The organism is Mesorhizobium sp. M0016 (assembly GCF_040324035.1).
Classification (GTDB): domain Bacteria; phylum Pseudomonadota; class Alphaproteobacteria; order Rhizobiales; family Rhizobiaceae; genus Mesorhizobium.
In genome coordinates, this window is sequence record NZ_JAMYVM010000004.1 from 1 (window position 1) to 54,959 (window position 54,959).

Below are 54,959 nucleotides of genomic sequence, written 5' to 3' on the forward strand. Positions count from 1 at the left end.
CCAAGGCCTTTGCTGCAGGATTGGCTCACACGCTAAGCCGCCTCGTAAAGGAGCGGCGGCCGATCAGGTGTTGCCACCAATCGCCCACAGGCACCACGCGGCGGCATCTGCAGCGACCCCAACTGCATTCCTTCGCCAATGTTCCAGCGGGATGAAAAAAACTGTGCGGCCGGCCGACCCGACGGACCCGGCTGGCGCACGCAGGATCCTGAACTGCTGGACGATGATGACGCAGGCCTGGAAAGGCGGCTAGGTTGGACCTTGCTTTTCAGGCTTGACCATGATGTTTCACTACCCGCTCGGTCATCGCGGGAAGGCCAGGAGCAGAGCCGCTGGCAACGGTGAGTTGCGGACGAGGGCGGGCGGTGGAGGACGACGCCCTTGGGCCGCCAGGTCACTGAAGGACCAACCGAAGCGGCGCTTCGGGCGTAAAAGCGATGTCCTTGTAGGTCTGCAATGTCTGCTTATGGAGTAACGGCGGCAAGGCCTCTTTGACCGGCATGGGGCGCATTGCTGACCGGCAGATTTTCGGCCGACAGCAGACCCTCTGCTGCTTGGGTACCCAGCACGCAAGCTGACATGTGAGACCTCGGTGCGAAGGCCGGGACCAGGCCCACTGCGAACGTACGTGTTGGTTCGCATGTTGGCGCTGACGCGCCTTATCGTTCAGCCTCGCGGCACATAGATCATATGAACCGTATCGTCATCGATCAATGTGCTCGACACCAGTTGCAGCGGAGGCCTTGCCTCGTGGAAGAAAGGCTTGCCCTTGCCGAGCACGAACGGCCTCACGTGCAGGTGATATTCCTCGATCAGGCCCAGCCCGGTCATAAGACCGGCCAGTTCCGGACCGGAAACGCTCAGGATACCCTCCGTGCGGGCCGCGATCTCGCGAATCTGCGTTTCAATATCGCCGGAGATGAGGGTGGCGTTGGGGCCGACCCGTGAAAGTGTGCGCGAAACGACCCATTTGGGCAGCTTGCGCCAGAGTGTCGCGAACTGGCGAAGCGGAGCGTCCCATTCCGCGCGATCATCGTCCCAATAGCGCATGACCTCGTACATCCGGCGGCCATACACAGCGCCGGCATGGTTGCGAATCGTCTCGATCCAGTACTCGAAGTGCTTCTGGCTTGGTGCGCCCATGACCAGATTTCCGGCAAGGTCATCGACATAGCCATCGATGGAAACGTTCATTCCCAAGATAAGTTTGCCCAAAAGCAGCGCCTTCACCTAGTGGGTCCACGGACCAACCGCTTGCAATGCAAGCGGTCAGAGGCTATCGCAACTGATTGCAAATCGCAAGCAGCATGGAAGGAAGCGTTCGTGCCGCAAACGAGCCCTGCCTTGTCCCATCAACCCTGCACTTGAACAGCTGGGTGATCCGTCCCGGCTACCGCCATCTACGCCTGCCGTCCCGAATCAAGCTGCACCCCAAGTCGCTCGTTCCGTCTCCACCGCACCACGGCGCGATAGCTGGTATGATCGACAGGCACGTGAAGGACGAAACGGTCGGGGATTGCGATATCGGCCTTCACCCGCAGCTCCGCACCGTGAGCGTGCTGGTTGCAAACCAGACAATTGATACTGGCGTCGCCAACGCGGATTGTCGCTTCCTTCAGAACAAGATCACGGATATGCGACCGTCGCTCTATCGGTGGGTCAGCCGGCATTGCCTTATCCCTCTGATTTGACGACCTGAAACTCTTCTGAACCCGGAATGAAAAGCGCACTACCGGCCCAGCGGTTGCCTCGAAAGACTGACGAGCTCGGCTTCGTCGACCACGCCGGCCATATAGTTCGCGATAATCCGGGATGCGATGGCGTCGCGTGCTTCGGGCGACTGACCGTCGCGCTTAAGCTGCTCGAATACACGGCCCAACAGCTCGAGTTCGGATGGCTGCAAAACGCCGGCCTCCGTGGCTTTGCGTCGAATGGGCATTTGTGATCCTCCACTGCGGTCAACAACATACGACCGCGGCAGGGAAACTCAACTCACCTGTCGAGGGCGCCGCGCAGGCGGCGCCGACCACAAATCCCGTTTACCCGAGCGGGGAGTTTTTCACTCAAAGCCACAGTGATCTGGCGTCCATACAAAGCCCGCCGGCAAAACCGGCGGGCGCCATAGGTCATAAGATACCCCACTAGAACCAGCTTCGGTCGCGTTCCTGGCTTTGCCCGAGCAGCATGCCGATCAACAACCCGGCAATGCCGCCAAGCACGAAAGCGCTGCTGATGGTGCCGGGATTTTGCTGGACGGCTTCGGACACCGTCTGCGCCTGCGATCTCAGCTGCTGCGTTGCCCGTGCCGCGCGCTCGGTCGCGCTGCCGTACCAGCCGCCGGCTTCGCCGACGGCATCTTCTGCGCGGTCGGCAAGCGTCCGGTTGATCTTGCTGATCTCGCGCTTCAGCGATGCGACCTGCTTCTCCAGGGCCTCCTGGGCCTCTCGGGCGGACATCTTCGGGGTGTCCTTGGGGGTGTCCTTCGCGGTGTCCTTCGGGGTGTCGTTGTCGGCCATGGCTGTTCCTTTCGTTGAGGCAGGGGGAACGGCCAACGGACAAGGATGGTTCCGCTGCCTGCGCTCACAGTCATTCACCCGGCCGGCCGCCAACTTTGGGAACACTCTCCCGATCCAACGGTTGTGGCTGATGGAGGGCACGCATTTGTCGAATCGATCGAGCCATGCTGAAACGCTGCGGACGGTCTCCGATCTGCTACACCGCGCCCGCCGTGTCATTCGCGACGGCGGCCATGCGGCGGCGATGTTCGAAATAGACACGCTGCTGCAGGTCGCCCAGACAGAGGTTGCGCGCCGCCTCGAACGCAACGATCGCTGAACCTCGATAGGCCACCGCGGGCACTATTCATTGCGGGCGGCGAAGGCCTCGTTTCGCTTTGCGATGGACTTGCAAGGCGCCCATCGAGCGGGTCGCCGTCCGAGCCACGCGTCGACATCGCAAAGGCGCAAAATCCGAGGATGAGGGGCCATCATCGCGGCATCGACCCTCCCGGTTATAACGCTTGGGCGGCGGAACAAAGCTTGGCCGCACTGGTTAGGCTCACAGCACGATGTGTGCCCCAACGAGGATCTCTGTCCATGAAAACACGTGTTCTTCTAGCTTCGCTGGCCACCGCCACAGCCATGGTCTTCGCCCTGCCCGCCTTCGCCGCCGACAGTGCTCAGGACTTTGTCGACAAGGCTGCCATCGGCGGCCTGTTCGAAGTGGACTCCAGCAAGATCGCAGAAGGCAAGGCCCAGGATCAAGGCGTCAAGGATTTCGCCAAGAAGATGATCGACGATCACGGCGCCGCCAACGCCAAGCTTGCGACCATCGCCGGCGAACAGAAGCTGAAAGTGCCGACGGAGCTGGACGCCAAGCACAAGGCCGATCTGGAGGCTCTGCAGAATGCCAACGATGCCGTCGACAAGCCCTATGTCCAGATGCAGCGCGATGCGCATTCGGAGGCGGTCACGCTGTTCGAGAGCTACGCCAAGGACGGCGACAACGCGCAGCTGAAGACCTTCGCCTCCGAGACCTTGCCGACGCTCAAAATGCATCAGGAAATGGTCGAGAAGATCGCTTCCGCCGACAATGCATCGTCGACCACCAGCTCCACCACCCCGGCCGTGAGCACGACCGACACCACCAATCCGGCCGCCCTGGTCCCGGGTGCCAACAGCTTCACCGAGGATCAGGCGAAGAGCCGCATTCAGGATGCTGGCTTCTCCGGCGTGTCCAAGCTGACCAAAGACGACCAGGGCATCTGGCGCGGTCAGGCCACCAAGGATGGCAAGACCACGACCGTGGCGCTCGATTATCAGGGCAACGTCGTTGCCGGCGCCAACTGAACCTCTGAACCAGATCGAGGAGATCAAGACCATGAAAACCGTAACCGGACTTTTCGACAACTACGATGATGCCTCCGATGCCGTCGGCGAACTGGAGGCAATCGGCGTGCCGCAGGCCGACATCAGCATCGTCGCCAACAATTCGGACGACTGGTACGACGATGGCGACACCTCCAACGCCGCCGAGGATGCAGCCGGCGGCGCCGGTCTCGGAGCCGTCATTGGCGGCGCCGGCGGGCTTCTGACAGGGCTCGGCATCATGGCCATTCCGGGCGTCGGTCCGGTCGTGGCCGCAGGATGGCTGGCCGCCACCGCGGTCGGCGCCGTTGGCGGCGCGGTCGTCGGTGGCGCTGCCGGCGGCATCGTCGGGGCGCTGACCGAGTCCGGCGTCCCCGAAAGGGATGCGCATGTCTATGCGGAGGGCGTTCGCCGCGGTGGCACGATGGTGACCGCCAGGGTCAGTGACGAACTCGCCGATGAGGCCGAGCGTATTCTTGGCGAGTCCAACTCGGTCGATCTGCAAGACCGCCGACGCGCCTATGAAGCCGGTGGCTGGACCGGCTTCGATGCCAATGCCGACCCCTACACCGACATCGAGGCCGAGCGCGACAGAACGCGCAACGCCAGCCCACTCTGATCATCGAGCCCCGTCGCCGTACGGCGGCGGGGCCGAAGGTGCTGTCGGCGCACTGCAAGCGACGTTCAGATTCGGCCATAAGGGGCGGGTTCTCATCGGACCTGCCCCTTTTCGCTGTTGCCTTGGCTTGACCGGCTCTCGCCGTGTTAACGTCGAACCAACGAACCCAGCCCCAGGAAAGCATGAGCCCGTCCCCGCAACTGATTGCCGAATGGCCGTTGTCGCCGTCAGCGACACTCGGGTCCGCCGTGCGCTCCAAGGGGATCGAACGTGAAGTCAGAGGCCGGCTGCCATGGGCAGTCAGGAAGCACGTCAAGGCCGAGACGGGCCGCATCGCGTTGCGAATGTCGAGATCCGAAGCGGAAGCGTTCAAGGCCGCCTCTGCCAGTATCTCCAAAACACTGGAGGGAGTGGAAGCGCTGCCTGTGCTTCCACGCGAGGTCGAGGATATCCTTACGATCTCTTCGCGCGAGCGCCACAAATGGCTCAAGGACGGTCGGCTGCAAAGCACCGGCACACGCACCGTCAAGATGCGTGGGCGATCAAAGTCTGTCACCTTCCACGTTTTCGACCCGCGCCACATCGAGGACGTCCTGGACCGCGATCTGGCAACCGTCTGGAGAGAGCAGGATGTCCAGGAGGTCGCCGAGAACAGGCGGCGCGGCGCGGGCAAGGCCGCGCTGACGCGCGCGGGAAAGGGCACCGGGCAGGCTCGCACTGCGAGGAACGCCCGGGACACGGATGGCCCGCCGCCCGGACTGAAGGGCTGGGATGCGTTCGAGGACGAAGGCCTGCTGCGATAATGATGCTGGTGCTTCCCCTTGTCCTTCGTGCGGGGCGAGCCTCAGCCTCAGCGCATCAATCCCGCTGCCCGCAGCGCGTCCTCGATGACCTTGGTAATCCCGCCCGCCGGACCGCCTGGCGGATTGACAGGCTCCGGGGTCGGATCCACACGGACGGCTCGCGGTTTTTCCTTCGGCGAGAAAGGCTGCAATGCAGTGCCTGAAGCGGCTTTCGCCGTGCGTCGTACGTCTGGCTTCGTCAGCCCCCAGAAACGGGCGATGTGGCGCGTCGAGGAAATCCCGACATCCAGCATGAACGGCCCTGCTTTGCCGAGAGCATTGTCGCCGCCCGCCTGCAATGGCGTGCCATGGCCCATGCCGGCAATGCTGTATGCCTCGACCACGTCGCGGCCTTTGCCATCGGACCAGACTTTGCGGCTCTGACCGTCGACCTTTTCCGTGCGTGTCGGCGCTTGAGCGAGGCCGTGCACGCCCTGCCATTGCGCCAGCACCGCGCCGGCATTGGAAGGCACCACGGTCGTGTCGGCCGAGCCCTGCCAGATCGAAATCCTCGGCCACGGCCCCTTGTGCGGCGAAGCCTCCCGCAACAGACGCTGCAGGTCGCTTCTGGACGGGCCGCCATGGCCACGCATGCGGTCGAAGGCTTCGGGGATGGTCGAGGCGCTGCCATAGGCAAGCCCGGCGATGATCGCGCCACCGGCAAACACGTCCGGGTAGGTCGCCAGCATCACCGCCGCCATGGCGCCGCCGGCGGAAAGGCCGGTGACGAATATCCGCTTGCGGTCGAGACCGTGGGTGACCACCGCCGCCTCGATCATCTGGCGGATGGACAGCGCCTCGCCGCCGTCGCGGCTTATATCGCCTGGGACGAACCAGTTGAAGCAAAGATTGGCGTTGTTGGCGCGCTGCTGCTCGGGGAAAAGCACGACAAAACCCTGCTCGTCGGCGAGCTCGGTCCAGCCGGAACCATGATCGTACGCGGCTGCAGTCTGGGTACAGCCATGCAGCACCACGACCAGCGCCGCCTGCTTCGGCAGGTTTTCAGGGAGATAAAACCGCGCGCGCAAGGCGCCGGGATTGGACCCGAACCCTGTCATCTCGGACAGGTGGTCGTCCTTGCTCAGCCCTGCACCGGCTGGCCGGCCGCGCATCGCGCTCAGCCGGGCGATCGTATCGGATATGTCTCGCAAATCGCTATCCTTGCGCGCCGGAATGGGCAGACTCGTGCACACAACGCACACGCAGCAATATCGTTGCTGCACTGCACAATAACAAGCGGCGCGACCGATTAAATGACCCGGTGGATCACAGGATCCGCTGCACAGCTTGTAACGACGAGCGCAATTTGCGCCCGGCCGACCTCTTGTCAGTCAGCCGGTCGAGGCCGGCAGGCGCTGGTTACCAGCGCTGATGCACGTAGGGCTTGATGTTCTCATCATAGACCGCCTTCACCTTGGCCATCAACTCGGAGGAAAACGGCGCAAGCTCCGCCGCTTCCGCATTGGAAACCGCCTGCGCCGGATTGCGGGCGCCGGGGATGACGACCGTCACAGCGTCGAACATCAGGATCCAGCGCAGAGCGAATTTCGCCATCGTGGTGTCGCCTGACACCAGCGGCCGCACCTTCTCGACGGCCGCCAGGCCGACCTCATAGGGCACGCCCGAAAACGTCTCGCCGACATCGAAGACTTCGCCATTCCTGTTGAACAGGCGATGATCGGTGCTCTCGAACTTGGTGTCCGCCTTGAACTTGCCTGACAGCAGGCCGCTGGCCAGCGGCACCCGGGCGATGATGGCGACATCGTTCTTTTTCGCCTCAGCGAAGAACAGCTCGGCCGGGCGCTGGCGGAAGGCGTTGAAGATGATCTGCACGCTGACGACACCGGGATATTGCATCGCCTTCAGCGCCTCTTCGACGCGCTCGACGCTGACGCCGTAATTGCGGATCTTGCCCTGCTCGGTGAGCTTGTCGAGACGCTCGAACACCTCCGGATGATAGTAGAGATCCGTCGAGGGGCAATGCAGTTGCACCAGGTCCAGCGTGTCGGTCTCGAGGTATTTCAGGCTGCGGTCGATCCAGCCGGTGAGGTTTTCGACGCTGTAGCCCTCGACCGTCTGCTTCGGCAGCCGCCGTCCGGCCTTGGTGGCGATGAACGGGCGCGCGCCACCGCGTTCCTTCATCACCCGTGCGATCAGCTTTTCCGAACGGCCGTCGCCATAGACGTCGGCGGTGTCGAGGAAGCTGACGCCGGCATCGAGCGCGGCATGCAGGGCGGCGACCGCATCGTCGTCATTGACCTCGCCCCAGGCGGCGCCGATCGCCCAGGCGCCGAAGCCGATCTCGCTGACCGATTTGCCGGTACGGCCAAATTTCCGTGACTGCATCTCGCTGTTCCTGACTGCGGCTTCGCCGGCAATGCCGGCTGCATGATTCCGTTTTTGGGGGAGCCTCATATCGGATGGCAACGCGATTGACATCCCTCTTCGTTGGATTTACCAGATTACAGGGTTGTATGACAACCTGGTAAGAAGGCAACGATTTCGAGTCGGGAGGAACATGTCGCTGATGCGCGAACTCTATCTCGGCGGGGTCGCCGGATGAGCAGTCCGTCAACCGTGGTTGGCTCCCTAATCGTGAACAGCCTTGTCGCGCAGATCCTCGAAGCGGGCATAGCTTTTGGTCAGATGGCTGCGCATGGCGCGGCGCGCGGCGTTGACGTCCCTGGCTTCGATGGCCCCGAGAATGGCGCGATGCTCGCGCTGCATGCGGTCGAGATATTTTTCCCGCTCGGCCTCCGTCATCCGGTCGAGCCGCGTCCACTGGCGCTGGATCATGGCGCTGCCGAACGTGTCGAACAACCGGGTGAAATTCGGGTTCTGCGTCGCGGCGAGAATGGCGCGGTGGAAACCAAAGTCCTCTTCCGAGCCGGAGCCGCCGGCGCGCACCGCCGCTTCCAGCGCGTCGAGCCGCGCGCTCATCTGCTGGAGCGCCGCCTCGCTGCGCCGCTCGGCGGCAAGGCCGGTCGCTTCGACCTCGATGCCCATGCGCAGTTCGAGCACGCGCAGCACCTCGTCGATCGATTCGAGATCGTCGGGCAGCACGGAAAAAATCTTCGGCGGCGGATCCTTGGCGACGAAGGCGCCGAGCCCCTGGCGCGTGGTGATCAGCCCGCGCGCACGCAGCGCCGCCAGCGCCTCGCGCACCACGGTGCGGCTGACGCCTGTGGCAGCAACAATCTCCTGCTCGGTCGGCAGCCGCTGCCCCGGCGCAAGGTCGCCGGATTCGATCTGCGCAATCAGCGTGTTGACCAGACCCGTCCGCAGGTTGGGCGCCTGCGGTATGGCGTCGAAAGTCATGGGCTCCGCCATCGGTGGCACTCCGGTTCGATTCTTGTTCGAAGGCCGAATCTTATTCAAAGAATTGCATCGACGGGTGCCCGCCGCAAGGTGACGAAAGTTCGGCCCGCTGGCACGAGCCATGGGAGGATTGCATGAAAGAACGCATCGGCTTCATCGGCCTGGGCAGCATGGGCGCCGGCATGGCCGACAATCTGCTGCGCAAGGGCTGGCCGCTGACGGTGCATGTCCACCGCAGCCGCACGGCCGCCGACCGGCTGATCGCCGCCGGCGCCACCGAAGCGCCAAGCCCGCGCGCGCTCGCCACCGCGAGCGACATCGTCATCCTGTGCGTCACCGGCTCGCACGAGGTCGAAGCGCTGGTCAAAGGCCAGGATGGCCTTGCTGCGGCAGCTAAGCCGTTGCTGATCATCGACTGCTCGACCTCCAACCCCTCATCGACGACAGCGCTTGCCGCCGACCTCGCGGAGCAGGGCATGACGCTGATCGACGCGCCGCTGGCGCGCACGCCCAAGGAAGCCACCGAGGGCAAGCTCGACGTCATGGTCGGCGGTGCGGCCGAGATCGTCGCCCGAGCGCGGCCGGTGCTCGAAGCCTTCGCCGCGCGTGTCGTCCACACCGGCCCGACCGGCAGCGGCCACACCATGAAGCTGCTCAACAATTTCGTTTCGATGGGCTATTCCGCGATCTATTCGGAAGCGCTGAGCCTCGGCGCCAAGGCCGGCCTGACGCCGCAGGTCTTCAACAGCGTCATCTCCGGCAGCCGCATGGATTGCGGCTTCTACCAGGCCTTCTTCGATTTCGTCTTGAACCGCAACGAAAACGCCCAGCGCTTCGCCATCGCCAATGCGCTGAAGGACATGACCTATCTCGCCTCCTTCGCCCACGCCGCCGGCATCGCCAACCCGATCGGCGCCGCTGTGCGCAATGGGTTCGCCACGGCCGTCACAACAGGCCATGGCGAGAAGTTCGTGCCGGCGCTGTCGGATATTGTGGCGGGGTTGAATGGGGTGTCGCTTTTGGAGGCGGCGGAGTGATAGCGAAGCATGGGCAGGCCTCGCCTTCTGCACATCACAAGTCATTCGCCCTCAGCGTTTGGCCGAAGCGCTCAGCGTCAGTGGACAGTTGCAGCTTCGTTGCCAACAACGACACGGGCTATTCGTTGGATCGTGTCAATAGGGCCGCTCTTATATCGCGGTGCCGCGTCAAGGCGGTTGTCCGCCTGTAGACGTACTTTCTGACTCACGGACGTTTCGGTTTCCAAGACTGCAACTACCGACAATGGTAGGTGTCGCTCGCTATCCGCGATCACTCGCAATAACATTGCTTGCCATAGCTTTGAATCATTCGTCGCTATAAACAAAGCCACAGGATCGCGATCTTCCGGATAAAAAACCATATCTGGTGTGACATCTGTCAAGTCCGGAGAAACTGGTTGGCCCTCGACATAGCGGACATGGCGCTTATCCATCTCGTCTCTAATCGCGGCCCTCACATCGTCCTCGAATGCATTCTTTACACGTTCGACAGTCAAAAGAATCAAATCGTTCAGACGTAGGAGCAAAGCTGAAAATTCGAGAACAGCCTTGGGTAGATCGGCTTCTGTTATGCCGTCTATGAATATTTCTCCCATTTCCTCGTCATAGGCCGCACCGTGTTGCACCAAGATTTGGGACAATGCCTCTCTGCGACTGGCAGCATCCATAGTGGCACCCTCCGCTTCCAGGAACGCAATCGTGAGGGCGTTGTCGACAAGACGGTACAGGCCACTCTTAGGACCAAGCGCGTATATGCCTATTAGGTCTCCAGAAATGAAGTTTTTATAGGGCGTGCAAATAGCCACACCACCGCTGAAGGCAGTTATTTGGACGTTCTCGCAGAACGCCCTACATATTTGTTCCTTCAAGCCCATGGCATCGCGTCTATCACAAACATATCGTGTTGGTGGTCTATGCCGACAAGGCTGCACGCGATCGCCGTAGCGACCCCATCACTCATAGCATGTCCATCGTTAAGCATTTTCATGTGGCGATGGTAGGACTTCGGATCAGGAATGCGCTTGGTTCCTGACGGTTTTATGATGCCTACTGACAAGTTATCAGTGTCCCCGCAAGCTGTGTGCACATGCCAGCCACCATGGGTCGCGTGAAACTCCCACCTCGCCAAAATTCGGAAATCCCCGCCGATTTCTTCGCCCAAGGTGGCGATAAACTCTGGAACAAGTGTGTGATAGGCAACCAGCACTCTGTAGTTACGCCCCTTTGTGGCAAAGCTTATGGTTTGCCATCGATAGCGGCGCGTAAGAGGATAGGCTTTCCCTCTCTTCTTGCTGAGAGGGAAGTCCTTTGTTTTCAGCTTCTCGTCGCTCCATAGAGAGAATACGACGTTTGCTTTTTTCGGTCCAATTACCCCTGCTACCCTCATAACTTTGTATTCTATGCGGATTCTCAGCCGGTCACGCAATGGTGCGCCTGTGGCGTCGGCCATACAAATTGATAAATTCGCATAACCAGATGGCGACCGGCCAGTACTTCGATCTGTCAGCGCCTAGTAGAGGCAGCCGGCACGTTAAAATCGACTTAGGTAACCACTATCCCGCGTCCTAGCTGCGCATACCTCCTCTTTGGCCATGTCAAACCGCAAGATCGGTCGAGCGCGACATGCCCCGGAGCGCCTATCTGGTGTCGCCACGCAGGACGAGACGTTTGATGACGCCACTTGAAAACTACCATGCCCGGATGCAGAGGGTGCTGGACCACATAGACCAGCATCTGGACGACGATCTGGGCCTGGAGGCGCTAAGCGGCGTCGCGGCGTTCTCGAAATTCCATTTCCACCGGCAGTTCACATCAACCTTCGGGCTGTCCGTGCATCGCTATGTCCAGCTCGCCCGCCTGAAGCGCGCTTCTTACAGGCTTGCCGAGAGCGACGCCCAAAGCGTCACCGACATAGCGATGGATGCCGGTTACGACGCACCGGATGCCTTCGCCCGCGCCTTTCGGCAACGGTTCGGACAATCGCCTTCGTCGTTCCGGAAGTCCCCCGACTGGGGGGCGTGGCTCATGGCCTTCGGGCCGCTCGACAAAGCAAGGACCACGCTCATGCAGATAATCTTCGAACCCGCCGACGTGATGATCCGCGATGTGCCCCCGACGCCGGTGGCGATCATGGAGCATCGCGGCGACCGGGCGACGCTCCAGGACACCATCCAGCGCTTCATCGCCTGGCGCAAGGCGGCCGGCCTCTCGCCCCACACAAGCCCGACCTTCAACATCTTCCGTTCCGAAAGGGAGCCGGCGAACCCGGCCGATTACAGCATGGATATTTGTGCCGGAACCGACCTGCCGGTAGAAGGCGGGCCGATCGAGGACGCGCAGATGAAGGCCGGCGTGATCCCCGGCGGACGCTGCGCGGTGCTGCGCTATCCCGGCAACACCAACAATCTCGAGCCGGCAGCGCTTTACCTGTACCGCGAATGGCTTCCGGCCAGCGGCGAGGAGGCGCGCGACTTTCCGATCTATTGCCAACGGCACTTTTCGTCGAACGGACCGGTGCGCGAGGTGGTGCTTGAGCTGTTTCTGCCGCTGAAATAGCGCGGTGGGGTGGCGGCCTATCTCCGGCCCTGAGCTGGTTGAGCCGACGACCGTGTGAAATCTGATATGGCGCTCCCCCACTCCGTCTCGGCTTCGCCGAGCCACCTCTACCCCCATATTCGTGGGAGCGAGGAAACCCAAGCTTTTGAAGGGCTGCGATCTCGGAGATTGGCATTTCCTCATCCCCCATGAAATGGGGGGTCCGAAGGACGGGCGAGACCCGAGGCTCGCCCCGGCAAGGTGGCTCGGCGAAGCCGAGACGGAGTGGGGGTCAGCGCCGCCATGGGCGATTGGCCCAGCGCGCGGACAAGGCAAGGCAATCCCTAAGCCTGCCCGCGCACGGCCTTCCGCAACCGCGAATGCCGTACCGGAGACGCTGCCTCGGGCCCCGGCGCTATCTCCGCAGCTTCCCCCTCATGCAAGCCCACCCGCAGCGCCGCGCCCGCCAGATGGTCGCGCATCGCGGCTTGCGCCCCTTCGGCGTCGCCGGCACGGATCGCTCTCAGGATGCGCTCATGTTCGCCGAGCGTGATGCGGGCCATGTCGTCCGACTTTTGCTGGTTGCCGGCGGCGAGAATGCTTTCGCGCACCCGCTCGGACACGAAGACCAGGAATTGGCCCATGTAGGAATTGCGCGTCGCCTCGGCGACGGTGCGGTGGAATTCGAGGTCGCTGCGCAGCCAGGCGACGCTGCCATAGGGGGCGGCGCGCATGCCGGACAGCGCATCGCCCATGGCTTTGAGATCGGCGTCGCTGCGCCGTTTTGCGGCAAGGGCCGCTGCCTGCACTTCGAGGATACCACGCAGTTCGAACAGATTGCGAAACGAGTCGGCGCGCTGCAGCGTCTCATGGTCGATGGTCAGCACCGTCGGGTTGGTGGTCTCGACGACGAAAGCGCCGCGTCCCTGCTGCGACCAGATGCGGCCTTCCGAGCGCAGCCGCGCGATCGCCTCGCGCACCACGTTGCGGCTGACCCCGAAAGTGGTTGCCAGCGCCGCCTCGGTCGGCAGCTGGTCACCCGGCTTCAGCCGGCCTTGCGCGATCTCGCGCGAGATGGAACTGGCCACCAGAGTGGAGAGGTGTGGGCCGCGATTGACCTTGTCGAGTTTCAGCGTCATCGCTCACCTATAGTCGACGGCGGGTGCGGACGCCAGAATGCGGCCGTTGCTGAGAATGTGGCGCGGGTCGAATGCGTCCTTGATGCCGGCGGCGAGGTCGAGCGTCACCGGATCGATGCGTTCGAGGAACGCCTTCTGCTTGACCCGGCCGATGCCGTGCTCGGCGCTGATCGAGCCGCCATAGCGATCGACGACGGTGAAGATCTCGGCTTCCGCCTGCTCGAACAGATGTTCCATCGCCTCGGTGCCCATGCCTTCCGGCGGCACGACGTTGAGGTGGATGTTGCCGTCGCCGACATGGCCGTAGGTGACAGCCAGGGCGTCGGGCCGGGCTTTCTCCAAGGCGGCCAGCGCATCGGTGACGAAATCGGCAAGCCTGGAGATCGGCACCGACACATCGGTGCGCAGGTAGCGCCCGCCCCTGCCTTGCCGCTCGACCATGATCTCGCGGTAGAGCCACAACCGCTCACCTTGAGCCCTGGTCGAAGCGATGACGCCGTCCTCGACGATGTCCTCGACGCTGCCGAGAAACCCCAGCAGCATATCGGAGAGGTCGATCAGCCCGCCCGACGACACCTCGATCAGCACATAGACGGGATAGGGCTGGCTGAGCGGATCGGGAAAATCCTGGCCTTCGCGCATGGTGATCTCGATGCCGCCGCGCAGGATCAGTTCGAAGGCGGTGAGCAAATCGCTGCAATCGCGCCGCGCCCTTGCATAGAGTGCCATCGCGTCCTCGACGGAGCGCAGGCCAACCAGCGCGGTTTCGATCTGCGTCGGCTTGGGGAATAGTTTCAGCGCCGCCGCGGTGACGATGCCGAGCGTGCCCTCCGAGCCGATGAAGATCTGCTTCAGATCATAGCCGCGATTGTCCTTGCGCAGCACTTTCAGCCCGTTCCAGATGCGGCCGTCGGCCAGCACCACTTCGAGGCCAAGCACCAGGTCGCGCGTCATGCCGTAGCGCAGCACGTTGAAGCCGCCGGCATTGGTGGCGACATTGCCGCCGATGCGGCAGCTGCCCTGCGCGCCGAAAGTGATCGGCAGCAGGCAGTCGCTCGCTTCGGCGGCGCGCTTGGCGTCCTCGAGAATGCAGCCGGCCTCGACCACCATGGCGAAGTCGGTCGGGCTGATCGAGCGAATCTTGTTCATGCGCTCCAGCGAGATGACGATCTCGCCGCCATCCGCCGCCACTGCGGCGCCGACGAGCCCGGTCAACCCGCCTTGCGGCACGACCGGAATGCGCTCGGCATGGCAGAACCGCATCAGCGCCGACATTTCCTCCACCGAAGAGGGCCGCGCCACGGCCAGCGGCCGGCCGAAATGATCGCCCGACCAATCGCGGCTGTAGCGCGCCAGATCCTCTTCGTCGGTCAGCAGCCCGCCATTCGGCAGCAGGCCGGCCAGGGCTGCGATCTGCGATGCGGAGGTTGGCGGCACGGCATTCATGGATTGGCTCTGGGCCCCTCGGCAAAACGACTGGACAAATACCGGCGTTGTCGTGTTATCATACAACCCTGATTGAGAACATCAAGCGAGGCCATCTTGCCGCCAAGCGTTCGATGTGGATGATCAGACTCGCAAATCACAGAATTCGGAGGACTTCCCCAATGAGCGACGCCCCGGGCTTTCGCTATATGCACACCATGATCAGGGTGCTCGACCTCGACAAGTCGATCGCCTTCTACACCGAGGTGCTCGGCATGACCCTGCTGCGTCGCGACGACTACCCCGGCGGCAAGTTCACCAACGCCTTTGTCGGCTATGGCCCCGAGGACAAGGAAGCCGTCGTCGAGCTGACGCTGAACTGGGGCCGCGAGGAACCCTACGAGATCGGCACCGGCTTCGGCCATCTGGCGCTCGGCGTCAACGACATCTACGCCGTCTGCGCCGAACTGGAAAAGCGCGGCGCCAAGATCCCGCGCAAGCCCGGCCCGATGCAGCACGGCACCACCCACATCGCTTTCGTCGAAGACCCCGACGGCTACAAGATCGAGCTGATCGGCCTCGACACGATGTGATCCGATCGGGCCGGACCGCATCGGCCTCGCGCCGATGCGGTCCCGTCCTGTCCGCGCTTGCCTGGGAGGCGGGATCACTTGATGACCGCGATCTTGCTGCGGTCGATGGTAATGGCGACGGCAGCGATCAGCACCGCGCCGAACACCATGTTTTCCAGGAAGATATTGACGCCGACAAAGGTCATGCCGATGCGCACGATCGAGATGATCAGCGCGCCGACCGCCGTGCGGGCAACGCCGCCGAGCCCGCCGGTGATCGCCGTGCCGCCGACGATGACGGCGGCGATGGCCGGCAGCAGCAGCTGGTTGGCCAGCACTGGCGAGCCGCTCGACAGCCTGGCCGCCAGCACGACGCCGGCGATGGCCGCGAGCATACCCGACGCGGCAAAGGCGATGATCTTGGTGCGGTCGACATTGATGCCCGCCGCCCACGCCGCCGGTTCGCCGGCGCCGACCGCAATCGCCTGGCGGCCGAAGCGCGTGTAGCGCAGCGCCAGAAAGGCGGCGATGCCGATCACCGTCGAAATCAGCACCACCACGGGAATGCCGGCGACAGTGGCGTTGATCCAGGCGGTGTTTTCGCGACCAGCCTCCTCGATGGTGATGGCGCGGCCGCTGGAGACCCATAGCGCAAGGCCGGTGACCACGCCGCCGGTGGCGAGTGTCGCGACGAAGGACGGCACGCGTAGCTTGACGTGAACGACGCCGCTCAACACGCCGAAGGCGAGCCCCGACAGGATCGCCACCGGAAAGGCGGCAAGGCCGAGCGAAGGCAGCAATTGCGCCAGGATGACGCTGGCCAGCGATGCCACCGCCTGGATCGACAAATCGATGCCGCCAAGCAGGATGGCGAAGGTGACGCCGGTCGCCAGGATGAACAGCACGGCGGTGTTGGCAAACAAAAGCGCCACGGTTTCGCCGGTGAGGAAGCCGGGCGCGGCGATCTCGATGATCAGCAGCAGGCCGACCAGCAGGATCAGCGGAATGGCGCCTTGCGTCCACTTGCCTTCGAAAACCCGCCTGATGGAGAACGCTTCATTCATCGGCTCACACCATTGCCCTGAGAAGATCGACCTGGTTCGGCTTGTTGCCCGGACTGGCATCGAAGCGCGCGGTGATTGCACCATCGCGCATCACCAGCACCTGGTGCGACAGGCCGATCGTTTCCTCCAGCGTGTCGGAAATCAAAAGGATCGCCACGCCTTGCGCGGAGAGGTCGCGCACCAATTCGTAGACCTCCTCCTTGGCTCCGACATCGAGCCCGCGTGTGGGATGGTCGAGCACCAGGATGCGCGAGCCCGCCGTCATCCAGCGCGCCAGCACCACCTTCTGCTGGTTGCCGCCGCTGAGCTTGCGGCAGGCGGCATCGGGGCCGGGCGCCTTGATGCGCAGCCGCTTGATCCAGTCGGCGGCAAGCCGGCGCTCCTTGCCATAATCGATGGCGCCATGGCGCATGACGCTGGAGAGATCGGCCAGCGAAATGTTCTCCGCGATCGACAGGAACATCACCAGCCCTTCGAGCCGGCGCTCGCGCGGGACATAGCCGATGCCCTTGCGCACAGCCGGCTCCGGCGAGGAGAAGCGCACGGCATCGCCGGCGATTTTCATCTCGCCGGCATCATGCTGGACGAAGCCGCCAACGGTGCGCGTCACCTCCTCGCGGCCGGAGCCGACGACGCCGGCAATGCCGACAATCTCGCCCGCTCTGATCGAGAGATCGACGCCGTGATAGAAACCGTTGGCGCCAAGCCCCTTGGCCTCGACCATCACGGTATCGCGCGGCGCCAGCTGGCGGGCCTCGCGGTAATATTCGGCCTGCAGGCCGCGCCCGACCATGATCTCGTGCAGCTCAGGCGCGGTGACTTCGGCTGCACGATGTTCGGCAACGACGGCGCCATCCTTCATCGTGTAGACGCGGTCGGAGATATTGAGCACCTCGTCGAGGCGGTGCGAGACGAAGACGAAGCTGGCGCGGGATTTGAGCGAGCGCACCCGCGCGAACAGCACCTCGATGTCGGCGGCGTTGAGCACCGAGGTCGGCTCGTCGAGCAGGATCAGCAACTGCCGCTCGACCACTTCCTCCAGGGTCAGCGCCTTGGCCAGCTCGACCATCTGGCGCGCCGCGAAGGTGAGTTCGGAGGTGCGCGCGGTGACGTCGATGTCGATGCCGATCTTGGCCAGTTGCCGCCGCGCCGCCGCGTTCATGGCGCGCCAATTGACGAGGCCGAAGCGGGTGAAGCGGTCCTCTTCGCCGAGATAGATGTTTTCGGCAACCGTCAGGTTCAGCACCAGCGACTGCTCCTGGAACACCATGCCGATGCCATGCCTGGCCGCATCACGGGCGTTGCGCATGCGCAGCTGTTCGCCATCCAGCGTGAGCGAGCCGCCATCCGGCCGGTAGCCGCCGGCCAGCACCCGCATCAGCGTCGACTTGCCGGCGCCGTTCTCGCCGATCAGCCCGACCACCTCGTTGGGCCGCACTTCGATAGAGACGTCGCGTAGCGCCTGGACGCCGGGGAAATTCTTGATGATGTTGGACGCCTGCAGCATGGCGTTCACTTGACGATTTTCAGGCGGACACGGTCGAGCGACAGCGCCACCGCGGCGATGATCATCAGACCCTGCACCGTCTGCTGGATGTAGGGCGAGATGCCGAGCAGGATCATGCCATTGGCAAGCACGGTGACGATCAGCACACCGATCAGCGTGTTGACCACACCGCCCTCGCCGCCGGTCAAAGCGGTGCCGCCGACGACCACTGCCGTGACCGCTGCAAACAGCCTGCCGTCGCCGATGACGGCATGCGACTGGCCGAGCTGTGCGGCGGCAAGCACACCGGCAATGCCGAAGAAGAACCCTGCCAGCGCAAAAGCGGTGATGCGCACGCGCACGACATTGACGCCGGAGAGCTTGGCGACATCCTCATCACCGCCGATCGCCAATATGTGGCGGCCGAGCTTGGTGTGATACTGGATGACAGTGGCGAGCAGGAAGGCGCCGAACGCAACCCAGACCGCCACCGGCAGGCCGAGGAAACGGTGCAAGGCCAGGTCGCGGATCGAGGCGTCGTTCAGCTTGATCGCCGTGCCGCCCAGCATATAGACCGACAGGCCGAGGCCGATGAACCACATGCCGAGCGTGCCCATGAAGGACGGGATGCGCAGCATGGCCTGGACGAGACCGCTGACGAAGCCCATGGCGGTGCCGGCGGCGATGGCAGCGAGCACCGCCCACCAGCCATAGTCGTTGCCGTTGCCGTCATTGGCGGCGAGCAGCACAAGCACCATCGCCGCCACCGAAAGCGTGCCTTCGACTGCGAGGTCGATGCTGCCCATCAGGATGATGAAGGTCAGCCCCATCGCCAGCGTCAGCGGCACGGCGGCGGAATTCGCAAGCCGCACCAGATTGCGCAGCTCGATGAAATTGGGGTTGGCAATGGCGATGAGTACGCAGAGTACAATCAGCACCGCCAGCGGCGCCAGGCTGCGCCAGCGCCTGCCGCCCAGGAATGTCGCGATCCGGCCGGGGAACGGTGTCATAGGCGTCGTCCGCTCGATGTCCGAAACGGACTTCAGGGGTTCTGTATGGATTGTCAAGAAACCGCTTCCCGTCTGCTGGTGACAGCCGTCGCGACAAGGGGATCGCGACGGCTGCGGGAGGAAGCGGGCCGCCAGGGAGGTGCAGCCCACTCCGATGGATCAGGTACGGATTGCTCCGGTGACCCGGGCCCACAGATCGTTCCAGTCGATCTCGGGCTTCGCATCGACATTGGTCTTGTAATACTCCTCGACATTGTCGTGCGAGATCAGCACCGCCTTGCCGTAGAACTCACGGTGCTCCGGCGGCTCCTTGGTCGGGTCGAACTTGCCGATCTTGGCGTTGTAGCCGATGGCGAGACCCATGCCGCCCTGCCAGAACGGATCCGAAGTGACCGTGCAGGCGAATTCGCCGGTGCGCACCGCATCGACCGCCGTCTTGATGCCGTCGACGCCGACGATCGGCACCTTGCCGGCGAGGTTTTCGGCGCGCAGCGCTTCCAGAGCGCCCGAGCCCATATCGTCATTGGCCGCCCAGATGCCCTTGATGTCGTCGCCGAAGCGGGTGAGCAGATTGCCCATCAGGTCGAAGGCTTCGGTCGACTTCCAGTTGGCGACCTGGAAATCGAGCAGCTTGATGTCCGGGTTGGCGGCGAGCGCCGCATCGAGGCCCTTCTTGCGTTCGATCGCCGCCGTGGTCGAGATCAGGCCGCCGAGCGCGACGATGCCGCCCTTGCCGCCAATGGTCTTGAACAGGATCTCGGCGATGGTCTTGCCGCTGTCGATGCCGTCGAACTCGATATGCGAGACATAGTTCGGGTTGAAATCCTTCGGGTGCAGATCCCCAGGCTTGTTCCACTGCGTCACCACATAGGCGCCGGCCTTGGCGCAGGCCTCGACGATCGGGCGCGCATCGGGCGTGTCGTTGGGATCGGAATTCAGCACCATGTTGCCGCCGGTCTTGGCCAGCATCGCCTTGATGTCGGCAATGCCCTTCTCGCTGTTGCCTTCCGAAACCAGCGTGACGTGTTCCAGCCCGGCCCATTTGGCATACGCTTCGGCGCCGGTCTTCCACACCGCGTGATAGGGGTTGGACAGCGAGCGGATCGACGTCACCAGTGTCGGCTTGTCCTGCGCGCGCAGCACGCTCGGCATGGCGAGTGCCGCCACGCCGGCGGTGGCGCCCATCATCAGCGTGCGCCGGTTGACCGTAAAATTCTCCGTGTCCTTCATATCTCGAAATCCTCCCGATTGAATTCTGTTCGCCCGGCATCTTGCGCGGGGAGCGCGGCCGGGAACCTCCAGGTGACGGGTCGTCAAGCTCCTCCACTTGTACGACAACCCTTCAACACGATAACCATACCCTTTCTCTTGACGTGGCACAAGCGACTTGAGATCGTCGCGCGCAAGAGGAAGGGGCGGTGATTTTCATCGCCCGCCGGAGCATGATCCCTAGAAGTGGGAACCGGTTTTCTCGGACAAATCGAGAAACCGTTTTGTCCGGAGATCATGCTCCAACAAAGAGAACCCGGGAGTGGAAATGACGGATTACATCATTGTCGGCGGCGGTTCGGCTGGCTGCATTCTGGCCGCCCGGCTGAGCGAGGACCCGGACGTGTCCGTCATGCTGCTCGAGGCCGGTCCGCCCGACACCGATCGCTACATCCATCTGCCGGTCGGCTTCTTCAAGATGACGTCGGGGCCGCTGATCTGGGGCTATGACACCGCGCCCGGCAAGGAAATCGACGGCCGCACCATGGTCTATCCGCAGGCCCGCGTGCTGGGCGGGGGCTCCTCGATCAACGCCCAGGTGTTCACCCGCGGTTGCCCGCAGGATTATGACGGCTGGGCGGCTGACGCCGGCTGTGCCGGCTGGAGCTATGCCGACGTGCTGCCCTACTTCGTCCGCTCCGAGGGCAACGACACTTTTGCCGATGCGCAGCATGGCATTGACGGCCCGCTCGGCGTCTCCAGCGGCGCGCCGCATCCGCTGACCCGCATCTTCGTCAAGGCGGCGCAGCAGGCGGGCCTTCCTTTCCGCGCCGACTTCAACGCCGGTGAGCAGGCGGGCGCCGGCTTCTACCAGACGACGACGCGTCGGGGGAAACGCTCGAGCACGGCGGTCGCCTATCTGAAGCCGGCGCTCGGCCGCAAGAATCTGACGCTACGCACCGACGCCTCCGTCAGCCGCATCGTGGTCGAGAACGGCCGCGCCATCGGTGTCGAGATCATCGTCAATGGCCGCACCGAACTGCTCCGCGCCGAGCGCGAAGTCATCGTCGCCGCCGGCGCCATCGGCTCGCCGAAATTGCTGATGCTGTCCGGCATCGGCCCGGCCGTGCATCTCGGCCAGCACGGCATCAAGGTGATCCACGGTTCCAAAAACGTCGGCCAGAATCTGCACGATCACATGGACGTCGATGTCGTCGCCGAGCTCAACGGACCGCATGGCATCGACCGTTACAAGAAGAAGCGCTGGCAAGCGGTCGCCGGTCTTGAATATGCGCTGTTCGGCAAGGGGCCGGTGGCCTCCAACATTGTAGAGGCCGGCGGCTTCTGGTGGGGCGACCGCGCGGAGAAGACGCCGGACATCCAGTTCCATTTCCTGCCCGGCGCCGGCGTTGAGGAAGGCATCGGCTCGGTTCCAGGCGGCAATGGCTGCACGCTGAACTCCTACCATGTGCGCCCGCGTTCGCGCGGCAGCGTCACGCTCAAGTCCGCGGACCTGCGCGATGCGCCCATCATCGACCCCAACCCGTTCGCCGAGCGCTATGATCTCGAACGCGCCATCGACGGCATCGAGATCAGCCGCGAAATCCTGTCGCAGCCAGCCTTCGCCAGATACATCAGCCGCGAGCATCTGCCCGGCAAGGCGATGCAGGGGCGCTCAGCACTCGAAGCCTTCGCCCGAGAACATGGCCGCAGCGCCTATCACCCAGTCGGCACCTGCCGGATGGGCGGCGATGCCGACAGCGTCGTCGACCCCGAGCTTCGCGTGCGCGGGCTGCAAGGCCTGCGCGTCTGCGACAGCTCGGTCATGCCGAGCATCGTGTCGTCGAACACCAACGCCGCCGTGGTCATGATTGCGGAGAAGGCGGCGGATCTGATTGCGGGGCGAACGCTGCCGGTGGCGTAAGCAGGACAATCGCATGTGGTGGCGCCATGCGATTGCCCTGCCTTGAGCACCTGTCGCTGAGCGCATAGCACTCGAACCGCACTAAAAACGACAGCCTCCCGCAGCGCCTTCAACCGACGCTTGCGCAACCCACCAACCGACCGGAAACCCCCGGTTGCGGGCTCGTTGCCGACGCCTGCGCGGGGATATGAAAGCGCTTTTGCGCCAGTCCGCGATCACACCATATGAACCGATCCAAGCTCTGCTAGCTTGTGGGCGTGGGACTTGTCCCGCTTTGGCCGGTGCTTCAGGCAACCCCATCCCAACCCCCCGCCCCCTGCGGTACCGGCCATCCCCTCCCCCTTTTGGCGGGCTTCTCGACCTGCCATCCTCAGCCGTCCCTGCCAACTTCGAGGTCGACGAAGAGGCTTGATGCGTTGCATGCAAATCCAAACCATCGGGCAGCGTATCGAGGAATTTCACATCGGCTGTCTGGACGACCTCCTGAAAGGCGACCAGATCCGGGTCGAGCCGCCTCAGCTCCCGGTTGATGGCCGCCAGGCGCTCCGGTTCGCCCTTCCGTGTTGCAGACATTGAGAATAACGGGGCGTAAGCGCATAGGATTTTTCCTCAATGTTGAACGACCCTCGACGCACGCGACGCGGATAGGTGCCACGATAGGGTTCCGTGTCTGGTGACGTTCAGCGAACCACCGCCTCGATGCGTTCCACGCGGTGCGCGAAACGGCTTGGCCATCGGCGCGGTTCGGCTTGCCAAATGCCGCCATGCCGCCCATACACGGCTTGAACAACCGCCCCGAGGGTCCGCGCCCATTTTGCCAAAGGATACTCTCCGATGTCTGTGACGCCGTCCCCCTGGTCAAAGCCGTGACGGCCTCCCTCGCAAGCCTGGGCTGGACGGATTTCTTCGGCGACCAGCTTGAAGCCGATGAGGCAGACCTCGTGCCGACGCGCATCGCCTCGGTGCACCGCGACCGCCTGGCCGGCCTGTCCCGGGCAGGGCCAGTGGATCTGACGCTGCCGGCCAATGCCAACACCGGCGACTATGCCGTCGGCGACTGGGTGCTGGTCGAGCCGCATACGCATCTGCTGCGCCGCCGCCTGACCCGCAAGACGGTGCTGGAGCGCCGCACACAGGGCGGCAGGGTGCCGCAGCTGGCCGCGGCCAATGTCGACACGCTGTTTATCGTGACGTCCTGCAATGCCGATTTCAACATCGCCCGGCTCGAGCGCTATCTGGCGCTGGCCAACGAGGCCGGAACGACGCCGGTGATCCTGCTGACCAAGGCCGACACCGCTGACGATGCCGAGGCTTACCAAAGCCAGGCCGCCGCCCTGCAGCGTGGACTGGCCGTGGTGATGCTGAACCCGCGCGTCGCCGATGCCGCAGCGGCGCTTGCTCCCTGGTGTGGCGCAGGGCAGACGGTGGCGCTGGTCGGCTCCTCCGGGGTCGGCAAATCGACGCTGGTCAACACGCTGGCCGGATCGGCGCAGCAATCGCCGCAACAGACGGCGGGCATCCGCGAACACGATGCCAAGGGTCGCCACACCACCACGGCGCGGTCGCTGCACCCCATTGCCGGTGGCGGCTGGGTAATCGACACGCCGGGCATGCGCACGCTGCATGTCAGCGACGTCGCCTCCGGCATCGACACGCTGTTTGCCGAAATCACCGAGCTCGCACCGCTGTGCAAATTCCGCGACTGCACCCATGTCCACGAACCGGGCTGCGCGGTGCAGGCTGCGTTGAAGGCGGGTACGCTCGACCCTGAGCGCCTTGCCCGCTGGCGCAAGCTGTCGGAGGAAAACCAGGGCAACACGCCGGTTCAGAGCGGCCCGCGCGGCAACAAATCTCCCGCGAGCCGCCCGAAGCGGCGTTGAACATCCGGAAAATTCCAGCGAGAGAAATTGGAGGCCTGGCCATGTGCCGGGCCTCCGTGCTTTCACTCTCCCCGCATCGTCGCCTGGAAGGTCGGCAGGTGCTTCTGCTGCGCCTCCAGCATGCGCTCGCGGTAGACGCCGTAGATGACGTCGGTGTCGTGCAGCGTCACGCCGGCAATGGTCGGCGAGGCGAAGACCGGCAGTTCGATGCCGCGCTTGGCGAGCTGCTCGGCCGTGCGCGCGATCAGCTCATGCGCCAGGATCATGGCAAGCACCGTCGATGAGCCCGACACCGGCCGGCTCCAGCCCTCGACCGGCACGATGGCGTCCTCGATCGGCGAGCAGGTGTCGATGACGAGGTCGGCGGCATCCGCCAGCCGCTTGCCGGACGAGTGCGTCGCCGGTTTGTCCAGATTGTTCTTGCTGGTGACAGCGACGACGAAGATGCCGCGCTTCCTGGCGTAGAGCGCGGTGTCGATGCCCGACGAGTTGCGGCCGCTATGGCCGAAGATGATGATCGAATCGCCCTTGTTGAGCGGCTGGTGGTCGAGGAATTTTTCGGCGTATTTTTCAGTTCGCTCCAGCCACAAAAGCTCGCGCACGCCGCCGGCGCCGAGCACATTGTGCCACATCACGCGCGGGTCGGTCAGCGGGTTGAAACCGACATAGCTGCCATAGCGCGGAAACACTTCCTGCACCGGCAGCACCGAATGGCCGGAGCCATAGAGATGCACCAGCCCGCCGCCCTCGAGGGAGTCGGCAAAGCGGCTGGCGGCCTGGCCAAAGGCCTCTTCATTGGCTTTCGCAGCCTGGTCGATGAGGGCGGCGAGACGGTGGATGTAGAGATCGGACACGTGGGTACTCCTGTTTGCTGTGTCGGTCTGGAATGGATCAGCTTCTCGGGTTCAGCGGCACGCGTCCGGCGCGCAGCGTCGAGCGGATTTCGTAGCGGTCGCCGCGCATGATCGAGACGGTGAATTCGAACGGGCCGCGCTCGTCGGTGGTGATGCGTTCGACGACGAAGGCCGGGCTGCCGACAGCGAGGTCGAGCAGTTCGGCGTCCGCCGCGCCGACCGCGCCGACCCGGTAGTTCTCCCGCGCGGCCACCGGCACGATGCCGTAATGGCGCTCCAGCGCCTCGTAGAGCGAGCCCTGCAGCAGGCCGGCATCGAGGAAGCCCGGCACGCGCACCGCCGACAGCTGCGCCGTCTGGATGCCGATCGGCTCGTTGTTGCCGAGCCGCAGCCTGCGAATGCGCACCACCGGATCGCCCTCCTCGATCTCCAGCGCGCCGGCAGCCGCCGCATTGGCGGTGGTCAGGCTGCAGTCGAGCAGGCGCGAGCCCGCGACCACGCCCATATTGCCCATCTCCTGGGTAAAGCTGGTCAGCTCGCGCGTGCCGGCGACCAGCGTGGTCGAGCGCACGAACGTGCCGCGGCCATGTTCGCGCCTGAGCAGTCCTGCCTCCTCGAGATTGCGCAAGGCGTGGCGCAGCGTGATGCGGCTGACGCCGAACAGGGCGCACAGCCTGTCCTCCGCCGGGATCTGGTCGCCCGTTGCCCATTCGCCGCTCTTGACGATGGCTCGGATCGCCTCTTCGACCTGGTACCAGAGCGGCTCCGGCCGTCTGCGGTCCGGTTGCTGAAAGCTTGCTTCGCTCATCGCACCTGCCTCCACCCTTGCCCAACGGCGCCGGCCAGCGCCGCGCCGACCAGACCGGCGCGGGGACCGAACTTTCCAGCCTTGACGTCGATGCCGCGCAGATGTGGCGGCAGTTGACGTCGCAGCGCCGCAAGCAGCGGCGGCCGGATCACATCCAGCGCCTCCGCCAAACCACCCGAAATCAGCACCGCTTGCGGATCGAGCAGCGCGACAGCGCCTGCCAGCGCGGTGCCGAGCTGTCGCGCCGGCAGTTCAAGCAAGGTGAGTGCAGCCAGCTCGCCGGCCTGGGCAGCGGCGATCAGTTGGCGGCCGTCGGCAAGGCCGATCTGGCCGGCAAGGGCATCGAGCGCCCGGCCCGACGCAACGCGCTCCAGCCAGCCGCTGCGCTCTTCACCATGATCCCTCACGTCGGCGCAGGCCCAGCCGAACGAGCAGGCGCCGCCATGCGCGCCGGCAACGATGCGGCCATTGGCCAGCACCGCCGAACCGATACCGGTGCCGATGGCGAGCAGGATCGCATCCGGCATGTTTTTCGCACTGCCTTCGACAGCCTCTCCCAGCAGCGCGATCTGTGCGTCATTGCCGAGCGCTACGCGCACTTTGGGAAACAGCGGCTGGATATCGACGCCGTCGAGGAACGGCAAGTTGGGGATCCAGCGGCAGATTGAGCCCTCGACCAGACCCGGCACCGCGATGCCAAGCGCTGAGACCGACCCGGCCTCAGTGCACAGCGCGTCGATGCGCGCAATGAAGGCATCAAGGGTTGCCGGCGCCGGCTCGCTGCCCAGCGCCTCCAACGCACCGACATCGCCCGTAGATACGGCAGCGCGCAGATTGGTGGCGCCGAGATCGATGGCGAGTACCCGCGTCATCGACCCGACCCTTTGCCGAAGGGGAGCGAGAACAGACCGCTGCCGGCATTCCACGAATGCGACGCCGCCGCGAAGGCCTGCGCATGGCGCGTGCCGCGCAGGCAGCCGCGCAGCCGGTAGAGCGAACTGTAATAGTCGACATAGGGGAAGCTGCTCAGGCCGCGCGCCAGCTCATACTCCATGACCGCGTCGCGCCAGGCCTCGAACCCGTCGCTGACATCGACGAGATGCTCGGGCCGGAAGCCGTCATCGTCCTCCCAGTTCTCGCCGAACAGCAGCAGTTGCGGCGTGTGCGCCGGATGGTCGCTGGCAACGGTCGGCAGTCCGGCGAAGAAGATACCGGTCTTCGTCAAATGCGCGGCGGCGCGATGGTCCTTGTGCCAGCTGCCGTGCCAATGGGTGATGACGATCTCGGGTTTCAGCTCGCGAATGATGTCGCCCACTTCGAGCGCCGTCTGATCGTCTGTGGGCAGGAAGCCGTCGCGCAGGCCAAAGCTACGCATGGCGACGCCGAGCCGCTCCGCCGCGCTGCCCGCTTCCTCTTCCTTCTGCACGCAATAATGCGCGGGAACCAGGTACGGATGGCCCTGCTCACCCATGGTCAGATGCAGGAAGGTCACCGTGGCGCCGCGCTTGACGGCAGCGGCCGCCAGCGGCCCGGCCATCACCTCGGCATCGAAGGCGTGCGCGCCGACCACCAGGATCGATTTCGCCGCATAAATCCTGTCTTCGATCATTTCATGCCCCCTCCGGTACCGACGCCTTCGCGAATCTGGCGCGCCAGCAGACAATACATGATCAGGATGGGCGCCATGGATATCGCCAGCGAGGCGAACACCAGACCCCAGTCGGTGCGAAACTGGCCGACGAAGACGCTGATCGCCAGCGGCACCGTCTTGTAGCGGTCGTCGAAGATGAAGATCAGCGGGAAGAAGAAATCGTTCCACACCGCGATCGCGGTGAAGATTGCCACGATCGACACCGCCGGCTTGACCATCGGCAGGATGATCTGGAACAGGATGCGGATCTCGCCGGCGCCGTCCATGCGCGCCGCCTCGTCCAACTCGGAGGGCAAGACGCGCATGAAATTGGCGAAGATGAAGACGGCGAAGGGAATGCGGATCGCCGAATAGACCAGGATCAGCCCGGTCAGCGAATCCAGCAGGCCGAGATTGCGCATCAGCGTGAACAGTTCGACCGAGGCCAACCGGATGGGCAGCATGATGCCGGACAGGAACAGGCCGAGCATGATGGCATTCCAGCCAAGCTTGTAGCGGCTGAGCGGATAGGCGGCCATCGCCGAGACGACGATGGTGAGGATGACGGCGCCGCCCGTGACGATCAGGCTGTTGATGAAATTCTGGCCGAGATCGGCGCGCGTCCAGGCGTTGATGAAATTGTCGAAGGCAAAGCTTTGCGGCAGGCCGAGCCTGTTGTCGTAGATCTCGGCCGTGGTCTTGAAACAGGAGACGACAAGGATGTAGAGCGGCAACAGCACGGCCGCCGTCCAAACGACCAGCACCGTCCAGCCGGGCAGCCGCGCCAGCTGCCGAGAGATGGCCGGTCTTTGCGAAATCGCCAGCGCGCTCATAGCTGCACCGTGCGGCGGTCGAAGAAGCGCAGCATCATGAGCGTGCCGATGCTGAGGATCAAGAACAGCACGGTGCCGAGCGCCAAAGCCAGACCGATATCGGTGATGCCGACAGCACCTTCCGCGCCGAAGGCCAGCCGGTAGAAGTACGTCACCAGCGTGTCGGTCGAATAGCTCGGATTGCCCTGCACGCCCTGCATGACATAGACGATGTCGAACTGGTTGAAGGTGTTGATGAACGACAGCGTCGTCAGCGTGCCCAGCGCCGGCATCAGCAGCGGCAGCGCGATCGAGAACAGCATGCGCGCATTGCCGGCGCCGTCAAGTTTTGCCGCCTCGAAAATCTGGCCGGAAATCTGCCGCAGACCTGCCGTGTAGATCAGCACCGGCAGGCCCATCCAGTTCCAGGCATCGACGGCGATCAGCATGGCGAGCGCGGTGTGGCTGTTGCCGAGCACGGTCAGGCTGCCCTGGTGCAGGCCGAGCCCGTTCAGCGCCCATTCGACGACGCCGCCCGGTGCCAAAAGCAACCGCCACAGCGCGCCGACGATGACCGGGCTCAGCACCGCCGGAAAGAAGAACACCGACTGGAAGAACGCAGCACCCCTGTCGCGCAGGAACAGCAGCCAGGCGAACAAAAGCCCGATTCCGTTCTGGAACAGCATGATGCCGAAGAACCAGGCGGTGTTGTGCCACAGCGCGCCGTAGAGCCGCGCGCCGCTGGGGAAAACGAACAGCCTTGAGAAATTCGACAGGCCGGCGAACTCGACCATGCGCAGCCCCTTCCAGACGAAGAAGCTGCCCCAGAGCGACATCCCCAGGGGATAGAGGACGAACAGCGCATAGACCGCCAGCGCCGGCAGGGTGAACAGCACGGCCATGCGCTGCTGCGTGCGGCGAAGGCTGCTGGTGCGGCGAAGGGTGCTCATGCGCTTTTCTGGTCCGTGAGAGGCGCGGCCGCTTTGCGACCGGCCGCGCCTACTGCTTCGGCTTGAACCAGGTGGCGACTGCGGCCTGCATGTCGGCCGCCAGCTTCTCCGGCGCGATGTTGCCTTCGACCATGTCGATGATCTCCGACTGCAACACCGAAGACGCCGTCGGCGACTGCCAGCGGAAGCCGACCAGCGTCAGATAGGGCGTCGAATTCTTCGCCATCTCCATCATCGAGGCCAGCACTGGATCCTTCACCGTCACATCCGTGCGGGCCGGCGGCCAGCCGAGCTCGTCGGCGAACATCTGCGCGAACTCTGCCGAAGCCATGAAGCCCAGCACCTTGGTCGCGGCTTCCTTGTTCTGGCTCTCGGAGACCAGGCCATAGGAGCCGTCGGAGAAGGCCGAGGTGTAGAGCTTTGCCCCGGCATCGTCGGCGGGGAACGGGAAGATCGAGAATTTCAGTTTCGGGTTCTGCGCCTTGAAGCTGCCGTTCTCGAACGAACCGCCGAGGAACATCGCCGCCTTGCCGCCGATGAACTGCTGCGTGGCGGTGGTGTAGTCGATGCCGGCGAAACCATCGGGGAAATACGGCTTCAGCTCGGCGAAGCGCTTCAGCGCCGCGACATAGCGCGGATCCTCGAAGGTCGCCTTGCCGCTCATCATCTCGTCGTAGAATTCAGGACCATAGACGGTCGGGCCGACGACGCCGACGGCGATCTCCAGTTCCCAGGCCGAGCCGTTGGCGCCGCCGGTGGCGATCGGCGTGATGCCGGCCGCCTTCAGCTTCTCGCAGACAGCGGTGAAATCCTTGTAGGTCTTGGGGATCTCGATGCCTTGGGCGGCGAAAATATCCTGGTTGTAGAAGACGCCCATCATCGGCACCGAGTAGGGCACGCCATAGAGCTTGCCGTCGCTGCGGCCGCGCGCGCCGCCAAGCGCCGCGTCCTCCATGTTCTTCAGCTCCGGCACGCTGTCGTCCAGCGCGTCGAGATAGCCGGCCTCGACGAAGGGCTGCAATTCGCCATAGGCCTTGAGCTGGGCGATGTCGGGCCCGCGCCCGCCGCGCAGCGCCGTGCTCAGCCGGTTCTGGTAGTCGGCATCGGGCGTGAACTGGATGGCGACCTTGATGCCGGGATTCTTCACCTCGAAGGCATCGAAGATGCGGCGCATCGCGGCCTCGTCCTCGGTGCGCCAGCTCCACAGCGTCACCGTGCTGTCGGCGGCTCGCGCCGGCAATGAGGCGAAGACGCCGGCGCAGGCGGCGGCAAGGCCGCCGATCAGCCCAAGTGCTGCGCGCCGGTGAAGTGAAAGCATGCTCATTGCCAGTCTCCCATTGTTCTCTGTCCTTGGCGTCCCGGGCGTTTCCGTGCCGTGAGAAGTCATTGGTTCGGCAAAAGTCATTATAACGACATAGCGGTATTCGCAAGAGGTCTGCTACGCCTCAGGAATGGCGGCGTTGGCCCGCTCACGACATTGCAGTACCTGCATCCATTTGTTGCCTAACGATAAATATCCACATTCAAGCGCCGCAAAGAAATCTGTGACCGTACCATGTGAGACTTTTTCGCCAGCAAGCCCTTGCGTCGCCGCGCTGACTTGTCATAACGTCATTGTGAACCGATAGGAGGATGAGGAATGTCGTTTGCCTGGACGTCGAAACTGGCACTGGCCGCAGGCCTCGCCATCCTGCCCACCACCGGCTGGGCGCAATCGGTCAACATCTCCTATCTCACCCACTGGTCGCCGGAGACGGTCGCGCTGCTGGAAGCGGCGGCCAAGGATTATGCCAAGACCAATCCGGATGTCAGCGTCACCGTGCGCGCCGTCCCCTTCGGCGACCTCCTGACCACGCTGCGCTCGCAAGGCGGCGGCGCGGACGGCCCAACCATCGGCGGCATCTACGATCTCTGGTTGCCGGAACTGGCGCGCGACAAGCTGGTCGCGCCCGCTCCCGATGCGGTGGCCAGCGAGGTCAAGGCCGCCTGGCCGGCGGGCATCACCAGCGCCGCCTCGGTCGGCGGCACGCTGTACGGCATCCCCAACGAAATCGACGTCTATGCGCTGAACTATAACAAGGCGCTGTTCAAGCAGGCCGGCATCGCGGCGCCACCCAAGACCTGGGACGAGTTCAAGGATGCGGCCAAGAAGCTGACCAACAAGGATGCGGGACAGCAAGGCTTCGGCATGATCAATTCATGGGCCGCCGGTGTCGTCCACCCCTTCGCCTCGCTGCTGGTCTCCAATGGCGGCGACCTGGTCAAGGACGGCAAGCCGGTGCTCGACAGCCCGCAGGCCGCGGAGACTTTCCAGCTCTATGAAGACCTGATCAAGTCCGGCGCCAGCGTGCCTTCGATGGCGACAGCCGACGCCAACACCACCGGCCCCTTCCTCGACAATTTCGTCTCCGGCAAGACCGGCATGATAATCATGGCCAATTGGTGGGAAAGCGCACTGAAGGCCGGCATGGGCGACAAGTTCGCCGACATTGCAACGGCGCCGCTTCCCGTCGGCCCGAGCGGCGACAAGCCGCATTCGATCTCCTACTCCTGGATGACCGTGGTCAACGCCAATGCAGGTGCGGCCGAGCAGAAGGCGGCATGGGACTTCCTCGCCTGGCTGAACAATCCAAAGTCCGGCAAGAACGGCGCTTCCGCGATGTCGGATATCCTGATGTCGATGGGCATCCTGCCCTCACGCCTCTCCGACATCGAGGCGCACAAGGACAAGCTCGGCTCGGAATTCCTCTCCGGCTATGTCAGCGTGCTCACCGACGCCAAGCCGTTCCCTGTCGTGCCCGGCGGCCAGGAATTCTCGGAATCGCTGCAGCAGACGCTCGAGGCGTTGCAGTATGGCCAGGTCTCGGCCAAGGATGCGCAGGCGACGGCGCAGGCCGACGCCATTTCGATCCTGGAGCGCGCCGCCAAATAATGATTCAGAGGTACCGTGCCTCGGCGGGCATCATGCTGGCGCCCGCCGTGACGCTGATCGGCATCTTCGTCCTGTTGCCGATGCTGCTCACCGTCTGGCTGTCGTTCCAGGACTGGTCGACGCAGACACCGTTTTCCAGCGCCGGCTTCGTCGGCCTCGACAATTTCCGCGAGATTTTTGGGGTCTCCTCGGTCGGCCGCGATTTCAAGGCCGCGCTCGTCAACACAGCCGTCTACACCGCGCTCTCCGTCGTCCTCATCCTGCCTCTGTCGGTGGCCTTCGGCCTGATGGTTTACCAGCGCGACGTCGCCGGCGACACGGCGCTGCGCACGGTGCTGTTTGCCACCTACATGGTGCCGATGATCGCTGTCGCGCTGGTGTGGTCGAAACTCTATTCGCCGAGCGAAGGCCCTCTCAACCAGATGCTCGGCCTTATCGGCATCGGCCCGCAGCCTTTCCTGTCGTCGCCGCGCACGGCGCTGATCTCGATCGTCTTCCTCAATGTCTGGCAGCAGGTCGGCTATTTCACCGTGCTGGCGATCGCCGGACTGACGCAAATCCCCGGCAGCCTGTATGAAGCAGCAAAGCTCGACGGCGCCAACCGTTTCGAGCAGTTCCGCTTCATCACCCTGCCGCTGATACGGCGCACGCTGCTGTTCAGCGCCGTCATCGCCATCATCAACGCTGTGCAGGTGTTCGAGCCGGTTGCCCTGATCACGCAGGGCGGGCCGGTCGGCTCGACCAATGTGCTCACCTACCACATCCGCCGCGTCGGCATCGAGCGTGCGCAGGGTGGACTGGGTTCGGCCATGGCGGTCATGCTGATGCTGTCGCTGATTGTCGTCGTCTGCGCGCTGTTTGCCTTCGCCAACCGGAAGAACGACGAATGAGCGCGGGATCGTCGAGCCGGCTGTCGCGCCGGCGCCCGTCCGGCCACAAGGCGCTGCTGGCGACGCTGATGCTGCTGGTCGCCGTTGCCTCGGCCTTCCCGCTGGTGTGGATGGTGCTGTCGAGCCTCAAGACGCCGGCCGAGAGCATGCAGGTGCCGCCGGTATGGATCCCCCTTACGCCGAGCCTCGACGCCTATGAGAAGGTGTCGGGCGTGGTCAATGTCGGCCGCTCGATGTGGAATTCTCTGGTCATCGCCTCGATCACCACCGCCGGCATCCTGCTGACCAGCATGATGGCCGGCTACGCATTCGCCAAATACCACTTCCCCGCCAAGTCGCTGCTGTTTTCTGTGCTGATCGCCACCATGTTCCTGCCGCCGATCGTGACGTTGATCCCGCTCTATCGCCTGGTCGGCTCGATCGGCCTCAACGCCAGCCTCGCCGGCATCATCGTGCCCAATCTCGCCAACGCCTTCGGCATCTTCCTGATGCGCCAGTTCATCTCCGGCGTGCCCGACGACCTGATCGACGCCGCGCGCATGGACGGCGCCTCGGAGTTCTTGATCCTCTACAAGATCGTGGCGCCGAGCGTCGCTCCCGCAATCGCGGCTCTGGCCCTCTTCGCCTTCGTCTACCACTGGAACAGCTATCTCTGGCCGCTGACCGTGCTGCAGGGCAATGCCGACGCCTATCCGATCGTCATCAGCCTGAGCCGCCTGCTCAGCTACAACAGAGGTGCGGTCAACACCGGCCTGGTGATGGCCGGCGCGACGCTGGCCGTGCTGCCGCCGCTTATCCTGTTCGTCTTCCTGCAGCGCTTCTTCGTCGATTCCATCGTCGGCTCGGCGATCAAGGGATAGCTGCACCAAGCCTTCAAGCGCTCGGCCTGGTTCCGCCACAGATCAGATAGTAGCACTCGTCATAGCGCATATGGTCAGCCGCGCCCTTGTCCGGCCATTCGCCCGTGTCGAAACGGATTTTGAGAAGGCTTCTGCACTGCGCCACCTTCGCTGCATTGCTGTTCGGGAACAGGGTGACGAGCAGGCCTTGCGGAGCGCCGAAGGAAACCGCCGAGAGAACGAGGCAGCCGAGGCTGGCAGCAAGGAAGAGAGACAAGTTGCGCATTGTTACCGAATACGGCTGGGCCGATGCTCTGACAATGAACAACCCCTATCATGATTAACACATGCATAGCAGCGTTTTGCCCAGTAAAGCGACCGAAGAGTACTTGGCGCCCCGCCGCTGCCAGGTCTGCTGCGGCGGCGGTAGCGCCTTCGGCGGGTCAATCCCTTAGGGCAGCGCCAGTCCCCCACTCCGTCTCGGCTTCGCCGAGCCACCTCTACCCCCATGTTCATGGGGGAGAGGAAACGCCAACCGCCGGAGTCACTGCATCGAAAGACTTGGGTTTCATTTCCCATCAAAAAGCTTGGGATTTCCTCATCGGGGAGAGGTGGATCGGCGAAGCCGAGACGGAGTGGGGGACCGCCCTAGGCCGCTGGCCTCTACATCCGCATCAGCCCCTCACCCAAACCGCGCCGAAGTCCATGTCCCACCCGCCGCATTCGACTCCACCGCCGCAGCAACAAACTTCACCCCACGCGCGCCATCCACAACATCGGGCACCTGCGCCGCACGCGCCGGATCGACCACCCCACCAGAGCGATGGGCGCGAATGATATCGGCGGCGTCGCGGTAGAAATTGGCGAAGGCCTCGATATATCCCTCCGGATGCGCCGCTGGCATGCGCGACACGCGCTGGCTTTCAGCGGTCGAGCCGTGACCGCCACGCACCAGCGTGCGGGTTTCCTCGCCATATGGTGAGAAGCGCAATTCCTCCGGCCGGCCACCCGACCATTCGAGCCCGGCTTTGTCGCCATAGATGCGCACCGAGAGATCATTGTAGTGGCCGGGCGAGGTCTGGCTGGCGAGGATCGTGCCGCGCGCCCCGCCGGTCCAGCGCACCAGCACATGCGCATTGTCGTCGAGCCGGCGTCCCGGCACGGCAGTGAACAGATCGGCCGACACCGCCTCGGCCTCACAGCCGGAGATATAGCTTGCCAGGTTGAAGGCATGCACGCCGATATCGGCCAGCACCGCCGACTGCCCGGCGCGCGCCGGATCGGTGCGCCACTCCGCCTGCTTCTGGCCCTCGGCGTCGATCGGCTTGGTCAGCCAGTCCTGGATGTAGGCGCCATGCACGGACACGATGCGGCCAAGCGCGCCCGCCGCCACCATCTCGCGCGCCTGGCGGACCATGGCGTAGCCGGTGTTGTTGAGCGTGACGACGAAGCGACGCTTTTTCTCCCGCGCCAGCGCCACCAGCGCCTCGGCCTCATCCAGCGTCGTCGACAGCGGCTTGTCGCAGATGACGTCGATGCCGGCCTCGAGAAAGGCCGTGGCGATCGGCGCGTGCAGATGGTTGGGCGTGACGATGACCACCGCCTCGATGCCGTCCGGCCGCGCTGCTTCGGTTCGCGCCATCTCGCGATAGTCGGCATAGCTGCGATCCGGCGCGATGCCGATCTCGGCGGCCGATGCGGCGGCGTTTTCCGGGTCCGACGACAGCGCGCCGGCGACCAGCACGATCTGGTCGTCGAGGCGCATGGCGAGCCGATGCACCGCGCCGATGAAAGCGTTGCGGCCGCCGCCGACCATGCCGACCCGCAGGCGCTTGCCGGCTGATCCGTCCGATGTTGCGTAGACCATTTTCAAGCTCCTCCCGGCAGACCGCTTTCGAACACGATTTCCAATTTCCATATTGTAAAACGATCGTATCGCGCTAGCCTGAAATCATGAGTGGGGCAAGCAAGGCATCCGGACGGTCCAGCACCGACGAGGCGGCGACGCGCAAGCGCGGGCGCTCCCTGGCAGCACTCGGCTATATCCAGCCGCAGACCTATGAGGAGCTGCGCGCGGTGCTGTCGTCGGGCACGGTGCATTTCCCCAAGCGGCTGCGCCAGGTGGCAATCTTCCTGTGGCAGCATCCGAGCGACGTCGCGCTCGGCACCATCGCGCAGGTTGCGGCACAGGCCGGCGTGCAGCCCTCGACGCTGGTGCGCTTTGCCCAGATCTTCGGCTATTCCGGCTTTTCCGATTTCCAGGGCCTGTTCAAGGAGCACATCAAGGGCTCATGGCCGGAAGGGCGCGGCGAACCGCGCACCGAGACCGAGCCCAATCTGCATTTCCTGCACGGCATGGTCGGCGCGTCGCAGGCCTCGCTTGGCCGCATCGAGGCGGGCTTCGATGTCGCGAGTTTCGACAAGATGGTGGCGCTGCTGGCGGCCGCCGAGCTGATCTATGTCATCGGCTCCAAGCGCGCCTTTCCCGTCACCGCCTATCTCTCCCTGACACTGTCGCAGCAGGGCGTGCGCAATGTGCTGGTCGACAATGTCGGCTCCTCCGCACTTGACCAGATCGGCTGCATCAGCGGCCGGGATGCCGTGCTCGCTGTCTCGTTTAGCCCCTACAATTCGATCACGCCCGATCTCGTCGCGGTGGCGCATGAGCGCAAGGCGCGTATCGTCACCGTCACCGACAGCACCTTCAGCCCGCTGATCCCGCTCTCGGACAGCTGGCTGGAAGTGGTGGAATCTGACTTTGCCGGCTTCCGCTCACTGGCGGCCTCGCTCGCCGTTGGGATGGCGCTGGTCCATGGCGTGGCGGCGCGGCGCGACGAATGAGGCGTCACTGGTCCAATTGACTATCGGGAATTGCCGTTCCATATTTCTCAAAATAGAAACTTTATTCCCGGGAGGAGGAATGGAGATCCGGCTTGGCGGCAAGGTGGCTCTGGTCACCGGGTCGACGCAAGGCATTGGCCGCGCCATTGCCGAGACGCTGGCGCGTTCCGGTGCCGCCGGGCTGTTGGTCACCGGGCGCGAGAGGGCGCGTGGCGAGGCCGTGGCGGCCGAGCTTTCGCAATTGGGCACGCCGACCATCTTCGTCGCCGCCGACCTTGCCGATCCTGACGCCCCCACCCTTCTGGCGCAGGCCTGCATCGAGCGCTTCGGCCGCATCGATGCGCTGGTCAACGCCGCCGGCCTGACCGATCGCGCCTCTTTCCTCGACGCCAGCCTCGACGACTGGGCGTCACTGTTTGCCGTCAATGCGCGCGCGCCGTTCTTCCTGATGCAGGCGGCGATTGCCGACATGAAGCAGCGCGGCCAAGGTGGCGCCATTCTCAACATTCTGTCGATCAACGCCCATTGCGGCTCGCCGGAGCTTGCCGTCTATTCCGCCACCAAGGGCGCGCTGGCGACGCTGACCAAGAACGCCGCCAACGCCCACCGTTTCGACCGCATCCGCGTCAACGGCATCAATGTCGGTTGGACGGACACGCCGGCCGAACGCATCATGCAGGCGGAGACTTTGGGCAACGGCCCTGGCTGGCTCGAGAAGGCCAACGCCGCGCAGCCTTTCGGCCGGTTGCTGACGCCGGACGACATCGCCAGCCTCGCCGTCTTCCTGCTGTCCGACGCCGCCGGCCCGATGACCGGCGCGGTTGTCGACCAGGAGCAGGCGGTGATCGGAGCGAACCGGTGAGCGCTTCCATCGAAACGCTTGGGCCGGCGCTGCTCGATCGCTTGCCGGCATCGGTGCAGACACCGTCCTATGACCGTACGCTCCTGGCGCCCGGCATGGCGCATCTCGGCGTCGGCGCCTTCCACCGCAGCCATCAGGCCGAATACACCGACGATCTCATCTCGCTGCGCTTCGACCGCTGGGGCATCGTCGGCATCAACATCCGTCCGCCCAGCCTTGCCGACACGCTGGGACGGCAGGGCGGGCTCTACACAAGGCTGATCCGCGAGAACAGCCACATCGAGGCGCGCGTCATCGGCAGCATCGTCCGGGTGGTCGACAGCCAGGAGAGTGCGGCACCGGCGCTCGGCGTGCTGATCTCACCCGATATCGAGCTGGTGACGATGACGGTGACCGAAAAAGGCTATTGCCACATCCCGTCCAGCGGCGAACTCGACCTCGGCCATCCCGACATCGCACACGACCTCGCCAACCCCGAGACGCCACGCAGCGTGCCCGGCCTGCTGGTGCGGGCGCTGGAGCAGCGCAGGGCCACACATGGGCGGCCGCTGACACTGCTGTCCTGCGACAACATTCCGGCCAATGGCGTTATCCTGGCCAATGTCGTGCAGACCTTCGCCTGGCAGCGCGGCAATGGCTTGGCCGCGTGGATCGCAGCCAATGCCGCCTTCCCTTCGTCAATGGTCGACCGCATCGCGCCGGCGGTGACGCAGGATGACCTCGATAGTGTCGAACAATGGTTCGGCTACCACGATGCCGCCGCCGCTGTCGGTGAGCCGTTCCGGCAGTGGGTGATCGAGGAAAAATTCGCCGGCCGCATGCCGCGCTGGGATCTGGTCGGCGCCACCTTCGTCGACGACGTCACGCCGTTCGAGCATCTCAAGATGCGGGTGCTGAACGGCGCCCAGACGACACTGGCGACGCTCGGCGTGCTGGCCGGGCTCGAGCACACATCGGACGCCATAGCCAACCCGCTGCTGTCGGACTTCATCCGGCGCATGCTGGTCGAGGAGACGCTGCCGACGCTGATGCCGGTGCCGGGCGTCCTGCCCCTTGCCTATGTCGAGCAGAGCCTTGCCCGGCTGAAGAACACCGCGATCCGCCACCGCAACCACCAGGTCGCCACCGACGGTTCGCAGAAGATCGTCCAGCGCCTGCTCAACCCGATCCGCGACCGGCTCGCGATGGGCCAGAGCATCGGCCTGCTGTCGGTGCCGGTCGCCGGCTGGATGGCCTATCTGATCCGGGCCTCGGATCGCTTTGAAAGACGCTGGCCGGTGTCGGACCCCTATGCCGGCAAGGTCGCCGCGATCGCCGACGCCACCGGCCATGATGCACAGGCGCTGGTGTCCGCCATCCTTGCCATCGACGGGATATTCGACCCCGGCCTTGCCGCCGACGATACGTTCCGCGCGGCCGTCACATCGGCGCTGGGCGACCTGCTGTCGGACGATCCGATGGCGGCTGTCCGGCACAGTCTTGAACAAGATGAGGTCGCGAGGTTGAAGCGATCCAAACAATCGGCATTATAGTCGTCGGGTCTAGGGAGGCAGAATGAAACTTGGAGTTCTTACAGCACCGTTTGCGGAGACGCCGCTTGGCGAGGTCGCCGACTGGGCGCACTCGGCCGGCTTCGAGGCGCTGGAAATCGCCTGCTGGCCGAAGACCTCCGGCGCGACGCGACGCTATGCCGGCACCAGCCATATCGATGCCGCTTCCACCTCGCCCGCGCAGGCCAAGGAGATCGTCGCTTCGCTGACGGAGAAGAAGCTGACGGTCTCCGGCCTCGGCTACTATCCCAACCCACTGCATCCGGACCCTGCCCATCGCGAGGCCGTCATCGGCCATCTGAAGAAGGTCATCGTGCTGGCCGCCAATATGGGCGTGCCGGTGGTCAACACCTTCTGCGGTGGCGATGCCTCGAAGACCGTCGACGTCAACTGGCAGGACGCGCTGAAAGTCTGGCCCGAGACCGTCGCCTATGCGCGCGGCCACGGGGTAAAACTCGCCTTCGAGAACTGCCCGATGATCTTCAGTTATGACGAGTGGCCGGGCGGGCACAACATCGCCTATTCGCCCTACATCTGGCGGCGCATCCTCGAGGCCTGGGGCGGCGAGGTCGGCATGAATTTCGACCCCTCGCATCTGGTCTGGCAGATGATCGACCAGGGCCGCTTCATCAAGGAGTTCGGCCCCTACATGCTGCATGTCCACGCCAAGGATTTGATGATCGATCATGATGGTTTGTATGAGCGCGGGATTCTTTCCGCCGGGATTGGCTGGCAGGTGCCGCGCATGCCGGGATTGGGCGATGTCGACTGGAGCGGCTTCTTCTCCGGCCTCTACCGCGCCGGCTATGACGGCTCGGTCATCATCGAACATGAGGACAGGCGGTTTGAAGGCAGCGACGATGCGGTGAAGCGGGGCTTCCTGCTCGCCCGCGACGTGCTGCGCCCCTTCGTCAAATGACGAGGTGAATGACTTGGTCCGATCCTGCCGAAGGGTCTGGCCCTGAGACGAAAAACAACAATGTGGAGGAGTACTGACATGAAGAAAATACTGACCATGGTCCCGTTGCTTGCGGGCGCTGCCTTGCTGGCATCGATGGGCGTGTCGTCGGCCGAAGCCAAATATACGATCGGCATTTCCAACACCGTGCAGGGCAATGGCTGGCGCGAGGAAATGGTCTGCGCCATGAAGGCGCAGGCGCTGGCTTCGGGCGAAGTGACGAAGCTCAACATCGCCCACCGCAACACCGATGCCGCCGGCCAGCTCGAAGACATCCGCAATCTGATCAGCGCCAAGGTCGACGCCATCGTCGTCAACCCCGCTGATCCCGCCGGCATCAAGGCGGGCCTGGAAGAAGCCACCAAGGCCGGCATCGTCGTCGTTGCCGTCGACCAGGCGGTGACCGAACCGTCGGCCTACATCATCTCCAACAACCAGGAACAGTATGCCTATCTCGGCGCCAAATGGCTGTTCCAGCAGATGGGCGGCAAGGGCGAAGTGTTCTACATGCGCGGCGCCGCCGGCGCCTCGGCCGATAGCGATCGCGACAAAGGCTTCAAGAAGGCGCTGGCCGAAAACCCCGGCGTGAAGGTGGCGCAGGAAGTCTTCACCGGCTGGCAGCAGGATCAGGCCAAGCAGCAGATGCTGTCGTTCCTGGCCACCGGCACGCCGTTCAACGGCGTGTGGACGTCGGGCATCGACAACGTCATCGTCGACGCGCTGGTCGAATCGCAGGCGCCGCTGGTACCGGTGGTCGGCGCTGACAATGCCGGCTTCGTCGGCCAGCTGAGCTCGGTGAAAGGTCTCGTCGGTGCAGCCGTCACCAACCCCGGCTCGATCGGCGGCGCGGGCGTGACGCTGGCGCTGCAGATCCTCGACGGCAAGAAGCCGGCGCAGCAGACCGTGCTGGTCGACCCGCAGCTGTGGGACAACGCCACCGACGAAGGCAAGGCCAAGCTGAAGGCAGCCGCCGACCCGTCGCTGAGCCCGGAATGGCCGGTCTCGATCTCGATCCCTGAGTGGACGACGTACACCAAGGAGCAGATCATCGCGTGCAAGGGGCCGGGGGAGTAAGGCTGGGCTTGAATGAATTAGCGAGGACGGCGAACTCCGTCCTCGCTATACAGACTAGCGCTCTACGGCGCCCCCCTCTGTCCTGCCGGACATCTCCCCCACAGGTGGGGAGATTGGCTGTCATCTCGGCTTTCGCTAATTTTCTACGTCGCAAGACGAGGGGCGGCGCCGAAACTGCCAATCTCCCCCCTTGTGGGGGAGATGTCCGGCAGGACAGAGGGGGGCGCCGTAGAGTGCCAGCAAGAGAATTTCTGAGCGGACATCGATTTGACCACCAGCCCCCTCCTCGACGCCACCGGCGTCGCCAAGAACTACGGCGCGGTTGCAGCACTTCGCAACGCGTCGCTCTCCGTGCTGCCGGGCGAGGTCCACGCGCTGATGGGCGCCAACGGCGCCGGCAAGTCGACGCTGGTGAAGATCCTCACCGGCGCCATTCCGGCGAACGCCGGCCGCATCCTGATCCGCGGCGAAGCGCGCGACATTCGCTCGCCGGCCGCCGCGCGCCGCGCCGGGCTGCTGCCCGTCTACCAGGAGCCGTCGCTGATCCCCGATCTCGACGTGCTGTCCAATCTCAGGCTCACCGGCACGCCGGTCGAGCCGTTCCGCGCCTGGGTGCGCGAGCTCGGCATTGCCGACCTCGATCTGCGCGACACCGCGCGCGACATCCCGCTCGCCGTGCTGCGCGTGCTCGACCTGGCGCGGGCGCTCGCCGTCGAGCCGGACGTGCTGCTGCTCGACGAGATGACGGCGGCCCTGCCCGCCAACCTCGCCGAAAAAGTGCTGGAAGTGGTGCGCCGCCAGGGCGATGCCGGTCGCGCGGTGATCTTCATCTCGCACCGCTTCGTCGAAATCTCCGCACTGTGCGACCGCGCCACCGTGCTGCGCGACGGCGAGACCGTCGGTGTCGTCGACATCGTACCCGGCGTCGAGGAAAAGATCGTCGAGCTGATGCTCGGCACCCGCATCGTGAAAACTCATGTCGCCGCCCGCAGCGCCGCCGAGAAGGCCGCGCCCGCAGCTGCCCGGCCGCGCATCTCCGTGCGCAATCTCCGCGTCGGCGCCAAGCTCAGCGATGTCTCCTTCGATCTCGCCGACGGCGAAGTCGCCGGCGTCGTCGCGCTCGAAGGCCAGGGTCAGGACGAGTTGTTCGCCGTCCTTGCCGGCTCGATCCGGCCCTCCGGCGGCACCATCGAAGTCGATGGCCAGCCGGTGAAATTCTCGCATCCGATCGACGCCATCCGCGCCGGCATTGCCTATGTGCCGGGCGACCGCTCGGAAGCGCTCGCCATGCAGCGCTCGGTGCGCGAAAACATCGCCCTGCCTTTCAGCGCTGCCTTGCGCAACTGGGGTCCGATCAACATGCGCCGCGAACGCGCGACCGTGCTCAGCGCGATCGAGCGGCTGCAGATCGACACCCGCGCGCAAGGCGAGGTGCAGCGCCTGTCCGGCGGCAACCAGCAGAAGGTGACCATCGCCCGCTGGATCGCGGCGGATGCCCGCACCATCCTGTGCTTCGACCCGACGCGCGGCATCGATGTCGGCACCAAGCAGGAGATCTACAAGCTGCTGCGCGAGCTCGCCGACAACGGCAAGTCGGTGCTGTTCTACACCTCGGAACTGGAAGAGGTGCAGCGCGTCTGCGACCGCGTCATTGTCATCTTCGGCGGCCGCCTGGTCGACATTTTTCCGGTCGAGGAGGCCGACGAGCCGGCGCTGATGCGCGCCGCCTACGGCCTGCCGCGCGGCGCCAAGGCCGACATCGGCATATTGGCCGATCCCACGGCCGACGCTTCGGCTTCGACGGAGCCAACGCCATGAGCCATTTCCTGCGCCGCCAGGGTTGGGTTGTCGGCCTCTTCGCCCTGCTCATGATCCTGTTCATCGCCACCAGGATCATCCAGCCGGCCTATGACAGCAATGATTTCGGCTCGCTCGCCCGCGCCGTTCTGCCCTATGCCTTCGCAGTCGCCGCGCAGACGGTGGTCGTCATCGCCGGCGGCATCGATCTGTCGGTCGCCGCCATGATGGCGCTGACCAGCGTCACCGCGGCGGCGATGATGAATGGCGCGAGCGAGGAATACGCGCTGTTCGTGGTGCCCTTCGTGCTGGCCATCGGTTTCGTGCTCGGCGCACTCAACGGCCTGCTCATCGTCGTCACCCGCGTGCCCGACATTGTCGTGACGCTGGCCATGCTGTTCGTGCTGCAGGGTGCAGCCCTGCTGGTACTCGAAGCGCCAGGCGGCGGCATCGCCGAATGGCTGAAGGCGCTGATCTCTGGCACCGTACCGATCCCCGGCCTGCCCGACGCCATAGACGCCTGGCTGCCCAAGGCGCTGCTGGTGCTGATCGTGTGCCTCTGCGTCATCTGGATACCACTGAGGCGCTCGCGCCTCGGCCTCTCTATCTACGCCATCGGCTCTAGCGAACTGGCGGCGTTCCGCTCCGGCGTGCCGGTCAAGCGCACTCGCATCATCGCCTATGCGCTGTCCGGCCTGTTCGCCGCCTTTGGCGGCCTGGCGCTGACCATGAGCACCGGCATCGGCGCCCCCATCCCCGGCCCCTATCTGCTCGCCAGCGTCGCCGCCGTGGTGCTGGGCGGCGTCGCGCTCGGCGGCGGCAAGGGCGGCCTGCTCGGCCCGATCGTCGCCGTCTTCGTGTTGCGCCTGGTGCGCACGGATTTGACGCTGCTTGCCATCGACCCGAATGTCACCGCCATCATCGAGGGGCTGATCATGGTGGCGGTGGTGATGTTCGGCGCGTTTATCACGATGCGGGGGCGGCAATGATGGGAGGGCTGTCGCAGAGAGACGTCGGCGTTCCTTCGCGCCCCCCTCTGTCCTGCCGGACATCTCCCCCACAAGGGGGGAGATTGGATGTCGCGACGACCTTCGCCAATCTCCAACCTTGCAAGAATGAGCGAGGCGCTGAAGCTGCCAATCTCCCCACAAGTGGGGGAGATGGCCGGCAGGCCAGAGGGGGGCGCCGTAGAGCACTGTCCTCGCCAACTTGCCGCACCTTGCAAACCTCATCGCGAGCAAGAGCCGCCCCATGAGCACCACCGCCATCACCCCGGTCCCCTTCGGCCGCCGCATAAAGCGCTTCATGGCCGATCGCCCGCTCATCCCGCTGATCGTCCTGCTCGCCATCCTGGTTATAATCCTGCAGATCCTGCGCCCCGGCATCGTCAACGAGCGCTGGATCGCCAACACTATTAAATTCGCCATCCCGCTGGCGATCCTGGCGGGATGCCAGACCATGACCATGCTGACCGGCGGCATCGACCTGTCGGTCGGCACGGTGGCAACGATGAGCGCCTTCATCATGGCGACGCAAGTGGTCAACCAGGACCCGGCGGTGGCGTTCCTGCTGGCGATGATGCCGGCGGTGCTGATCGGCCTCGTCAACGGCATCGGCGTCGGTGTCTTCCGCGTCCACCCGCTGATCATGACGCTGGGCACCAGCCTGATCGGCACCGGCTGCCTGCAGGTCTACCAGCGCACGGTGATCGCGTCGGGCGCAAAAATCCCCGACTTCCTGGCTTGGCTCGGCACCGGCGTGACATGGGGCTTCCCCAACGCGCTGCTTTTGTTCGTGCCGCTCGCCGCCCTCATCGTCTTCACGCTCGCCCGCACCGGCTTCGGCCGCCTGCTCTACGCCGTCGGCGACAATGAGCGCGCGACCCGCCTGTCGGGCGTGCAATACTGGCAGGTCATCACCGCGCTCTACGTCACCTCCAGCGTGCTCGCCGGCATCACCGGCCTGCTCTATATCGGCCTGATCAAGGCGCCGTCGCTGTCGCTCGCCGAACCGCTGGTGCTGCCCTCGGTCGCCGCCGCCGTCATCGGCGGCACCTCCATCTTCGGCGGCCGCGGCGGCTACACCGGCACCATCATCGGCGCCCTGATCCTGACCGTGCTGACGACGCTGCTGACCATCCTGCAGATGCCGGAGGGGGCACGGCGGATCTTGTTCGGGCTGATCGTGCTGTTCGTGACGGCGGCATATTTGCGGATTGTGGAGGAGCGGTAGGGGCCGAGGCCAGCGCCAGCCCTCACTCCCTCTCGGCTTCGCCGAGCCCCCTCTACCCCCACGTCCGTGGGGAGAGGAAATGCCAAGCTTTTCGAGCGAAGAAAAAACTCAACACTGTCGAGGCCGCAACCTCGAAAATTAGCGTTTCCTCTCCCCCACGGACGTGGGGGTAGAGGTGGCTCGGCGAAGCCGAGACGGAGTGGGGGGCACCCTAAGCGATTGCCATCACCCTGGGCGCCTGTGCCCACCCAGAGCTCGCCCGCCCCCCTACTTCAACGAAATCGCCATCCCGCTCAAATCCGCATTCACCTGCAGGCCCACCTGCCGGCCCGTAAGCTCGAGCTGGGCGCCCTTGTCGTTGGTCATGACGATCACCTGCGCCCCCTTGCCGAGCGCGCCGCCACCGCCGGCCGCGCCATAAACCCCGGTCGCATCCCGCACCCTGCGGATATGGCGCACGGTGCCCCGGAAATAGGTCTTGGAAACCCCGAAGGCGAAGCCGCCCGAAACGCCGCCGATCGTGATGGGATAGGAGCGGCCGTGGAGGGTCAGCGTCCCCTCGCCGCCGGAACCGCCGACGAAGAAGGCCGCCTTGTAGACGGCAAAGCGGATCGTGCCGCTATCGGCATGCGCGGCGCTGGCAGCGCTGACGGACACAGTTGTGATGGCCGCAACCGCGAGCGAACGAAAGCTGGACGAGATGGTCATGGTGGGAGCTCCTCAAGTGCGCCGCTCACCCAACCGGCAGGGCTCGTCGGCGTCGTAACCAACTTGAACAATCTAGCCCGTGATTTGGTTCCAGGCAGGCTGTGACAAGATCCGACGAAACGTGACGTGGTGTACTTTCGGGTTGCGGAGGAGGCGGCGGCTATTTCCTCTTCCTGAGCACTTTTCGCAGCGTTAACTTCAACCGCCTCATCTGGTAATGGCGCCGCAACTTGGCCAGCGCCGACTGGTGGGCGGTGTCGATTGCAGCCAGCGAGTCCGCCTCGGTAGCCTGCGGCAGCGCGAGCAGCGCGTCGGCCTGAAGATCGGCAAAGGGCTTGGGGTCATAGATGGCGAACGGCGTCGGCGGGTCGCTGAGCACGGTGGGGTTGCTGTTGATCTCGAACACTACAAGCCTGCCGTCCACGAAAGTGTAGTCGATGCGGCCATACTGCATGCGGGCTTTTTCGAAGACCTGCATGACCGCATTGGCGTCAGGATTCGTATCGACATAGGTCCTGATTTCTTCGATATGCGCCGGCAGCAATTGCTCGGGCGAATTCTTGACGAACCACGATTTCGACATGGCGCAATGCTGGCCGTAGATCGTATCGCCGACCCGAAACGCCGCGTACTTCCTGAAATAACCGTCCATTCCGGGGGTGCCGATCATCTCCACCACCATCGGCCGCACCAGATCGCTACCGTCCAGCCGGGCGATCGCGGCGTCCAGCGCCGGCCGGTCGTGCAGCAGCGGCGGCTCCCTGTAGAGTGCGCCCGTCTCGTCGCGGATGAAAACGGGATAGCGTATCGCCTCTTCCAGCTCGTCCGGCCTGAACACACGAAAAGCGTTGCTGCCGTCGGCATGAAGCAGGCGCAGCAGGTCGAAGCGCTGCGGGCTGGCGGTCGGGTGATTGAGCTGCGTCAGGCCGGTGTTGTCAGCCAGTTCGGCGCTGATGCCGGCCGCGCGGCTCAATTCGTCCGATGTCAGCCGGTCCATGTCGGACCAGATGACCACCCCGGCGCGAACGCCGCGCAGCAGCCCGGCATCCTCGTAGCGCACCAGCCGGAACCACGCCTCCAGGTCAGTCCGGTGATACAGAAGCACCACCGCCTGCGTGTAGGCGTGCTCCCGGTGCGCGACGTAAAATATCATGCGTTTCCGTTGTCCGTATGTAATTGCAAAGGGGAACCATGATAATTAGACAGGCTTGTGAAAGCCGTGAAATGGTTCTCGATCCGGCATGCGTCAAACAGGAGATAGAACAGGTTGACGTTTCCGTGAAGCTGCAAACCGCATTGGCAAGAAACTGCCATGCGCCATCAACGCGTTAGAAGTCGAGGCAGCCGACACATGAATTTAGACGATGTTGCGATACCCATCCGCCGGTTAGACCTGGAAGACATCCCTTTGCTGATGGAGCTTGAGGCTGCCGCCTGGGCCGCACCGCTGCAGGCGAGCGAAACGACCATCCGCCACCGGCTGGCACTCGGACACACCATGTTCGGCGCGATCGATGGCGATCTGCTTGCTGGCACCATCTGCTTTACCGAGACCAGCCAGGATCCGCTGGTGCGCGCCGATTTCCCCAGGAATTTCGATGCCTATGCATCGCTGCCGCGCAGCGAGCCGGTTTACGCACTTTACGCCTACAATCTCTGCGTCCGGCCGAGCCATCGCGGCTCCAACACGGCGGTGCGGCTCTTGAAGGAGATGGAGAGCCACGGCCGCCGCCTGGGCGCCAGCTGGCTGATCGGCGATGGCCGCTGCTCGTCCTATGCCGGCTCCTCGGGCGAAGAGTATGATCATGTCAAGGCCGATGCGCGGTTCCGCGCCACCATCGACCGCTGGAACCAGACCGGCACAAGACCGCCGCTGGAAGAGATCATCCGCGATCCGCTGCTGCGCATGCACTACCGCGTCTACGGATGCGAGTTCCTCTACGTCATGCCGGACTTCTTCCCGCAGGACGCCACGTCAGGCGGCTTCAGGGTCATTTCAGCCAAGAATCTAAAGGCATGAGATTCGAGCCGTCATGACAGCTCCGCATTTCGATCCGTTCGCGCTCGGCGACGACCCGTTTCCGCATTTCGCCCGCATGCGCGCCGCCGGCGGCATTGCGCGCGGCGTCGCGCCCTATCCCGAGCTGGCCGACGCGCATTATGTGTTCAGCCATGAGCTGGTGTCGGGCGCGCTGAAGCATCCCGCTCTTGTTCAGGCGCCGCCGGGTACATATGAAGAGGTCCGCCGCAAGCTCGTCGACCATGCGCCCATGGCTCTGCTCAGCCGCTCGGTGCTGCTTGCCGATCCGCCTCAGCATGGCGCCTTGCGCCGGCCGGTCGCTGGCTTTTTCTCACGGCCGGCCATCGAAGCGCTGACGCAAGGTCTTCGCGCGCTGAGCCACGAGCTGGTCGAGCGTGCGCTGGCGGATGGCCGCGTCGACGCCGTCGCCGGGCTCGCCGTGCCGGTGTCCTTCTGGCTGCTGCAGGAAATCCTCGGCATCGAGATCGAGGACCCTTGGGCGTTGAAATCGGTGACCCGCCGCATGGCCAGCGCATTCGACCTGCGAAGAGCGCAGCCGCCGGCAGCAAGCGCCGAGGCCTATCGCGAATGCCAGGCTTTTGTCGAGGAGCGGCTGGCTCGACAGGCCTACCGGCCGGACGGAATGGTTGCCGGCATGGTGCGGGAGGTTGCGCAAGGCCGCTGGTCGCGCGAGGACATGGTGGCCAACATCGTCTTCATGCTGTTTGCCGGACAGGAGACTGTCGTCGACGCTCTCGGCAACGCAATTGTTGCGCTGGATCGCTTTCCCGAACAGCGCGCGCTGCTCAAGCGCGGCGCTGTCGACTGGAGCAGCGCGGCGGCCGAACTGCTGCGCTATGGCGCCTCGGTGCAATACGCCGTCGCCCGCATCGCGGCGCAGGACATCGACCTCGGCGACGTCAGGATTGCGGCTGGCGAAGCGGTCGTGCCGGTGCTCGGCAGCGGCAATCGCGACGATGCCGTCTTCGCCGATGGCGACCGGCTGGACCTCACGCGCCCGCCAGCCATGTCGATGACCTTCGGCACCGGCCTGCATGTCTGCCTCGGGCAGCATGTCGCCCGTATCGAGATCGCGGCGATGATAGAAGCCCTGTTCACCCGTGCGCCCGGATGGCGGCTCGATGCCGCAAATGCCGAGCGCCGCGCCTCGATGTCGTTTCACGGCATGGCTACCGCGCCGCTGATCCTCAACCCCGCTGCGTGAAAAGCGGCCGCGTCTGGGGGATGACCGCCGGGTCGAGCGACCTGACGATTTCCGAAACCTTTGCCCGCAAGGCGCCCACCGTCGCATCGTCGAGCGGATCGAGAATATCGTTCTGATCTCTCGATACCCGGTACTCGTCCAGCGACGGCGCCTCGCTCGACGGCGTGAAGCCGCCGCCGCGGGCATGCTTGTCGGCCAGTTCCTGCCTCGATTTCACGGCATAGTGGCGGATCCAGCCGATCTTCCATTCCATCGGCATGGCCGCCGGGTGCTTGTCGAGCGTCATGCCGTCGACCAGCGTCCTGCGCAGCGAGATGCGGAAACCGTGCGGGTGCGGCATGAACTGCCCGGGATCCCGCAGCGCCTTGCGCAGCACCGAGGACACGCGGGCAAACGACTTCTTCCAGCGCGCGGTCGGGGCGTCATGCGTGCCGCGCCTTTGAAACCGCACCGTCACCAGTTCGTCGTCATAGGCCTCTTTGCCGTCGCTGCCGAAATTCACCCAGCGAAAGGCGACGCTGCGCACGCCCGGGCGGCTCAAAAGCGAGCGGACCAGTTCGGCTCCGCTCCAGGGCGGCGCGTCGAGCGGCTCGAGGAACTCGTCGGCGTCCATGAAGCCCAGATAGCGATAGCCGTGGAGCAATGCCTGCCAGTAAAGATAGGAATAGGCCCGCCGCTGCGGCAGCACCGTGTCGTGTCGCCAGTCGACCAGCCGAATCCAGCCGGCATCGCGCAACGCCTGGAGCACCGCCGTCTGCGGTCCGGCGCTGCAGTTGTCGGCGATCATCAGGTCGAAGCCATGCAGCTTGTGCCAGGCGACCCACTCGATCACATAGGGCTGCTCCAGCTTCATGATCGCGCAGATCACCGGCCTGTTGACGGAAAACGGAATTCTCATCGCAACGCTTTCCCCGCGCCACCCGCTGCTGCTTGAGGCTCGACCTCCCGGAACGGGATCGCATCGCCATAAAATGCCGCAAGCTGCTCCGAAGAGCCCGTCCAGTCGCCCATGTCGAACTGGTGGAACCGATAGCGTGGGTCGTCAAGGGGCAGCAGGTCGATATCCGGCCTGATGCACCGGTCGAATATGCCGGCCACCGGCAGATGGATCGTCCGCGCCGAAGACAACCAACCGGCCAGCCAGGAGAAGCTGCTCACCCCCGTGACGAGATGGCTCGCCCGGCGCAGCGTCTCGAAATCGGTCAATGGCGACGCCTTCGGCGCGAAGACAGCATCGGGAAAACGCTGACGCAGGCGCCGGCAATAATCGTTGTCGTCATGGGTCTGGCCGACGAAGACCGGCTTGCGGCCGCTATCCTTGATGAGCGTCTCGAAGAAGCCGAATGGCATCGGGCAATAGTTGCGGTGGAAGCCGTCGAGGATGTCGCCGGCCCGCACATGGATGACGAGAAAATCGTCGCCATGGGTCGGCGCGGCGACGGCACGCCCGTCGAACAGCCCGGAGACCTCGTCCCGGTCATAATAACCCAGCCGCTGCGCGAAGCCCTTGAAGCGGATGCTCCGCGCCCGCCTGTCGCGGAACGCGGCTATGATCCCGTCGAGGTCGTAGCGGTGATAGCCGTCGACCCGAAGCAGCCGGTATTTCCACAACAAAGGCGGCCGCACCCTGGCGATGGACCATTCCGGCAGGTCGGCGTCGCAGACATAGCCACCGGGGATACGCTTCGCCAGCACATGGCAAAACATGTACTGGAACATCTTGTTCGCCATGCCGCCAAACGGCTGCATCACGATGGGCACTTGCCGCATTGGACCCCTTGCGCCAAAGAAGGTCATTGTTACCCGAGCTGCGCGGGCCGGTCGACTGGCCTCTGACGCCAAGGGCGCATCATGATCGCCGCCGGCAAGCCACCCTCAGGGGTAATGCGTCGGCTTTGGCGCGTAGATCTTTGGATCGAAGTCCAGATCCCTCGGCAAGGGCAGGCTTGAGCACTGCAAATGCACCTCGCGTGCGAGCAGCCTTCGCTGCTTCTGCTCGTTCTCCTTGATGGCCGCCACGAGGCCCATGCTGTAGGGCCCCAGCACGACGCCGGCGGCCCATCCCGGATGCTCCTTCTCGCGCGCGTCGTAATTCATGGCATCGGTGCGGGCCTGCTGGCATTCCGGCGTCGCCCATTTCGGGTCTTGGGTCGAGAGCGAGGCTCCATACTGGACCGGAGACGATACGCACCCTGCCACTGTCGCAGTCAACGCGACGACCATTGCAATTCTCATCCGCAAGCCCCTCCTAATGTAGGAGGCGACTACAAGACGATTCCAGCGGGAAAAAGGCAGCTTCAGGATGCGGATTTTGCAGGGCCGCTCACCCCAGCAGGTTGCGCGCCGTGCGCATGAAGATCTTCGAACCGATCGGGATCAGATCGTCGGGAAAATCATAATCGGGATTGTGCAATGACGGGGTGCGCTCGCCCGCGCCGAGGAAGAACATCGCCGACTTCGCCTTGTGGCCGAAGATGCCAAAATCTTCCGAAGCGCGCATCGGCAGGGCTTCCTCGCTGCGCGCGACGCCCTCTTCGTCCAGCGCGCGGTTGAGATGTTCCACCGCGTCCGGCGCATTGACGCTGGCGACGAAGATTTCGTGATAGTCGCAGCGCACGGACAGGCGGTGCTCGGCCGCTATCCTGGCGGCCAGCGCCTCCGCAGCTGCGACCAGCTCCGCCATGCGCTCGTCACGCCTTGTGCGCAGCGTCGCCCAAACCTCGGCGTAGCCGGGCGCGATGCCGAACACGGCCTCGCCCATCGTCGCATGGGTGACAGTGACCATGCTGAAATCGTCATCGGCGAAAGTGCCGCGCCCCAGTGCCGGAAGCGCCGGCATGAGCTCGCTCACCGCCGGCATCGGCGACACGCCGGTTTCGGGCATGGAGGAATGCGCGGTCTTGCCGTCCAGCACGATGCGGATGCCGCGCGAGGCGCAGTTGACGACGCCGGGCTTGAGACGCACCTCGCCGAACGGCACGCCCGGCAGATTGTGCAGCGAGAAGGCGAAGTCCGGCGCGATCTCGCCAAAGCGTGGATCGGCGACGACGCCGGCCGCACCATTGCCGGTCTCCTCCGCCGGCTGGAACATCAAGACGACGCGGCCGCGGGCCGGCCGCTCACGCCCGAGCTGGCGGCCAAGTGCGGCCAGGATCGCGGTGTGGCCGTCATGGCCGCACATATGCGATTTTCCCGGCACCTGCGAGGCATGCTCGACGCCCGAAAGCTCCTCGATCGGCAGCGCATCGATCTCCGAGCGGAACAGCACCGTCGGTCCCGCCTGGCCGCTGTCATAGACCGCCGCCACGCCATGACCGCCGAGGCCGGTCAGCACCTTGTCCGGCGCTGTATCGGCGAGGAAGCTGACGACTTCCTTGGCGGTCTGTTCTTCCTCGTTGGAGATTTCCGGGTTTTGGTGCAGCTTGCGGCGCCATGCCGTCAGCTCGATGATATCGCGATTGGTCAGGGTCATGGTTGGGCTCCGCTTAGTGCTGTGGCTGCAAACTCAACATACAATGACCTGTAGATAGTCCGGCGAGGCAAGCCCCTGCATGATTGTGTCGCGGGTGATGATCGGAATTTTTCTTACTCGCGCCGTCGCGATCAGGTAGCAGTCGCCGGGATCCTTATGCCCCGTATCGGTCACCACGGTCGCTGCCTCGCAAGCGATACGTTGCTTGATCGGGATGATCTTAGATCCCGTTGCTGCAACTGCCTCGGAAAACCATTTCGACGGCGTTCCTATGCCGAGATAGGGCGGGTTCTTGTGCGTCGGCTTATGGGACGCGATCGCCAATTCCCACGCAGTCATTGGGGAAACATAAAGCTTGCCCGCAGTTTGGCTCTCGGCGATTGCGATGAGAGCTTCTTCCGAAAGCGTGCCTGCGGCCGTTACCAGCCAATAAAACGTATGCGTGTCGAGAAGCGCCCCTGGCAAGGATCAACTATCCCTGGGTTTGCGCACCTGGTGAGAGCCGCCTTTGAGGGCTTGATTAGCAATCGGCTTCGTAAGGTCCACACCCTTTTTCAGGGGCAACTGCGACGACTTCATCGAATCAGCACCGCGCACTTCAACGTAGCGGCCGCTGCGGGAATCGCGCACCACCCACTTGCCGGTCAGCTCCTGTTTGGTCTGTGCTTTTGTCATGAACCCAATATAGCGGCAAATTGTTATGGATGCGAGCGGTCTCGGCCTGTTGAAGCCAAAGGCGATACCGTGACGGCGCATCAGAAAGTCGTCAATCTCATCGCCGACATCCGGTGGCTTCTCCTGAAAAGCGCCGCGTGCTCGCCTGTGCGACATCTTTCGCGATAATTGCTTCCATCCACCCGAAGGAACGGTTTCGGAGCAACAATGGCCAGGCGGTTTGCGTTTCTCTTGGTTCGCGACTTCACGCTGTCGCCGCTGTCGCTGTTCATAGACACGCTGCGGCTCGCCGGCGATGAGGGCGACCGCAGCCGCCGGATCGAGTTCGACTGGGAGATCGTCGGCGAGCGTGGCCTGCCGATCCGGGCGAGTTGCGGTGTCGAGTTGCTGCCGACCAAGGCGATCGGCAATCCGCAGGAGTTCGACAATGTCGTCGTGGTCGGTGGCCTGCTCGACACCAACCGCAGCCTCAGCTCCGAAAAGGAGGCCTTCCTGTTGCGGGCGGCCGAAAAGGGCGTGCCGCTGACGGCACTCTGCACCGGCAGCTTCGTGCTCGCGCGCTACGGTCTGCTCGATGGCTACAGTGCTGCCGTCAGCTGGTTTCACATCAAGGATTTCCGCAGCCAATTCCCTGATGTGAACGCCCATGCCGACAGCCTGTTTTCCGTCGATAGGGGCCGCTCGACCTGCGCCGGAGGCACGGGTGCGGCCGACCTTGCCGGCCATTTCGTGTCGCAGTTCATCGGCCGCAAGGCTGCGGAAAAAGCCGCCAAGATCCTCGTGCTCGACCGCATCCGCTCGAGCTTGGATGTGCAGCCCGTCGGCGACCTCTTTCCCGCGGCCTCGAGCCGCGCGGTGAAACGGGCGCTGCTTCTGATGGAAAGCAATCTCCAGGAGACGCTGTCGATCGCCGAGATCGCGGGCCGGTTGCATTTATCCCGGCGCCAGCTTGAGCGGCTGTTCGGCGCCGAGCTCGGCATCGGCCCGATGGCCGCCTATCTTGCGCTGCGCGTGCATCAGGCCAAGTCGCTGCTGGAGGGGAGCGACTTGGCGATCGGCGACATCGCCTACCGCTGCGGTTTTCCCAATGCCGGCCATTTCAGCCGTGTCTTCCGCCAGCAGACCGGTATCACGCCGACCCATCTCAGGCATCCGAACCGAATGTCCGGTGTCTTTGCCGACGGCAAGGGGAGCGGTCCCTAAGCCTATATTGGGGCGTGCGATCTCGCCGTTGGTATGATAATATCATACCAACCTGATAGGAGGGATCCATGTCCGCCACCGAAAAACGCACCTTCAGCCTGCCGGCCGAGCAGGCTGCTTTCATCGACCAGCTCGTTCGGTCCGGCACATACGCGACCAGCAGTGAAGTGATCCGCGCCGGTCTTCGCGCATTGCAGGAACGCGACGCCGCCGTGGAGCGCTGGCTGCGTGAGGAGGTCGCGCCGACCTATGATAGGTGGAAGGCAGACCCCTCCCAGGCCATCCCGGCCGACAAGTCTTTTGATAGCATCCGCGCACATCACGCAGCTCGCCTCAAGGGGAACGTGTGAAGCGCCGGCATGTTGTCCTTTTGCCGGAAGCCCAGACGGACCTGTTATGGATATACGATACGGTCGCTCACGCATCCGGCAACCTCACCGCCCTTCGCTACATCGAGCGGATCGAGCGATTTTGCCTGGGTCTCGACTATGCCTCGGAACGCGGAACCCTAAGGGATGATGTGCGGCCGGGGCTTCGCATCGTTGGCTTCGAGCGCCGCCTGACTATGGCCTTCACCGTAGAAGGCGACCAGGTGGTGATTCTCAGGGTGTTCTACGGCGGCGTCAACTGGGAGGACGAGTTGGCGCCTATCGCTCCGTGAACGCCCGCGCGAACGAGTCCAGCATCGGCCGCGCCAGATA

58 protein-coding genes (1 of these 58 running past the window's edge) are annotated in these 54,959 nt (G+C 64.3%); 25 read left to right on the plus strand and 33 right to left on the minus strand.

The annotated features are described in order from the left end of the window. Positions 1 to 666: 666 nt before the first annotated feature. The 4 genes from NKJ88_RS07315 to NKJ88_RS07330 all read right to left on the minus strand — a co-directional run bounded on the left by NKJ88_RS07315 (position 667) and on the right by NKJ88_RS07330 (position 2,516). Positions 667 to 1,215, minus strand: coding sequence for a dihydrofolate reductase family protein (locus NKJ88_RS07315; protein ID WP_352443963.1), 549 nt, complete (start codon positions 1,213 to 1,215; stop codon positions 667 to 669). A 185-nt stretch (positions 1,216 to 1,400) separates the two neighbouring features. Continuing rightward, complete coding sequence (locus tag NKJ88_RS07320; protein ID WP_023726509.1) at positions 1,401 to 1,670, minus strand: PilZ domain-containing protein; 270 nt, start codon at positions 1,668 to 1,670, stop codon at positions 1,401 to 1,403. 59 nt (positions 1,671 to 1,729) lie between these two features. After that, the gene (locus tag NKJ88_RS07325; RefSeq protein WP_023671091.1) at positions 1,730 to 1,939 is read right to left on the minus strand and encodes a hypothetical protein; all 210 of its coding nucleotides are present in this window, start codon (positions 1,937 to 1,939) and stop codon (positions 1,730 to 1,732) included. A gap of 202 nt (positions 1,940 to 2,141) precedes the next feature. After that, positions 2,142 to 2,516 (minus strand): hypothetical protein, encoded by a 375-nt coding sequence (locus NKJ88_RS07330; RefSeq protein WP_023833641.1) that lies wholly within the window; start codon positions 2,514 to 2,516, stop codon positions 2,142 to 2,144. Positions 2,517 to 2,661: 145 nt separating this feature from the next. Between NKJ88_RS07330 and NKJ88_RS07335 the strand changes: the two genes are divergently transcribed. From NKJ88_RS07335 to NKJ88_RS07350, 4 genes are all read left to right on the plus strand, one after another. Beyond that, positions 2,662 to 2,835, plus strand: coding sequence for a hypothetical protein (locus NKJ88_RS07335; RefSeq protein WP_155923304.1), 174 nt, complete (start codon positions 2,662 to 2,664; stop codon positions 2,833 to 2,835). Between the two features lie 260 nt (positions 2,836 to 3,095). After that, the gene (locus tag NKJ88_RS07340) at positions 3,096 to 3,848 is read left to right on the plus strand and encodes a DUF4142 domain-containing protein (protein ID WP_352443868.1); all 753 of its coding nucleotides are present in this window, start codon (positions 3,096 to 3,098) and stop codon (positions 3,846 to 3,848) included. 31 nt (positions 3,849 to 3,879) lie between these two features. Next, positions 3,880 to 4,485, plus strand: coding sequence for a general stress protein (locus NKJ88_RS07345; protein WP_023704148.1), 606 nt, complete (start codon positions 3,880 to 3,882; stop codon positions 4,483 to 4,485). A 182-nt stretch (positions 4,486 to 4,667) separates the two neighbouring features. Continuing rightward, entirely contained in the window at positions 4,668 to 5,288 is a 621-nt protein-coding gene (locus NKJ88_RS07350) for a hypothetical protein (protein WP_352443869.1), read from the plus strand. 47 nt (positions 5,289 to 5,335) lie between these two features. Here NKJ88_RS07350 and NKJ88_RS07355 read toward each other — a convergent pair whose 3' ends face one another. The 3 genes from NKJ88_RS07355 to NKJ88_RS07365 all read right to left on the minus strand — a co-directional run bounded on the left by NKJ88_RS07355 (position 5,336) and on the right by NKJ88_RS07365 (position 8,657). Beyond that, on the minus strand, positions 5,336 to 6,478 hold the full coding sequence (locus tag NKJ88_RS07355; protein ID WP_352443870.1) for an extracellular catalytic domain type 1 short-chain-length polyhydroxyalkanoate depolymerase: 1,143 nt from the start codon (positions 6,476 to 6,478) through the stop codon (positions 5,336 to 5,338). Between the two features lie 208 nt (positions 6,479 to 6,686). Next, a complete protein-coding gene (locus NKJ88_RS07360) occupies positions 6,687 to 7,673 on the minus strand; it encodes an aldo/keto reductase (RefSeq protein WP_352443871.1) in 987 nt (328 codons plus the stop codon). A gap of 243 nt (positions 7,674 to 7,916) precedes the next feature. Further along, positions 7,917 to 8,657 carry a FadR/GntR family transcriptional regulator gene (locus NKJ88_RS07365; RefSeq protein ID WP_352443872.1) on the minus strand — a complete coding sequence of 247 codons (741 nt, stop codon included), beginning with the start codon at positions 8,655 to 8,657 and terminating at the stop codon, positions 7,917 to 7,919. Positions 8,658 to 8,659: 2 nt separating this feature from the next. Here NKJ88_RS07365 and NKJ88_RS07370 point away from each other — a divergent pair, with 2 nt between their 5' ends. Then, positions 8,660 to 9,682 carry an NAD(P)-dependent oxidoreductase gene (locus NKJ88_RS07370; protein ID WP_352443873.1) on the plus strand — a complete coding sequence of 341 codons (1,023 nt, stop codon included), beginning with the start codon at positions 8,660 to 8,662 and terminating at the stop codon, positions 9,680 to 9,682. Positions 9,683 to 9,759: 77 nt separating this feature from the next. Here NKJ88_RS07370 and NKJ88_RS07375 read toward each other — a convergent pair whose 3' ends face one another. Both NKJ88_RS07375 and NKJ88_RS07380 read right to left on the minus strand, forming a co-directional pair. After that, positions 9,760 to 10,557, minus strand: coding sequence for a DUF1828 domain-containing protein (locus NKJ88_RS07375; protein ID WP_352443874.1), 798 nt, complete (start codon positions 10,555 to 10,557; stop codon positions 9,760 to 9,762). Next, the gene (locus NKJ88_RS07380) at positions 10,548 to 11,132 is read right to left on the minus strand and encodes a hypothetical protein (protein WP_023704155.1); all 585 of its coding nucleotides are present in this window, start codon (positions 11,130 to 11,132) and stop codon (positions 10,548 to 10,550) included. Before NKJ88_RS07380 ends, NKJ88_RS07375 begins: the two co-directional genes overlap by 10 nt. Positions 11,133 to 11,353: 221 nt before the next feature. Here NKJ88_RS07380 and NKJ88_RS07385 point away from each other — a divergent pair, with 221 nt between their 5' ends. Then, positions 11,354 to 12,238: an AraC family transcriptional regulator gene (locus tag NKJ88_RS07385; protein ID WP_502904739.1), complete on the plus strand. Its 885-nt coding sequence runs from the start codon at positions 11,354 to 11,356 to the stop codon at positions 12,236 to 12,238. Between the two features lie 323 nt (positions 12,239 to 12,561). Here the strand turns inward: NKJ88_RS07385 and NKJ88_RS07390 are convergent, their stop codons facing one another. Beyond that, on the minus strand, positions 12,562 to 13,356 hold the full coding sequence (locus tag NKJ88_RS07390) for a FadR/GntR family transcriptional regulator (RefSeq protein ID WP_023691897.1): 795 nt from the start codon (positions 13,354 to 13,356) through the stop codon (positions 12,562 to 12,564). Positions 13,357 to 13,359: 3 nt separating this feature from the next. Further along, positions 13,360 to 14,802, minus strand: a complete 1,443-nt coding sequence (locus NKJ88_RS07395) for an FAD-binding oxidoreductase (protein WP_023828360.1) — start codon at positions 14,800 to 14,802, stop codon at positions 13,360 to 13,362. A 161-nt stretch (positions 14,803 to 14,963) separates the two neighbouring features. Here NKJ88_RS07395 and gloA point away from each other — a divergent pair, with 161 nt between their 5' ends. Further along, the gene (gene gloA / locus NKJ88_RS07400; protein WP_019856614.1) at positions 14,964 to 15,374 is read left to right on the plus strand and encodes a lactoylglutathione lyase; all 411 of its coding nucleotides are present in this window, start codon (positions 14,964 to 14,966) and stop codon (positions 15,372 to 15,374) included. A 74-nt stretch (positions 15,375 to 15,448) separates the two neighbouring features. Here gloA and NKJ88_RS07405 read toward each other — a convergent pair whose 3' ends face one another. The 4 genes from NKJ88_RS07405 to NKJ88_RS07420 form a co-directional block, all read right to left on the minus strand. Then, positions 15,449 to 16,417: an ABC transporter permease gene (locus NKJ88_RS07405; RefSeq protein ID WP_352443876.1), complete on the minus strand. Its 969-nt coding sequence runs from the start codon at positions 16,415 to 16,417 to the stop codon at positions 15,449 to 15,451. A gap of 4 nt (positions 16,418 to 16,421) precedes the next feature. Further along, positions 16,422 to 17,924, minus strand: a complete 1,503-nt coding sequence (locus tag NKJ88_RS07410; RefSeq protein WP_352443964.1) for a sugar ABC transporter ATP-binding protein — start codon at positions 17,922 to 17,924, stop codon at positions 16,422 to 16,424. Positions 17,925 to 17,929: 5 nt separating this feature from the next. After that, entirely contained in the window at positions 17,930 to 18,970 is a 1,041-nt protein-coding gene (locus NKJ88_RS07415; protein ID WP_352443877.1) for an ABC transporter permease, read from the minus strand. Positions 18,971 to 19,072: 102 nt separating this feature from the next. Next, a complete protein-coding gene (locus NKJ88_RS07420; protein ID WP_352443878.1) occupies positions 19,073 to 20,143 on the minus strand; it encodes a sugar ABC transporter substrate-binding protein in 1,071 nt (356 codons plus the stop codon). Positions 20,144 to 20,450: 307 nt separating this feature from the next. Between NKJ88_RS07420 and NKJ88_RS07425 the strand changes: the two genes are divergently transcribed. Next, the gene (locus tag NKJ88_RS07425) at positions 20,451 to 22,046 is read left to right on the plus strand and encodes a GMC family oxidoreductase (RefSeq protein ID WP_352443879.1); all 1,596 of its coding nucleotides are present in this window, start codon (positions 20,451 to 20,453) and stop codon (positions 22,044 to 22,046) included. Between the two features lie 866 nt (positions 22,047 to 22,912). Continuing rightward, positions 22,913 to 23,926 carry a ribosome small subunit-dependent GTPase A gene (gene rsgA / locus NKJ88_RS07430; protein ID WP_245274118.1) on the plus strand — a complete coding sequence of 338 codons (1,014 nt, stop codon included), beginning with the start codon at positions 22,913 to 22,915 and terminating at the stop codon, positions 23,924 to 23,926. Between the two features lie 62 nt (positions 23,927 to 23,988). On the opposite strand, the gene NKJ88_RS07435 is transcribed toward rsgA, so the two are convergent. From NKJ88_RS07435 to NKJ88_RS07465, 7 genes are read right to left on the minus strand one after another with little or no spacing between them, the layout of a single operon-like run. Beyond that, positions 23,989 to 24,780, minus strand: a complete 792-nt coding sequence (locus tag NKJ88_RS07435; protein WP_023700933.1) for a sugar isomerase domain-containing protein — start codon at positions 24,778 to 24,780, stop codon at positions 23,989 to 23,991. A gap of 37 nt (positions 24,781 to 24,817) precedes the next feature. Next, the gene (locus NKJ88_RS07440) at positions 24,818 to 25,588 is read right to left on the minus strand and encodes a GntR family transcriptional regulator (protein WP_023683130.1); all 771 of its coding nucleotides are present in this window, start codon (positions 25,586 to 25,588) and stop codon (positions 24,818 to 24,820) included. Further along, positions 25,585 to 26,460, minus strand: coding sequence for an ROK family protein (locus tag NKJ88_RS07445; protein WP_023691907.1), 876 nt, complete (start codon positions 26,458 to 26,460; stop codon positions 25,585 to 25,587). Before NKJ88_RS07445 ends, NKJ88_RS07440 begins: the two co-directional genes overlap by 4 nt. Next, positions 26,457 to 27,197 carry a PIG-L deacetylase family protein gene (locus tag NKJ88_RS07450; RefSeq protein WP_023698618.1) on the minus strand — a complete coding sequence of 247 codons (741 nt, stop codon included), beginning with the start codon at positions 27,195 to 27,197 and terminating at the stop codon, positions 26,457 to 26,459. Before NKJ88_RS07450 ends, NKJ88_RS07445 begins: the two co-directional genes overlap by 4 nt. Beyond that, positions 27,194 to 28,051, minus strand: a complete 858-nt coding sequence (locus NKJ88_RS07455; protein WP_352443880.1) for a carbohydrate ABC transporter permease — start codon at positions 28,049 to 28,051, stop codon at positions 27,194 to 27,196. Before NKJ88_RS07455 ends, NKJ88_RS07450 begins: the two co-directional genes overlap by 4 nt. After that, on the minus strand, positions 28,048 to 28,980 hold the full coding sequence (locus tag NKJ88_RS07460; protein WP_027049764.1) for a carbohydrate ABC transporter permease: 933 nt from the start codon (positions 28,978 to 28,980) through the stop codon (positions 28,048 to 28,050). The genes NKJ88_RS07455 and NKJ88_RS07460 overlap by 4 nt, the downstream gene beginning before the upstream one ends. 49 nt (positions 28,981 to 29,029) lie before the next feature. Continuing rightward, positions 29,030 to 30,304 carry an extracellular solute-binding protein gene (locus NKJ88_RS07465; RefSeq protein WP_352443881.1) on the minus strand — a complete coding sequence of 425 codons (1,275 nt, stop codon included), beginning with the start codon at positions 30,302 to 30,304 and terminating at the stop codon, positions 29,030 to 29,032. Between the two features lie 315 nt (positions 30,305 to 30,619). Here NKJ88_RS07465 and NKJ88_RS07470 point away from each other — a divergent pair, with 315 nt between their 5' ends. Genes NKJ88_RS07470 through NKJ88_RS07480 form a run of 3 tightly spaced genes read left to right on the plus strand, consistent with a single transcriptional unit; the run spans position 30,620 to position 33,662 of the window. After that, on the plus strand, positions 30,620 to 31,912 hold the full coding sequence (locus tag NKJ88_RS07470) for an ABC transporter substrate-binding protein (protein WP_352443882.1): 1,293 nt from the start codon (positions 30,620 to 30,622) through the stop codon (positions 31,910 to 31,912). After that, positions 31,912 to 32,802 (plus strand): carbohydrate ABC transporter permease, encoded by an 891-nt coding sequence (locus tag NKJ88_RS07475; RefSeq protein WP_023824600.1) that lies wholly within the window; start codon positions 31,912 to 31,914, stop codon positions 32,800 to 32,802. Before NKJ88_RS07470 ends, NKJ88_RS07475 begins: the two co-directional genes overlap by 1 nt. Next, positions 32,799 to 33,662: a carbohydrate ABC transporter permease gene (locus tag NKJ88_RS07480; RefSeq protein WP_031199640.1), complete on the plus strand. Its 864-nt coding sequence runs from the start codon at positions 32,799 to 32,801 to the stop codon at positions 33,660 to 33,662. Before NKJ88_RS07475 ends, NKJ88_RS07480 begins: the two co-directional genes overlap by 4 nt. Positions 33,663 to 33,675: 13 nt before the next feature. Here the strand turns inward: NKJ88_RS07480 and NKJ88_RS07485 are convergent, their stop codons facing one another. Together NKJ88_RS07485 and NKJ88_RS07490 are read right to left on the minus strand one after the other, a co-directional pair. Further along, entirely contained in the window at positions 33,676 to 33,927 is a 252-nt protein-coding gene (locus tag NKJ88_RS07485) for a hypothetical protein (protein WP_023824602.1), read from the minus strand. A 396-nt stretch (positions 33,928 to 34,323) separates the two neighbouring features. After that, positions 34,324 to 35,508, minus strand: coding sequence for a Gfo/Idh/MocA family protein (locus NKJ88_RS07490; RefSeq protein ID WP_023824603.1), 1,185 nt, complete (start codon positions 35,506 to 35,508; stop codon positions 34,324 to 34,326). An 86-nt stretch (positions 35,509 to 35,594) separates the two neighbouring features. On the opposite strand from NKJ88_RS07490, the gene NKJ88_RS07495 reads away from it, so the two are divergent. The 8 genes from NKJ88_RS07495 (at position 35,595) to NKJ88_RS07530 (ending at position 44,955) form a co-directional block, all read left to right on the plus strand. After that, positions 35,595 to 36,482: a MurR/RpiR family transcriptional regulator gene (locus tag NKJ88_RS07495; protein WP_023714096.1), complete on the plus strand. Its 888-nt coding sequence runs from the start codon at positions 35,595 to 35,597 to the stop codon at positions 36,480 to 36,482. Between the two features lie 79 nt (positions 36,483 to 36,561). Beyond that, positions 36,562 to 37,344 carry an SDR family oxidoreductase gene (locus NKJ88_RS07500; RefSeq protein WP_023726487.1) on the plus strand — a complete coding sequence of 261 codons (783 nt, stop codon included), beginning with the start codon at positions 36,562 to 36,564 and terminating at the stop codon, positions 37,342 to 37,344. Next, the gene (locus NKJ88_RS07505; protein ID WP_023824604.1) at positions 37,341 to 38,876 is read left to right on the plus strand and encodes a mannitol dehydrogenase family protein; all 1,536 of its coding nucleotides are present in this window, start codon (positions 37,341 to 37,343) and stop codon (positions 38,874 to 38,876) included. Before NKJ88_RS07500 ends, NKJ88_RS07505 begins: the two co-directional genes overlap by 4 nt. A 22-nt stretch (positions 38,877 to 38,898) precedes the next feature. After that, positions 38,899 to 39,813, plus strand: coding sequence for a sugar phosphate isomerase/epimerase family protein (locus tag NKJ88_RS07510; protein ID WP_023824605.1), 915 nt, complete (start codon positions 38,899 to 38,901; stop codon positions 39,811 to 39,813). A 78-nt stretch (positions 39,814 to 39,891) separates the two neighbouring features. Continuing rightward, on the plus strand, positions 39,892 to 40,926 hold the full coding sequence (locus NKJ88_RS07515) for an ABC transporter substrate-binding protein (protein ID WP_023824606.1): 1,035 nt from the start codon (positions 39,892 to 39,894) through the stop codon (positions 40,924 to 40,926). A gap of 267 nt (positions 40,927 to 41,193) precedes the next feature. After that, a complete protein-coding gene (locus NKJ88_RS07520) occupies positions 41,194 to 42,744 on the plus strand; it encodes a sugar ABC transporter ATP-binding protein (protein ID WP_352443883.1) in 1,551 nt (516 codons plus the stop codon). Next, entirely contained in the window at positions 42,741 to 43,712 is a 972-nt protein-coding gene (locus NKJ88_RS07525; protein WP_352443884.1) for an ABC transporter permease, read from the plus strand. The genes NKJ88_RS07520 and NKJ88_RS07525 overlap by 4 nt, the downstream gene beginning before the upstream one ends. A 262-nt stretch (positions 43,713 to 43,974) precedes the next feature. After that, complete coding sequence (locus tag NKJ88_RS07530) at positions 43,975 to 44,955, plus strand: ABC transporter permease (protein ID WP_023728503.1); 981 nt, start codon at positions 43,975 to 43,977, stop codon at positions 44,953 to 44,955. Between the two features lie 267 nt (positions 44,956 to 45,222). Here NKJ88_RS07530 and NKJ88_RS07535 read toward each other — a convergent pair whose 3' ends face one another. Both NKJ88_RS07535 and NKJ88_RS07540 read right to left on the minus strand, forming a co-directional pair. Beyond that, positions 45,223 to 45,663, minus strand: coding sequence for a lipid-binding SYLF domain-containing protein (locus NKJ88_RS07535; protein WP_023824609.1), 441 nt, complete (start codon positions 45,661 to 45,663; stop codon positions 45,223 to 45,225). A gap of 160 nt (positions 45,664 to 45,823) precedes the next feature. Beyond that, positions 45,824 to 46,816, minus strand: a complete 993-nt coding sequence (locus NKJ88_RS07540) for a hypothetical protein (protein WP_352443885.1) — start codon at positions 46,814 to 46,816, stop codon at positions 45,824 to 45,826. Between the two features lie 198 nt (positions 46,817 to 47,014). On the opposite strand from NKJ88_RS07540, the gene NKJ88_RS07545 reads away from it, so the two are divergent. Further along, positions 47,015 to 47,683, plus strand: a complete 669-nt coding sequence (locus NKJ88_RS07545; protein ID WP_031202403.1) for a GNAT family N-acetyltransferase — start codon at positions 47,015 to 47,017, stop codon at positions 47,681 to 47,683. A gap of 13 nt (positions 47,684 to 47,696) precedes the next feature. Continuing rightward, positions 47,697 to 48,908, plus strand: coding sequence for a cytochrome P450 (locus tag NKJ88_RS07550; protein ID WP_352443886.1), 1,212 nt, complete (start codon positions 47,697 to 47,699; stop codon positions 48,906 to 48,908). Here NKJ88_RS07550 and NKJ88_RS07555 read toward each other — a convergent pair. The 6 genes from NKJ88_RS07555 to NKJ88_RS07580 all read right to left on the minus strand — a co-directional run bounded on the left by NKJ88_RS07555 (position 48,892) and on the right by NKJ88_RS07580 (position 53,211). After that, the gene (locus NKJ88_RS07555; protein ID WP_023691919.1) at positions 48,892 to 49,806 is read right to left on the minus strand and encodes a glycosyltransferase family protein; all 915 of its coding nucleotides are present in this window, start codon (positions 49,804 to 49,806) and stop codon (positions 48,892 to 48,894) included. The genes NKJ88_RS07550 and NKJ88_RS07555 overlap by 17 nt on opposite strands. Then, positions 49,803 to 50,657, minus strand: a complete 855-nt coding sequence (locus NKJ88_RS07560; protein ID WP_352443965.1) for an alpha-1,2-fucosyltransferase — start codon at positions 50,655 to 50,657, stop codon at positions 49,803 to 49,805. The genes NKJ88_RS07555 and NKJ88_RS07560 overlap by 4 nt, the downstream gene beginning before the upstream one ends. Before the next feature lie 126 nt (positions 50,658 to 50,783). Next, complete coding sequence (locus NKJ88_RS07565; protein WP_023691921.1) at positions 50,784 to 51,143, minus strand: hypothetical protein; 360 nt, start codon at positions 51,141 to 51,143, stop codon at positions 50,784 to 50,786. Positions 51,144 to 51,231: 88 nt separating this feature from the next. Beyond that, positions 51,232 to 52,380, minus strand: coding sequence for an amidohydrolase (locus tag NKJ88_RS07570; protein WP_352443887.1), 1,149 nt, complete (start codon positions 52,378 to 52,380; stop codon positions 51,232 to 51,234). A 33-nt stretch (positions 52,381 to 52,413) separates the two neighbouring features. Further along, complete coding sequence (locus NKJ88_RS07575; protein WP_352443888.1) at positions 52,414 to 52,845, minus strand: type II toxin-antitoxin system VapC family toxin; 432 nt, start codon at positions 52,843 to 52,845, stop codon at positions 52,414 to 52,416. A gap of 3 nt (positions 52,846 to 52,848) precedes the next feature. After that, a complete protein-coding gene (locus NKJ88_RS07580; protein ID WP_023833653.1) occupies positions 52,849 to 53,211 on the minus strand; it encodes a hypothetical protein in 363 nt (120 codons plus the stop codon). 51 nt (positions 53,212 to 53,262) lie between these two features. Here NKJ88_RS07580 and NKJ88_RS07585 point away from each other — a divergent pair, with 51 nt between their 5' ends. From NKJ88_RS07585 to NKJ88_RS07595, 3 genes are all read left to right on the plus strand, one after another. Next, entirely contained in the window at positions 53,263 to 54,258 is a 996-nt protein-coding gene (locus NKJ88_RS07585) for a GlxA family transcriptional regulator (RefSeq protein WP_352443889.1), read from the plus strand. A gap of 68 nt (positions 54,259 to 54,326) precedes the next feature. Beyond that, positions 54,327 to 54,608: a type II toxin-antitoxin system ParD family antitoxin gene (locus NKJ88_RS07590; RefSeq protein WP_023669694.1), complete on the plus strand. Its 282-nt coding sequence runs from the start codon at positions 54,327 to 54,329 to the stop codon at positions 54,606 to 54,608. Then, on the plus strand, positions 54,605 to 54,919 hold the full coding sequence (locus NKJ88_RS07595; protein WP_027049752.1) for a type II toxin-antitoxin system RelE/ParE family toxin: 315 nt from the start codon (positions 54,605 to 54,607) through the stop codon (positions 54,917 to 54,919). The genes NKJ88_RS07590 and NKJ88_RS07595 overlap by 4 nt, the downstream gene beginning before the upstream one ends. Here NKJ88_RS07595 and NKJ88_RS07600 read toward each other — a convergent pair. Then, a protein-coding gene (locus tag NKJ88_RS07600; protein WP_027049751.1) for an HlyD family type I secretion periplasmic adaptor subunit crosses the window boundary here: on the minus strand, positions 54,906 to 54,959 show its end. Its footprint extends 1,266 nt past the window's final position; 54 of the gene's 1,320 nt are visible here — the last part of the coding sequence; its start codon lies off the right edge, out of view — the gene reads right to left on this strand; it ends in the stop codon at positions 54,906 to 54,908. The two genes, NKJ88_RS07595 and NKJ88_RS07600, sit on opposite strands and share 14 nt — an antisense overlap.

Excerpts from the sequence above, each read along its gene's own strand:
- NKJ88_RS07325 (WP_023671091.1), bottom strand. The coding sequence starts at position 1,939 with ATGCCCATTCGACGCAAAGCCACGGAGGCCGGCGTTTTGCAGCCATCC.
- NKJ88_RS07395 (WP_023828360.1), bottom strand. The coding sequence starts at position 14,802 with ATGAATGCCGTGCCGCCAACCTCCGCATCGCAGATCGCAGCCCTGGCC.
- NKJ88_RS07390 (WP_023691897.1), bottom strand. The coding sequence starts at position 13,356 with ATGACGCTGAAACTCGACAAGGTCAATCGCGGCCCACACCTCTCCACT.
- NKJ88_RS07535 (WP_023824609.1), bottom strand. The coding sequence starts at position 45,663 with ATGACCATCTCGTCCAGCTTTCGTTCGCTCGCGGTTGCGGCCATCACA.
- NKJ88_RS07320 (WP_023726509.1), bottom strand. The coding sequence starts at position 1,670 with ATGCCGGCTGACCCACCGATAGAGCGACGGTCGCATATCCGTGATCTT.
- NKJ88_RS07545 (WP_031202403.1), top strand. The coding sequence starts at position 47,015 with ATGAATTTAGACGATGTTGCGATACCCATCCGCCGGTTAGACCTGGAA.
- NKJ88_RS07480 (WP_031199640.1), top strand. The coding sequence starts at position 32,799 with ATGAGCGCGGGATCGTCGAGCCGGCTGTCGCGCCGGCGCCCGTCCGGC.
- NKJ88_RS07440 (WP_023683130.1), bottom strand. The coding sequence starts at position 25,588 with ATGAGCGAAGCAAGCTTTCAGCAACCGGACCGCAGACGGCCGGAGCCG.
- NKJ88_RS07365 (WP_352443872.1), bottom strand. The coding sequence starts at position 8,657 with ATGGCGGAGCCCATGACTTTCGACGCCATACCGCAGGCGCCCAACCTG.
- NKJ88_RS07420 (WP_352443878.1), bottom strand. The coding sequence starts at position 20,143 with ATGAAGGACACGGAGAATTTTACGGTCAACCGGCGCACGCTGATGATG.
- NKJ88_RS07550 (WP_352443886.1), top strand. The coding sequence starts at position 47,697 with ATGACAGCTCCGCATTTCGATCCGTTCGCGCTCGGCGACGACCCGTTT.
- NKJ88_RS07530 (WP_023728503.1), top strand. The coding sequence starts at position 43,975 with ATGAGCACCACCGCCATCACCCCGGTCCCCTTCGGCCGCCGCATAAAG.
- NKJ88_RS07490 (WP_023824603.1), bottom strand. The coding sequence starts at position 35,508 with ATGGTCTACGCAACATCGGACGGATCAGCCGGCAAGCGCCTGCGGGTC.
- NKJ88_RS07385 (WP_502904739.1), top strand. The coding sequence starts at position 11,354 with ATGACGCCACTTGAAAACTACCATGCCCGGATGCAGAGGGTGCTGGAC.
- NKJ88_RS07465 (WP_352443881.1), bottom strand. The coding sequence starts at position 30,304 with ATGAGCATGCTTTCACTTCACCGGCGCGCAGCACTTGGGCTGATCGGC.
- NKJ88_RS07580 (WP_023833653.1), bottom strand. The coding sequence starts at position 53,211 with ATGTCGCACAGGCGAGCACGCGGCGCTTTTCAGGAGAAGCCACCGGAT.
- gloA (WP_019856614.1), top strand. The coding sequence starts at position 14,964 with ATGAGCGACGCCCCGGGCTTTCGCTATATGCACACCATGATCAGGGTG.
- NKJ88_RS07425 (WP_352443879.1), top strand. The coding sequence starts at position 20,451 with ATGACGGATTACATCATTGTCGGCGGCGGTTCGGCTGGCTGCATTCTG.
- NKJ88_RS07500 (WP_023726487.1), top strand. The coding sequence starts at position 36,562 with ATGGAGATCCGGCTTGGCGGCAAGGTGGCTCTGGTCACCGGGTCGACG.
- NKJ88_RS07405 (WP_352443876.1), bottom strand. The coding sequence starts at position 16,417 with ATGAATGAAGCGTTCTCCATCAGGCGGGTTTTCGAAGGCAAGTGGACG.
- NKJ88_RS07460 (WP_027049764.1), bottom strand. The coding sequence starts at position 28,980 with ATGAGCACCCTTCGCCGCACCAGCAGCCTTCGCCGCACGCAGCAGCGC.
- NKJ88_RS07570 (WP_352443887.1), bottom strand. The coding sequence starts at position 52,380 with ATGACCCTGACCAATCGCGATATCATCGAGCTGACGGCATGGCGCCGC.
- NKJ88_RS07495 (WP_023714096.1), top strand. The coding sequence starts at position 35,595 with ATGAGTGGGGCAAGCAAGGCATCCGGACGGTCCAGCACCGACGAGGCG.
- NKJ88_RS07450 (WP_023698618.1), bottom strand. The coding sequence starts at position 27,197 with ATGATCGAAGACAGGATTTATGCGGCGAAATCGATCCTGGTGGTCGGC.
- NKJ88_RS07540 (WP_352443885.1), bottom strand. The coding sequence starts at position 46,816 with ATGATATTTTACGTCGCGCACCGGGAGCACGCCTACACGCAGGCGGTG.
- NKJ88_RS07345 (WP_023704148.1), top strand. The coding sequence starts at position 3,880 with ATGAAAACCGTAACCGGACTTTTCGACAACTACGATGATGCCTCCGAT.
- NKJ88_RS07525 (WP_352443884.1), top strand. The coding sequence starts at position 42,741 with ATGAGCCATTTCCTGCGCCGCCAGGGTTGGGTTGTCGGCCTCTTCGCC.
- NKJ88_RS07555 (WP_023691919.1), bottom strand. The coding sequence starts at position 49,806 with ATGAGAATTCCGTTTTCCGTCAACAGGCCGGTGATCTGCGCGATCATG.
- NKJ88_RS07360 (WP_352443871.1), bottom strand. The coding sequence starts at position 7,673 with ATGCAGTCACGGAAATTTGGCCGTACCGGCAAATCGGTCAGCGAGATC.
- NKJ88_RS07560 (WP_352443965.1), bottom strand. The coding sequence starts at position 50,657 with ATGCAGCCGTTTGGCGGCATGGCGAACAAGATGTTCCAGTACATGTTT.
- NKJ88_RS07510 (WP_023824605.1), top strand. The coding sequence starts at position 38,899 with ATGAAACTTGGAGTTCTTACAGCACCGTTTGCGGAGACGCCGCTTGGC.
- NKJ88_RS07515 (WP_023824606.1), top strand. The coding sequence starts at position 39,892 with ATGAAGAAAATACTGACCATGGTCCCGTTGCTTGCGGGCGCTGCCTTG.
- NKJ88_RS07585 (WP_352443889.1), top strand. The coding sequence starts at position 53,263 with ATGGCCAGGCGGTTTGCGTTTCTCTTGGTTCGCGACTTCACGCTGTCG.
- NKJ88_RS07475 (WP_023824600.1), top strand. The coding sequence starts at position 31,912 with ATGATTCAGAGGTACCGTGCCTCGGCGGGCATCATGCTGGCGCCCGCC.
- NKJ88_RS07565 (WP_023691921.1), bottom strand. The coding sequence starts at position 51,143 with ATGAGAATTGCAATGGTCGTCGCGTTGACTGCGACAGTGGCAGGGTGC.
- NKJ88_RS07470 (WP_352443882.1), top strand. The coding sequence starts at position 30,620 with ATGTCGTTTGCCTGGACGTCGAAACTGGCACTGGCCGCAGGCCTCGCC.
- NKJ88_RS07380 (WP_023704155.1), bottom strand. The coding sequence starts at position 11,132 with ATGGCCGACGCCACAGGCGCACCATTGCGTGACCGGCTGAGAATCCGC.
- NKJ88_RS07375 (WP_352443874.1), bottom strand. The coding sequence starts at position 10,557 with ATGGGCTTGAAGGAACAAATATGTAGGGCGTTCTGCGAGAACGTCCAA.
- NKJ88_RS07410 (WP_352443964.1), bottom strand. The coding sequence starts at position 17,924 with ATGCTGCAGGCGTCCAACATCATCAAGAATTTCCCCGGCGTCCAGGCG.
- NKJ88_RS07445 (WP_023691907.1), bottom strand. The coding sequence starts at position 26,460 with ATGACGCGGGTACTCGCCATCGATCTCGGCGCCACCAATCTGCGCGCT.
- NKJ88_RS07590 (WP_023669694.1), top strand. The coding sequence starts at position 54,327 with ATGTCCGCCACCGAAAAACGCACCTTCAGCCTGCCGGCCGAGCAGGCT.
- NKJ88_RS07340 (WP_352443868.1), top strand. The coding sequence starts at position 3,096 with ATGAAAACACGTGTTCTTCTAGCTTCGCTGGCCACCGCCACAGCCATG.
- NKJ88_RS07455 (WP_352443880.1), bottom strand. The coding sequence starts at position 28,051 with ATGAGCGCGCTGGCGATTTCGCAAAGACCGGCCATCTCTCGGCAGCTG.
- NKJ88_RS07485 (WP_023824602.1), bottom strand. The coding sequence starts at position 33,927 with ATGCGCAACTTGTCTCTCTTCCTTGCTGCCAGCCTCGGCTGCCTCGTT.
- NKJ88_RS07350 (WP_352443869.1), top strand. The coding sequence starts at position 4,668 with ATGAGCCCGTCCCCGCAACTGATTGCCGAATGGCCGTTGTCGCCGTCA.
- NKJ88_RS07330 (WP_023833641.1), bottom strand. The coding sequence starts at position 2,516 with ATGGCCGACAACGACACCCCGAAGGACACCGCGAAGGACACCCCCAAG.